We start from the raw sequence: 57,671 nt of genomic DNA on the forward strand, positions 1-57,671 counted from the left end.
GAAGGATGGGCTTTTTGCGTTTTTGCGTTTTTGCGTCTATGAACCTGCACACAAAGATATCCCCCTAACCCATCGCAGATACGGTAAACTATCCCGGTTTTTGCATCTGGATAGCCTCTATGAATCACTCCCTTAAGCCCTGGAATACCTTCGGTATTGACCGAAATGCCTTACAGATCGTGCAGGCCACTGACTCTCAACAACTGCTGGCGGCATGGAATCACGCAACGCAACAAAACCAACCTGTTCTCATTCTGGGCGAAGGCAGTAACGTACTGTTCCTGGAAGATTATTCAGGTACGGTAATTATTAATCGCATTTCCGGGATTGACGTTGAAGAGACGCCAGAGCGTTGGCGTCTGCACGTGGGCGCCGGCGAAAACTGGCACAATCTGGTGCAATTTACCCTTGATAACGGCATGGCTGGTCTGGAAAATCTGGCCCTGATCCCTGGCTGTGCGGGTTCATCTCCTATTCAGAATATCGGTGCTTATGGCATTGAGCTTAAGCATGTCTGCGAATACGTGGACTGCATTGAACTGGCGACCGGGAAAGCGCTGCGTTTAACCGCAGAGCAGTGTCGCTTTGGTTACCGTGACAGTATTTTCAAACATGAGTATCAGGACAAGTTTGTGATCGTGGCGGTGGGACTTCAGCTGACAAAACACTGGCAGCCGGTACTCTCTTACGGCGACTTAACCCGTCTCGATCCTGCGACCGTCACCCCGCGGCAAATTTTTGATGCGGTTTGTCATATGCGGATGAGCAAACTTCCCGATCCTAAACAGCAGGGCAATGCCGGTAGCTTCTTCAAAAATCCGGTTGTCACCGCTGAGGTGGCAAACGCACTGCTCGCACAGTGGCCCGCTGCACCGCACTATCCCCAGGCGGATGGTAGCGTGAAGCTGGCCGCGGGCTGGCTGATCGATCAATGTCAGCTTAAGGGTACCACTTACGGCGGAGCCGCAGTCCATCGCCAGCAGGCACTGGTATTGATCAACGAAAACAGAGCGACCAGCGACGATGTTGTGCAACTGGCACATCAGGTTCGTCTGCGCGTTGGCGAAAAATTTAACGTCTGGCTGGAGCCTGAAGTTCGCTTCATTGGCGCCCACGGCGAAGTAAATGCGGTGGAGACGATCGCGTGAAAGACAATACAATTCCCTTGACGTTAATCTCTATTCTGGCCGATGGCGATTTTCACTCTGGCGAGCAACTTGGCGAGCGCCTGGGTATGAGCCGGGCGGCGATTAACAAGCATGTTCAGACCTTACGCGACTGGGGCGTGGATGTCTTCACTGTTCCGGGTAAAGGCTATAGTCTGCCGGAGCCCATCCAGTTACTGGATCAGAATCTCATCCAGGGTCAGTTAGAGGAGGGGAAGGTTGCCGTACTGCCGGTCATCGACTCCACTAACCAATATCTGCTGGACAGAATTGGCGAGCTGAACTCTGGCGATAGCTGTGTAGCTGAATACCAGCAGGCGGGCCGCGGTCGTCGCGGGCGTAAATGGTTCTCACCCTTTGGCGCTAATCTCTATCTCTCTATGTACTGGCGTCTGGAGCAAGGACCGGCTGCCGCCATGGGACTAAGTCTGGTCATCGGTATTGTGATGGCCGAGGTTCTGCAGTCGTTAGGCGCAGATAAAGTGCGTGTTAAATGGCCAAACGATCTCTACCTGAACGATCGGAAACTGGCAGGTATTTTGGTGGAAATGACCGCCAAAACTGGCGATGCGGCCCACATCGTAATTGGCGCTGGCATTAACATGATTATGCGTACGGTACAGAGCGATGTAGTAAATCAGGGCTGGATCAACCTGCATGAGGCGGGGGTAAATATTGATCGCAATACCCTGGCGGTGCAGATGATCAAAGAGTTGCGGACATCGCTGCTCAGCTTTGAACAGGATGGTTTGACACCGTTCCTGGCGCGCTGGGAAAAGCTGGATAACTTTATTAATCGACCGGTGAAATTGATTATTGGCGATAAAGAGGTGTTTGGCACCTCCCGCGGTATCGATGCACAGGGGGCACTGCTGCTTGACCAGGATGGGGCGATCAAACCCTGGATGGGCGGCGAAATCTCGCTTCGTAGCGCGGAGTAGTAAGGCAATGCGCTTCCCCTCTCTCGTAAGAGAGGGGAAGCCGTAGATTACTGCGGGTAAGGCACCCAGTCACCGGCATTCAGACGGACATACGGCTTGTTCTGATACTGAATGACCACCGCATTGGCGTTTTCAGACACTTTTGCCGTTTGCGGCAGATCTTTGATGTACTGATCCCAGTTAACGTTATCTTCAACGAAGATTTTGCCGTCCACCGCGCGGGCTACCAGTTCAGAGATGGCCAGGTAGCTTGTAGGCTGGGTGATCTCAATCGCTCCACCCTGATGTGGAGCTTTCATACCGAAGAATTTCACCCCGGCCGGCACGTTAGTAATTGAGGGGCTCGGGATATCGCGCAGGCCAGAAACCTGCATCTTATCGCCCTTCAGCGCACCGCCGTGCTCGGGTACCACTACCACCATCACTTTGCGCCCGGACTTCTCCAGTTGGGTGAAGAAGGCATCCAGCTCGTCAAACAATTTCTGGGCACGCAGCTTGTAATCCGCCACTTTGCTCACGCCAGGGAAGTGGTTCCCATCATGCAGCGGCAGGGTGTTATAGAAAGTCGCACTGCGCGGGTTCTGGTCTTTCTCAATGGTCTGCATCCAGCGTTCAAGCACCGCGGTGTCGTCATACACTGGCGAACCGTCGAAGCCCAGCAAGGTCACCGGCAGCCCTTTCTGATCCATCAGCGGCGCGTGCATGCCGCCGTTTTCCTGCACTTCTTTCAGGAATCCACCGAACACGCCGTCGTGGCCCAGCATCAGGTGCTGCGTGAAGCCCAGTTTCTCCAGATTATCGAACAGGTAGCACTGGTTACCGGCTGGCTGGTAGAGATTTTTATGCGATGGCTGACCGCAGCTGGCGCGCAGTAGACGAATGGCCGCCGGGCCGCTGTAAGAGGTGGCTGAGTTGAAATCCTTGAATTGGATATCAAAGTGCGACCACAACGGATGCGACATTAGCCCTGCGGCTTCCACATCTGCCCACGACAGAGAGCAGATATTGATGACCAGCAGTTCAAACGGCTGGGCATCGGCTGGCAGTGCGTCCGGGAATTTGGTCTGGCGTTTTTCTTCGGCATTATAGAACGTAGACAGCCAGGCATTGAGATTGGCCGTCGTCGGCGGTGCCGTCTGAGCCGGTATATCACCCACCACGGCGGTGTTACCTGCTGCCGCTACCGTTGGGGCTACCGAAGCGCCGTCGGTGGTGACGGTGGTAGTGGGTTGGCCGCCTGGCCACAGGGTAAGGGCTGGGCCGGCAATGGTCAGCACGTTCAGCCAGATCATGATGGCGACAACAAACACCGTAACGCGGATCCACTGTGACAAGAACAGCCATGCGATAAACAGCACAAACAGCGCGCCAATCATCTGCAGGTTAATAAAACGTGTCACCAGGTCGAGCATATAGTCAGCGCTAAAGCCTGCAACCTGAGAACCCTGGCTCATAATACTCTGTGGACCCGGCAGCCAGGTGTCATGCCAGAAGAGGGCGAAGCCGATGGGGATCGCCACCCAGTGGCGCAGGCGATGCAGACGATACTTCGGGATCGGCATCAGCAGGAAGGCCATAAAGACCAGGTTCGGCAGGGGATGGAAATTCAGGTATCCCGCCCATAGCAGAGCGAACTTCACCAAAAAGTAAAAGTTCCAGCCAGAAAGGCCGCGCCAGTACTGCCAGAGCGGCGAAGGCGCCGAAGTCGTATAAGAAGAATTTGTCATTTTTTCGGTTTACCCTGTTGCGACGCTCTGTTCAGCGTACCGGCGGGTTTAACATAGCGAGGCTTACTAAAAACAATTCGCGCTGCATCACGGATCCGTCGTGAATAATGGCGCGTGTAATACCCTAGCGGGAAGAAGATGAGCGCACAGAGCACCACGAGCTGGATGATATCGCTGACGTTCATCATGATGGGTTCTCCACGGCATCATCCAGTAAGCGTAGCGGATGCGGAATACGCCGCCAGGCATGACCATCGTGCGTGGCGTTAAGGATCGGTTTGATATCGGTCTCCAGCGGCAGCGGTTTGTTCCAATGTTCAGGTTTAACGGCGCGCATCTGCATAATCTCCGCGGCGATCTGGTTATCTTCAAACCAGACCACCCGGTTAGAGAAGATATCGCCGGTAGGCAGCGGGAAGATATGGTTCAGGGCGGTATCAAGATCGTTTATCCGGCAGAATGATAAGAACAGGACCAGCCGGTTATCACCGATGGTCATGATATCCCCGGTACGATTTGGACGGCACAGCGTCAGCGCCTGTTCGACGCGAATGCCTGGAACCGGGCGCAGCGCCACCATCACCCCTTTATTATCAGCAGGCAGCAGCGTGTTGCTCATCATATTGCCTACCGCGTCGCAGAAGGTATCCCATTTCTGGAAGCCGCGTAGCTTCATAGGCTGGGTCATGGAGAGCAGTGTTGAAATATCTTCCGGCACGTGGCGGCTGAACTGCTGGCCCTGAATACTTTCGATAAGCGTCAGGCAACGGGAGAGCGGGGCATTCCACGGAATAACCATATTCGCACCGCAGCCCAGCAGAAGACGCTCATCGGTGGCGCGCAGGCTGGTGAGATTTTCACGCACTACGATTTTCAGGGCGCTACCACGTTGGCGGCGTAGCGTGTGGATCTGCCGCGCAATGGTATCAATTTGGTTGTTCTGAGTCAGCGAAAAGATGATGGTTGCCGCCTGGGTGGAGCGGGCTTCGTTGAATAGCGCTTCGTTATTCTCAAATAACGACCAGTGTTCTGACAGCGGCGGTGCGCCTTCCAGTACCGAGACGTTACTAAGGATCCGTTTCTCATCGCTGCGAGGCTGCACCACCGCCTCTTCCTGCTGCGTAAGGTGCCAGGCATTACCCTGACGGGAAAGCGTTAATTGCTGACGAGCACTTACCCCTTTTTCATTGCACCAGAACGCAACATCGTAAAGATGAATGTCGGTTTGATAGCGCAGACTGGCAAGGCCGAACAGCGAACGGTATTCCCCCATTAATAATGAGAATTGCTTGTCATTATTCGTACCCGGACTCAGAACCAAAAGGGTACAATTGTAAAAGCGCGCCCATTTATTCATTTTTTCCAGCCAGCCGCGCAATTTATCAACCGGAATATTTAACCAGGCGTTATTTGTACATTTAAGGACAATTAAATAGTGATCGGGATCGAGGTTGCACTGGATGTCACGCGGCAAAAAGTAGAGACCCTTCTCTGTTTCCGGCATGGAAAATAGACGAACCGTATCCGGGCCGCCATTTTCCTCCAGCCTGACAATCGATTTAGGATCGTCGCCCATCGTAATAACCGCGACTTTGGCGCGCGCATCCTGAGCAGAAACTGTTTGATTAAGAAGATGTATTGCGTCTTCGTCGCGATCGGTGTTGATCCACCAGACACCGCCTGCTGGCATATGCCGCAATTCATCCCATAATGACTGGATGCCAATAGAAAAAATGGGGTTCACGATGTCCCTCTTTGCCACTAATTTGTCTGTATTCAGTTTACTAGCGAAAGCGAAGAAATAAACCTAACATTGAAATTAAAGAACATCAGATTTAGCATGTAAATGAAATTTCTCTGGCAGGACGCCTGGCTACATCTGAGCATTAGAATTTCCTCAATGGGATAAGACGTGAATGTCTAACAATGAACCCGTAAATACGACGCTGGACTCCGGCCTCGGATACACCTTTCAAAATGACTTTCTGGCACTCAGCCAGGCTTTTTCATTGCCAGAAATTGACTACACCGATATTTCGCAACGTGAACAATTGGCTGCAGCGATTCGACGCTGGCCGTTACTGGCCGAATTTGCTCAACAAAAATAAGGGAGCCGTGAATGGCCATAGTTGGATTGCAGGGCGTGCGCGGTGGTGTGGGTACCACATCAATTACGGCGGCGCTTGGCTGGTCATTACAGTTATTAGGTGAATCGGTGCTGGTGGTAGACGCCTGCGCCGATAATTTGTTGCGCATGTCGTTTAATGTCGATTTCAGCCATACCGGCGGTTGGGGTAGAGCACTGCTGGATGGTACGGACTGGCGTGATGCCGGGCAACGCTACACGTCGCAGCTGGACGTGCTGCCTTTCGGTCAACTGACCGACAGCGAACGGGAAAATGAATATAGCCTGTATGAGACGCTGGGGCAGTTCACCACTGCGTTACAGACTTTAAAAGCGCATAGCCATTATCAATGGATTTTGATCGACTTGCCTCATGGCCACTCGCCGCTGACGCGCGCGCTGGTGGAGCTTTGCGATCACACGCTGGCTATCGTCAAGCCAGACACTAACTGCCATATCCGCCTGCACCAGCAATCTTTGCCAGTCGGCGCACGTATTCTGATCAACGACCTACGCATCGGCAGCCAGCTGCAGGACGATCTCTACCAGGTGTGGCTGCAGAGTCAACGTCGTCTGCTGCCGATGGTGCTGCATCGCGATGAAGCGATGGTTGAGTGCATGGCGTCGAAACAGCCGCTCGGGGAATACCGTAGCGACTCGCTGGCCGCCGAAGAGATGATGATCCTGGCGAACTGGTGTCTGCTGAACTTTAACGGTGACAAAATCGCCACCGGGAGCACCCCATGAATCGCCTGGGCGCCTTGCTGCTTATTCCGCCGGTACGAGCGCGTCTGAGCGAGCGTTACCGTAATTACCGTCTGCACGGCGCCTCTCCCTTCAGTGCTGCTCTGGGCTGTTTGTGGATGATTTTGGCCTGGCTTTTTATTCCCTTTGAACACCCGCGCTGGCAGCGTATTCGTGCCCGGCATAATGAACTGTATCCGCATATCGACCCTGACCGTCCGCGTCCGCTGGACCCGGCGCGTTATGCCCTACAGGCCATCTGGTTGCTGGCGACCTCGGGACGCAAAGAGAAAGCGTCGTCGCGCTGGGGCGGTATGTCGCGCTTTAAAACCCTGCGCGGGCGTTATCACCAGTGGCTGGATCATCTACCCACTCGCCTGCATAACAACACCAGTCATCTTGATTCCCAAAAGGAGCTGGGACATCTGCACCCGCGGCTGCGTCGCTTTATTCTCGGTGTGGTGGTCTTCTTCTCGCTGATCCTGGCGCTGGTTTGCATTACCCAGCCCTTTAACCCGATGGCGCAGTTTATCTTCCTGATACTGCTATGGGGCGTAGCGTTGCTGGTGCGCCGCATTCCTGGGCGCTTCTCTGCGTTAATGCTGATTGTGCTGTCGCTGACCGTCTCCTGCCGTTACATCTGGTGGCGTTACACCTCCACCCTCAACTGGAACGACCCGGTCAGTCTGGTGTGCGGCCTGATCCTGCTGTTTGCTGAAACCTATGCCTGGGTAGTACTGGTGCTGGGCTATTTCCAGGTAATCTGGCCACTAAACCGTCAGCCGGTACCGCTGCCAAAAGATACCCGCGTCTGGCCGAGCGTCGATATCTTTGTGCCGACCTATAACGAAGATTTGAGCGTGGTGAAAAACACCATTTACGCATCGCTGGGTATCGACTGGCCGAAAGACAAGCTCCAGATCTGGATCCTGGATGATGGCGGGCGCGAAGAGTTCAAACAGTTTGCCGACAGCGTAGGGGTGAATTATATCGCCCGTACCACCCACGAACATGCGAAAGCGGGCAACATCAATAACGCGCTTAAGTATGCCAAAGGCGAATTTGTTTCGATTTTCGACTGCGACCATGTCCCCACACGCTCATTCCTGCAGATGACCATGGGCTGGTTCCTGAAGGATACCAAACTGGCGATGATGCAGACGCCGCACCACTTCTTCTCACCCGATCCGTTCGAGCGCAACCTTGGCCGGTTCCGCAAGACGCCAAATGAGGGCACGCTGTTTTACGGGCTGGTGCAAGACGGTAACGACATGTGGGATGCCACCTTCTTCTGCGGCTCGTGTGCGGTGATTCGCCGTAAACCGCTGGATGAAATTGGCGGCATTGCGGTAGAAACGGTGACTGAAGATGCGCACACCTCCCTGCGCTTGCACCGTCGGGGTTACACCTCCGCCTATATGCGTATTCCGCAGGCTGCTGGGCTGGCGACAGAGTCGCTCTCTGCGCATATCGGTCAGCGTATTCGCTGGGCGCGCGGCATGGTACAGATCTTCCGTCTTGATAACCCGTTGTTTGGCAAAGGGCTTAAGTGGGGGCAGCGTCTTTGCTATTTAAACGCCATGTTCCACTTCTTATCCGGGATCCCGCGCCTTATCTTCCTGACGGCGCCGCTGGCCTTCCTGCTGCTGCATGCCTACATCATTTACGCCCCGGCGATCATGATCGCGCTGTTTGTACTGCCGCACATGATTCACGCCAGCCTGACCAACTCGCGCATTCAGGGCAAGTATCGCCACTCGTTCTGGAGTGAAATCTACGAAACCGTACTCGCCTGGTATATCGCCCCGCCAACCATGGTGGCACTGATCAATCCGCATAAAGGGAAATTCAACGTTACGGCGAAAGGCGGGCTGGTGGAAGAGGAGTATGTGGACTGGGTGATCTCCCGGCCTTACATCTTCCTGGTGCTGCTTAATATTGTCGGTATCATCGCCGGTGTCTGGCGCTATTACACCGGGCCTGAGAACGAAGTGCTGACCGTGTTTGTGAGTATGGCGTGGGTCTTCTACAACCTGATCATTCTCGGCGGCGCGGTGGCGGTTTCGGTGGAAAGTAAGCAGGTGCGTCGCGCCCATCGCGTCGAAATCGCCATGCCGGCTGCTATCGCCCGTGAAGACGGTCACCTCTTCTCCTGTACCGTACACGACTTCTCTGACGGCGGCCTGGGCATCAAGATCCACGGCCAGGCGCAGGTGCTGGAAGGGCAGAAGGCTAATCTGCTGCTTAAGCGCGGCCAGCAAGAGTATGTTTTCCCAACCCAGGTGGTGCGCGTACTGGGCAACGAAGTGGGTCTGCAGTTGATGCCGCTGACGAAAAAGCAGCATATCGATTTTGTGCAGTGTACCTTCGCCCGTGCCGATACCTGGGCGCTCTGGCAGGACAGCTTCCCGGAAGATAAACCGCTGGAGAGCCTGCTGGATATTCTGAAACTGGGTTTCCGTGGCTATCGCCACCTTGCCGAATTTGCTCCATCGTCCGTGAAAGTGATTTTCCGGTCAATTACTTCGCTGGTTTCCTGGGTTGTGTCGTTTGTTCCTCGCCGTCCTGAGCGTGGCGAGGCGGTACAGCAAGCAGACCCGGTTATGGCTCAACAATGATGATAATGCGATGAAAAGAAAACTATCATGGATTAGTGCAGTGGCGGTCGGGATGAGTGCGCTCCCCTCCTTTATGGTCTCGGCGGCACCGGAGACGACTCCTGCGCCAACGGTACCTGTTGTTGCAGCCCCCGCTGAGCCGGCAGCCACCGCCGCGCCGGGGCAAACGGAAGCGGTGATCCCGAATCAACCTACAACGGGCCAGACGCTACCGCCGTCGGACGCGCCAGTAGGCCGGGTCATGCCTGGCGTGCAAGGTGCCGATGCGCCGATTGTCGCCGACAGCGCACCGTCACGCGATGTGAAGCTCTCCTTTGCTCAGATCGCGCCACCGCCGGGTAGCATGGTGTTGCGCGGTATTAACCCGAACGGCGGTATCGAGTTCGGCATGCGCAGCGACGAAGTCGTCTCTAAGGCGTTGTTGAACCTTGAATACACCCCCTCTCCCTCGCTGTTGCCGGTACAGTCACAGCTGAAGGTTTATCTGAACGATGAGCTGATGGGCGTCCTGCCGGTGACCAAAGAGCAGCTAGGCAAGAAAACCCTGGCGCAGTTGCCGATCAACCCGCTGTTTATCAGTGACTTCAACCGCGTGCGGCTGGAATTTGTTGGCCACTATCGTGACGTCTGTGAAAACCCGGCCAGCAGTACGCTGTGGATGGACGTGGGGCGTAGTAGCTCGCTGGATCTGACCTATCAGTCGCTGGCGGTGGCTAACGATCTTTCGCGCTTCCCGGTGCCGTTCTTTGACCCGCGCGACAATCGCCCGCTGAACTTACCGATGGTCTTTGCCGGTGCGCCGGAAATCGAACAGCAAAAAGCGGCATCGATTGTCGCCTCCTGGTTCGGTTCTCGCAGCGGCTGGCGCGGCCAAAGTTTCCCGGTCATCTATGACAAACTGCCAGACACCAACGCGATCGTCTTCGCCACGAACGCCAGTCGTCCGGCGTTCCTGCGCGATCATCCTGAGGTGAAAGCGCCGACCATCGAGATGATGAGCCATCCGAACAACCCGTACGTGAAGTTGCTGGTGGTAATGGGTCGTGATGACAAAGACCTGCTGCAGGCGGCGAAAGGGCTGGCGCAAGGTAACGTGCTGTTCCGTGGTAATAGCGTGGTGATTAACGATGTGAAACCGCTGCTGCCGCGTAAGCCATACGATGCGCCAAACTGGGTGCGTACCGATCGCGCGGTCACCTTTGGCGAACTGAAAACCTATGAAGAGCAACTGCAGGCCACCGGTTTGCAGCCCTCATCCATTAGCCTGTCGTTAAATCTGCCGCCAGATCTCTATCTGCTGCGCAGCAACGGCATCGACATGAATCTGAACTACCGCTATACCGCGCCGCCGGTGAAAGACAGTTCGCGGATGGATATCAGCCTGAACAACCAGTTCCTGCAATCCTTCGCGCTGACCAGTACGCAGGATGCGAATCGTCTTCTGCTGCGTCTGCCGGTTCTGCAAGGGCTGCTGGACGGTAAAACGGATGTTTCGATTCCGGCGCTGAAACTGGGTGCGGTAAACCAGCTGCGCTTTGATTTCCAGTACATGAACCCGATGCCGGGTGGTACGGTTGAAAACTGTATTACCTTCCAGCCAGTACAGAACCATGTGGTCATTGGCGATGACTCCACCATCGACTTCTCGAAGTATTACCACTTCCTTGCCATGCCGGATCTGCGCGCATTCGCCAACGCCAGCTTCCCGTTCAGCCGTATGGCTGACCTCTCGGAATCGATTGTGGTAACGCCGAAAGATCCGAACGAAGGCCAACTGACGACGCTGCTGGATGCCATGGGCTCCGTCGGTGCGCAAACCGGGTTCCCGGCGCTGAACTTCACGCTAACCAGCGATGCCAGCCAGCTACAGGGTAAAGATGCCGATATCCTGCTGGTAGGGGCGATTCCGGATGCGTTAAAAGATGACAAGCGCGTTGATCTGCTGGTGCAGGCGACAGAAGCCTGGGTGAACACCCCGCTGCGCGAAAGTTCTTTACCGAGCATTATGCCGGATGAGAGCGACCGTCAGGCTAACGCCCGCGCGGAAGTCTCTTCCACCGGCCCAATGGCCGCCGTTGTGGGGTTCCAGTCGCCGTATAACGACCAACGCAGCGTGATTGCCCTGCTGGCAGACAGCCCGCGCGGCTATGAACTGCTGAATCAGGCCATGAACGACAGCGGCAAACGTGCGGCGATGTTTGGCTCGGTATCGATCATCCGTGAGTCTGGCGTCAATAGCCTGCGCGTGGGGGATATCTACTACGTCGGTCATCTGCCGTGGTTTGAACGCGTCTGGTATGCCCTGTCAAACCATCCGGTGTTGCTGGCGATCTTTGCCGCGATAAGCGTCGTACTGCTGGCATGGGTGTTGTGGCGTCTGCTGCGCATCTTCAGCCGTCGTCGTCTCGATCCGGATCATGAGTAAACCGTGATGAAGGGATTTCGCTACGGTTTGTTGGCGCTGTTTATGCTGACCGCGTGGAATCTTCAGGCCGCCTGCAACTGGCCGGCCTGGGATCGGTTCAAACAGGCTTATATCAGCGAAGATGGACGGGTTATCGATCCCAGCGATGCCCGTAGCATTACCACGTCGGAGGGGCAAAGCTACGCGCTGTTCTTTGCCCTCGCCGCTAATGACCGTAAAACCTTCGACCAAATCCTGCGCTGGACGCAGGATAACCTGGCGAAGGGCGCGTTAAATACGCAGCTTCCTGCCTGGCTATGGGGTAAAAAAGCCCCCGACAGCTGGCAGGTGCTCGACCCCAACTCCGCCTCGGACGCTGATATCTGGATCGCCTGGTCGCTGCTGGAGGCCGGTCGTCTGTGGAAGGAGCAAACTTACACCGATACCGGGCGGGCGCTATTAAAGCTCATCGTTCGTGAAGAGGTGGTGAAGGTGCCGGGGCTGGGCTACATGCTGCTGCCGGGCAAAGTGGGTTTTGCGGAACAGAATTTATGGCGCTTCAACCCAAGTTATCTGCCGCCTCAGCTGGCACAATATTTTACTCGCTTTGGCGCGCCCTGGAGCACGCTGCGGGAGACCAACCTGCGCCTGCTCCTGGAAACTGCGCCGAAAGGATTTTCACCCGACTGGGTACGTTATCAAAAAAACGGCGGCTGGCAGCTCAAGCCAGAGAAAACGCTCGTCAGCAGCTATGACGCTATTCGCGTCTGGCTGTGGGTGGGCATGATGCACGACAGCGATCCGCAAAAAGCGCGGTTGTTGGCACGGCTGAAACCGATGGCAACCCTTACCGCTAAAAAAGGGATACCGCCGGAAAAAGTGGATGTCGCCACGGGTAAACCGACCGGACAGGGCCCGGTGGGCTTCTCCGCTGCGCTGCTGCCTTTCTTGCAAAATCGCGATGCACAAGCCGCGCAGCGTCAGCGTGTAGCAGACAACTTTCCTGGCGATGACGCTTATTACAGCTACGTACTGACCCTCTTTGGACAAGGCTGGGATCAGCATCGTTTTCGTTTCACCGTGAAAGGTGAATTACTACCTGACTGGGGCCAGGAATGCGCAAGTTCACAATAAGTTTACTCAGTTTATCGCTCGGTCTGGCCTTACTGCCGGCCGCGCAGGCGGTGAACTCCCCACAGCAAAAACAGCTGCTTGAGCAGGTACGGCTGGGCGAGTCCACGCAGCGCGAAGACCTGGTTCGCCAGTCGCTGGATCGCCTCGAACTGATTGATCCGAACAACCCGGACGTGATGGCCGCACGCTTCCGCTATTTGCTGCGCCAGGGCGACACCGCCGGCGCGCAAAAAGAGCTGGACCGCCTGAAGACGATGGCGCCAACCTCAGAAGCTTATAAATCGTCGCGCAGCAGCATGTCTCTCTCCAGCCCTGACGGACGTCAGGCGCTGCAGCAGGCCCGTCTGCTGGCCACTACCGGCCATACCGCCGAAGGGATTGCCGCCTACGACAAGCTGTTTGCTGGCAGCCCGCCGGATGGCGATATCGCCACCGAGTACTGGACGCTGGTGGCGAAGGTGCCTGCCCGTCGCAATGAGGCGATCAACCAGCTTAAGAGCATCAATGCCAGCCGCCCCGGCGATAGCCAGCTACAGAACTCACTGGCCCAGCTTCTTTTTCAGAGTGGGCGTCGTGATGAGGGCTTCGCCGTGCTGCGTCAGATGGCGAACTCCAACAGCGGGCGTAACGCCGCGTCGTCTATCTGGTATCAACAAATTAAAGACACGCCGGTCAGTGATGCCAGCGTAAAAGCCTTACAGGATTATCTGCAGGTGTTCAGTGAAGGGGATAGCGTGGAGTTAGCGCGTACCCAACTGGCGCAGCAGCAGCAACAGCTTTCCGACCCGGCGTTCCGTGCGAAGGCGCAGGGGCTGGCCGCCGTTGAGGCGGGTCAGGGCGAGCGGGCTGTGTCAGAGTTGCAGCAGGCGGTCAGCGCGAATCATGCGGACAGTGAAGCGGTAGGCGCTCTCGGGCAGGCTTACTCCCAGAAAGGCGATCGTGCCAGGGCAGTGGCGCAGTTCGAGAAAGCGATCGCGCTCGATCCGCAAAGTGAAAACCGCGACAAGTGGGACAGTTTGCTCAAGGTTAACCGCTACTGGCTGCTGATCCAGCAGGGCGACGCGGCGCTGAAAGCCAATAACCCAGGCCAGGCCGAACGCTATTACCAGCAAGCGCGCAACACGGATAATACCGACAGCTATGCCGTATTAGGACTGGGGGATGCGGCCATGGCGCGTAAAGACAGTGCCAGCGCCGAGCGCTACTACCGTCAGGCGCTGCGCATGGACAGCGGCAACAGCAACGCGGTGCGTGGGCTGGCCAACCTCTATCGCGCCGAATCACCGGAAAAAGCGACCCAGTTTATACAATCGCTCTCTGCCAGCCAGCGCCGCAGTATCGATGATATTGAACGCAGCCTGAGCAACGAGAAGCTGGCCCAGCAGGCCGAGCAGCTCGAAAATCAGGGTAATTATGCTCAGGCGGCGGAGATCCAGCGCCGCCGGCTGGCAATGGATCCGGGCAATGTCTGGATCACCTACCGGCTGTCACGCGATCTTTACAGCAGTGGTCAGCGAAGCCAGGCCGATACGCTGATGCGCAACCTGGCCTCGCAGAAGCCGGGCGATCCGGAGCAGGTTTACGCCTACGGACTTTATCTCTCGGGCAACGATCAGGATCGTGCCGCGCTGGCACACCTGAATACGCTGCCCCAGAGTCAGTGGAACGATAACATCCGCGAACTGGGCGATCGTCTGCAGGGCAACCAGGTGCTGGAGACCGCGAACCGCCTGCGTGATAGCGGCAAGGAGCGGGAGGCGGAGGAGTTGCTACGTCAGCAGCCACCCTCGACGCGTATTGATCTGATCCTGGCCGACTGGGCACAGCAGCGCGGCGATACGGCGGCGGCAAAAGCAGTCTATGAAACGGTGCTAAAACGCGAGCCGCAAAATGCCGATGCGATACTTGGCCTGACGGAAGCGCACATCGCCGCGGGCGACAAGTCTGCAGCCCAGGCCACGCTGGCGACGCTGCCTGCCACGCCGCAGGGCGAGTCCCCTTCCATCAATATGCAGCGTCGTATCGCGCTGGCCCAGGCAGGGCTGGGTAATACCGACACGGCGCAACAGACCTTTAGCCGCCTCATTCCGCAGGCGAAATCGCAGCCGCCGTCGATGGAGAGTGCGCTGGTACTGCGCGACGCGGCCCGTTTCCAGGCGGCGAACGGTCAGCCAAAGGCGGCGCTTGAGACTTACAAAGATACGATGGTGGCCTCGGGGATCACCCCGACCCGTCCGGTGGATAACGACACTTTCACCCGCCTGACGCGCAATGATGAGCGCGATGACTGGCTGAAGCGCGGCGTACGTAGCGACGCGGGCGATCTCTATCGTCAGCAGGATGTTAACGTCACCCTGCAGCACGAGTACTGGGGCTCCAGCGGTACGGGGGGCTACTCTGACCTTAAAGCCCATACCACCATGCTGCACGTCGACGCACCGCTTTCCGACGGCCGAATGTTCTTCCGTACGGACATGGTCAATATGGACGCGGGCTCGTTCTCTACCGCAAGCAATGGATCTTTTAATCCGAAGTGGGGCACCTGTGCCAGTACGCCATGCTATGGTCACACTAGCCAGACGGCGGATGGTGCCAGCGTTGCGGTGGGCTGGGAAAACAGCACCTGGGCGATGGACATCGGTACCACACCGATGGGCTTCGAGGTCGTCGATGTTGTCGGCGGTATCAGCTATAGCAGCGATATCGGTCCGCTGGGCTATACGGTTAACGCGCACCGTCGCCCGGTCTCCAGCTCCATGCTGGCCTTTGCCGGACAGGTTGATCCCAATACCCATAAAACCTGGGGCGGGGTACGTTCCACCGGGGGCGGGGTCAGCGTTAGCTATGACAAGGGTGAGGCGAATGGGATCTGGTCTAGTCTGAATGCCGATTCCCTGACCGGCGAGAACGTGGCGGACAACTGGCGCGTGCGCTGGATGACCGGCTACTACTACAAACTCATCAATGCCAATAACGAGCGCCTGACCGTCGGCCTCAGCAATATGCTCTGGCATTACGATAAAGACTTGAGCGAGTACACGCTGGGACAGGGCGGCTACTACAGCCCACAACAGTATGTCTCCTTCGCGCTGCCCATCAACTGGCGTAAGCGTACCGAGAACTGGTCCTGGGAACTGGGTGGCTCGGTCTCCTGGTCACACTCGAAAAGCAATGACGGTAAGCGCTACCCGATTCAGAGCCTGATCCCGGTTGAACCAGGCAGATACGGCGATCGCAGTGAGCCGGAAGAGGGAAGCAGCAGCAGCGGTACCGGTTATACCGCCCGGGCTATTATTGAACGTCGTGTCACCTCCAACTGGTTTGTTGGGCTGGGGGTCGATATTCAGGAGGCGAAGGATTACACCCCAAGCCATGCGCTGATGTATGTACGCTACTCCGCCGCAGGCTGGCAGGGTGACATGGACATACCACCGCAGCCGCTTATGCCTTATGCGGAATGGTAACCAGAATAACCTTAATCGTTTTGTTAGCCTCTCTTAAATCGATTGCGATGGGGTATACTCAGGCGGCAGCGGGGTCACATCTGATTACCCCGCGTGTCGTGTTCTCTGGAGAGTCATTTTGCGTGTCAGCCGTTCATTAACTATCAAACAAATGGCGATGGTTTCCGCCGTCACTATGGTGTTTGTTTTCATCTTTTGCGTCATTCTGTTGGTTCATTCCATTCAGCAGAATCGCTACAACACGGCTACGCAACTTGAAAGCATTGCCCGTTCGGTTCGTGAACCGCTCTCTGCGGCCATCCTGAAAGGGGATATCCCGGAAGCAGAAACCATCCTTAAAGGGATCCAGCCGGCCGGCGTCGTCAGCCGGGCGGATGTGGTGTTGCCTAATCAGTTCCAGGCGCTGCGTATGCGCTTTATCCCTGAGCGTCCGGTGCCGATGATGGTGATGCGGATGGTCGAACTGCCGGTGCAAATCTCGCTCCCCATCTATTCGCTGGAACGCCCGGCAAATCCGCAGCCGCTGGCTTATCTGGTGCTCCAGTCAGACTCTTATCGCATGTTTAAATTTGTGATGAGCTGGCTATCAACGTTAGTGACTGCTTACTTACTGTTGACGCTGATGCTGACGGTGGCATTGACCTGGTGTATTAACCGACTGATTGTGCATCCGCTACGCCGTCTGGCCCGGGAACTCAATGATCTACCGGGAGAGTATCAGGTGGGTCACCAGCTGCCGTTGCCGCGCCTGCATCATGATGACGAGATCGGCATGCTGGTCCGCAGCTACAACATTAATCAACAGCGGATTTTGCGTCAGTATGACGAGATGAACTGCAATGCGACCCGCTTCCCGGTATCGGATTTACCGAACAAAGCGTTCCTGATGGGTCTGCTGGAGCAGACGGTCGCCCGCCAGCAGACGACGGCGTTGATGGTCGTGGCCTGTGAAACCTTGCAGGACACCGCCGGGGTATTGAAAGAGAGTCAGCGAGAGATGTTGCTGCTCACGCTGGTGGAAAAGATGAAATCCGTCCTCTCCCCGCGGATGGTGCTCTCTCAGGTCACGGGGTACGACTTCGTGATTATCGCCCATGGTGTGAAGGAGCCATGGCATGCCATCACATTAGGTCAGCAAGTGCTCACTGTCATTAACGAGCGGTTGCCGGTTCAGAGCATCCAGCTGCGCCCCAGCGCCAGCATTGGCATTGCCATGTATTACGGCGATCAGAGCGCCGAGCAACTTTACAGCCGGGCCTTCTCCGCCGCCTTTGCTGCGCGTCGCAAGGGTAAAAACCAAATCCAGTTCTTCGAACCCGAAGAGATGGAAAAGGCGCAGCAGCGCCTGACGGAAGAGAGCGATATCCTTAATGCGCTGGATAACCATCAGTTTGCCATCTGGCTGCAGCCGCAGGTTGAACTGAGTACGGGCCGGGTAAAAAGCGCCGAAGCGCTACTGCGTATGCAGCAGCCGGACGGCTCCTGGGAGCTGCCGGAAGGGTTAATCGAACGTATTGAAAACTGTGGGCTGATGGTGACGGTGGGCCACTGGGTGCTGGAGGAGTCTTGCCGGCTGCTCTCAGCCTGGCAGGCTCGTGGTATTACCCTGCCGCTGTCGGTCAATCTCTCTGCGCTGCAATTGATGCACCCGACGATGGTTTCAGAGCTGCTGGAGTTGATTCATCGCTATCAAATCCAGCCTGATACCCTGATTCTTGAGGTAACAGAAAGTCGCCGTATCGACGATCCGAACGAAGCGGTGGCGATTCTGCGTCCGCTGCGCAATGCCGGGGTACGTATCGCGCTGGATGATTTCGGTATGGGGTATGCGGGGCTACGTCAGCTGCAGCATATGAAAACGCTGCCGGTGGACGTGTTGAAGATCGACAAGACCTTTGTGGAAGGTTTACCGGACGACAGCAGCATGGTGCAGGCCATTATTCAGATGGCGCAAAGCCTGACGCTGGACGTGATTGCCGAAGGGGTCGAAACCGAGGCACAGCGCGACTGGCTGGCAGAGGCTGGCGTGAAGTATGGGCAGGGTTATCTCTTCGCCCGTGCCGTTCCACGCGATCTCTTTGAAGCGCATTACCTTTCTCCCCATGACACCCCCGCGTTGAATTAAAATGTTGCTGGCTTGTGCGAGCCAGCTCAAACTTTTTAACATTTGTGTTTCATTTCTGATCTGAGTCTGTATCTGTCCTGAGAGCCGGGTGGTATTTTAAATCCGCAGGTAATTATTACCCCTATAGTGCCTGTGGTTTTTCTTCCCAAGGACATCATATGAAAACCTCACTCTTCAAAAGTCTCTACTTTCAGGTGCTGACTGCGATTGCTATCGGCATTCTGCTGGGCCATTACTACCCTGAACTGGGCGCGCAGATGAAACCGCTAGGCGATGCGTTTGTTAAGCTCATCAAGATGGTTATCGCCCCGGTTATCTTCTGTACCGTGGTAACCGGTATCGCGGGCATGGAAAGCATGAAGGCGGTCGGTCGCACTGGCGCGGTCGCGCTGCTCTATTTTGAGGTGGTCAGCACCCTGGCGCTGATTATCGGCCTGATTATCGTGAACGTGGTGCAACCCGGCGCCGGCATGAACGTAGACCCCTCTACGCTCGATGCCAAAGCGGTCGCCGTCTACGCCGATCAGGCAAAAGATCAGGGTGTGGTGGCCTTCCTTCTGGATGTAATTCCCGGCAGCGTTATTGGCGCTTTTGCCAGCGGTAACATTTTGCAGGTACTGCTGTTTGCCGTGATGTTTGGCTTTGCGTTGCATCGCCTGGGAAGCAAAGGGCAGCTGATTTTTAATGTGATTGAAAGCTTCTCTCAGGTCATCTTCGGCATTATCAATATGATTATGCGTCTGGCACCTATCGGGGCCTTCGGGGCGATGGCGTTTACCATCGGTAAATATGGCGTGGGCACCCTGGTACAGTTGGGCCAGCTGATTATCTGCTTCTATATCACCTGTATTCTGTTTGTAGTGGTGGTGCTGGGGAGTATTGCAAAGGCCACCGGCTTCAATATCTTTAAGTTCATCCGCTATATCCGCGAAGAGCTGCTCATCGTGCTGGGTACCTCCTCGTCCGAGTCGGCGCTGCCACGTATGCTCGATAAAATGGAGAAGCTGGGCTGCCGCAAATCGGTGGTGGGGCTGGTCATTCCGACGGGCTACTCTTTTAACCTGGATGGCACCTCGATTTACCTGACCATGGCCGCGGTATTTATCGCTCAGGCGACCAACAGCCACATGGATATTTTCCATCAAATCACGCTGCTGGTCGTGTTGCTGCTCTCGTCGAAAGGGGCGGCCGGGGTGACGGGCAGCGGCTTTATCGTCCTGGCTGCGACCATTTCAGCGGTGGGTCATCTGCCGGTGGCGGGGCTGGCGCTGATCCTCGGTATTGACCGCTTTATGTCTGAAGCTCGTGCGCTGACTAACCTGGTCGGTAACGGGGTAGCGACCATCGTGGTCGCGAAGTGGGTGAAAGAGCTGGATCATAAAAAGCTCGACGATACCCTCAATAATCGTGCGCCAGACGGCAAAACGCACGGTTTATCCTCCTAAAATCTGCTCTCAGGCCCGCATTCCCTTGTCGGAGTGCGGGCTCCTGCGCATAATGGCCCCTCATACCTGTCATAATTCGACAAGATTTTTTTCGGGTATATTTCACTTCATGCCGTGACGTTTCGCTTAACGCGCGGTCTAATCGGAGTGTTTTGAATATCGTCTTTAGAGTGCTCCAGGGCGTGTAGCACTCTTTTTAACCAGGAATGTTGATCAGGGGTTCACATGCAGGGCACAAAAATTCGACTCTTAACCGGCGGTTTGCTGATGATGGCAGCAGCCAGTTACGTGCACGCTGATGCGCTCCAGCCCGATCCTGCATGGCAACAGGGGACGCTGGCGAACGGCTTCCAGTGGCAGGTCCTCTCGACGCCTCAGCGTCCCAGCGATCGGATTGAAATCCGCCTCTCGGTAAATACGGGCTCCCTGACGGAAAGCACGCAGCAGACCGGCTTTAGCCACTTTATCCCCCGGCTGGCGCTGACCCAAAGCGGCAGCCTGCAGGCTGTGCAGGTGCGTTCACTGTGGCAACAGGGCATCGACCCGAAACGCCCACTCCCGCCTGCCGTGGTCTCTTATGACTACACCATGTTTAACCTCAGCTTGCCGAACAACCGTAATGATTTGCTCAAAGAGGCGCTGACCTGGCTCTCGGATACCGCAGGCAACGTCTCCATTACCCCTGAAACCGTTAACTATGCGCTGAGCAACAGTGACATGGTTGCCACCTGGCCCGCGGATACCAAAGAGGGCTGGTGGCGCTATCGCCTCAAGGGGTCAACGCTGCTCGGCCACGATCCGGCGGAGCCGCTGAAGCAGCCGGTTGATATCGAACAGGTTAAATCTTTCTACCAGAACTGGTACACCCCGGATGCGATGACCCTGATTGTGGTGGGTAACGTCGACGCCCGTGCGGTAGTAGAACAGATCAATAAAACCTTCGGCGAACTGAAAGGTAAACGCCATACGCCGGCGCCAGTGCCGACCTTGTCGCCGCTGCGTGCCGAGCCCGTCAGCATCATGACCGACACAGTGCGTCAGGATCGTCTCTCAATCATGTGGGATGGCCCGTGGCAGCCTATTCGGGAATCCGCAGCCCTGCTGCGTTACTGGCGTGCAGATTTAGCCCGTGAAGCGCTGTTCTGGCATGTTCAGCAGACGCTTAGCAAGAACAACACCAAAGATATCGGTCTGGGCTTTGATTGCCGGGTGCTGTTCCAGCGTGCACAGTGCGCCATTAACGTTGAGTCGCCGAACGATAAGCTGAACGCGAATATGGCGGTGGTGGCGAAAGAGCTGGCGAAGGTACGTGACAACGGGCTGCCGGTAGAAGAGTTTAACGCGCTGGTGGCGCAAAAGGGCCTTGAGCTGCAAAAGCTGTTTGCCACCTATGCGCGCACAGATACCGATATCCTGATCAGTCAGCGTATTCGCTCCCTGCAAAACCAGGTGGTGGATATCGCGCCGGAGCAGTATCAGAAACTGCGCCAGGACTTCCTGAGCGGCCTGACGGTGGAGATGCTGAACCAGGATCTGCGTTCGCAGCTTTCACAGGATATGGCACTGATTCTGCTGCAGCCGAAGGGCGAGCCTGAGTACAACATGAAAGAGCTGCAAGAAACCTGGAGTAATATTATGGTGCCTGCGCAGAGTGCGGCTCCCGTTGTTTCTGGCGATCATCAGGACGTGACGGATATTCCGCAGGCGCAGTAAGGTGGGCGTTCGCGCAAAGATAAACGGTGGTAATGCCGATCGGTTAAGTGCGGTGGAATTGTTCCGTTCACCTCATGTTCAGCAGAATATGGCATTACACCACCCGTGAACGTGACAAGGGGGACCGCCGGGTCCCCCTTGTCAATCCCCGCGGCCCCGCGACGAAATCGGTGCTTCGCACTGCGCTCACCTCCCGACCTCCTGCCTGCGGTCGGCTCAACTCGACATCCCTGTCTCGCTTCGCCTCTGGCCGCCATCCCTGGCGTCCAGCCCTTGTCATCCGGTCTCCGGTTCGCCGATTTCAGCGGGGAGTCAACACCCGTGCCCCGGTCAGGCCGCAGAGTGGCCGACAAAAAGCAGAGATGCCTTAGTGAACGGAACCTTTCTACTTCAGTGACATAGAAATACCGGATTGCTTAACCGATCGGCATTACAACCCAGGGTAGCCGTTTTTTAGTGCGGCATCGCCTCACGGGGAATAATCGCCCCGCGATACTGAATCACCGTACTGGCAGTGAGGTGGCCGCGCTGGGCTGCCGCTTCCGGCGTGCCGCCTGTCAGGCGTACGGCCAGATAACCGGCGCTGAATGAATCGCCCGCGGCCGTGGTATCAATTACTTTTTCCTTCGCCAGCTTCACTGCCGGAACGTCGATAACCGGCTGACCGGCAACCGCGACCAGACAGGAATCGGCACCGCGCTTGATCACCACCTCAGAGACGCCTGCCGCCTGCGTCCGGGCAATCACCTCATCCACCGGCTTTTCGCCCCACAACGCATCTTCGTCGTCGAGGGTTAAGAAAGCGATATCGGTACATTGCAGCATCTGGGAGTAGACCTGCTGCGTCTCTTCGCGGCTGGCCCACAAACGTGGACGGTAGTTGTTATCGAAGATTACTTTGCCACCATTAGCACGGCATTCACGCAGCAGAGAGAGCAGCTTATCACGGCTACCCTGGCTCAGGATGGCGAGGCTGATGCCGCTCAGATAGAGATAGTCGAACGTAGCCAGCTCTTCGCAAATGCGCGCCGCGTCATCGCTCTCCAGCCAGAACTTCGCCGCCGCTTCATTGCGCCAGTAGTAGAAGGTACGCTCGCCAGTGCTGTCGGTTTCGATGTAGTAGAGGCCAGGCAGACGATTTTCCATGCGCTGAGTCAGGGAGGTATCGACGTTCTCCGCCTGCCAGCTCTCCAGCATCTGCTGGCTGAAATTATCGGTACCCAGTGCCGTGACATAGTTCACTGACAGCGCATCAGGGGAGACCTGACGGGCAATGTAGACCGACGTGTTCAATGTATCGCCACCAAAGCCGCGGCTCACTTCCGCGCCTTTTTGGGAGAGTTCAATCATGCATTCGCCAATGACGGCAATCTTTTTGGACATAATCTTGAACCTGAAGAGTGAAATTAGAGGTAGTGTGCTCTGGCACCGTTTAGTGGTCAACCATATTAAAACGACGTTCCATTATTTTTTTGAACTGGAACAGGTTCCGCTTCAGTTTCTGTCATCAGAATTTCATTTTCGCCTGCAACCAGCCTTAAAGTTCTTATCTCCTGCGCCGATAACCTTTGACGAGTCCCGTCAGCTCATCTCCCATTCAACAGGACATCTGAAATGAAGTTACAGCAGGATATCCAGCGGCTAGTTGTTCCTCAGGCAAGTATTGAGAACTTGCAGGAGCATCGCTACTGGCTGCAATGTGAGCGCGCTTACACCTGGCAGCCCATCTATCGCATTGATGGCACGCTGATGGCCGTTGAGATCCTGACCATCGTGACGCATCCGTCAACGCCCGATCAGCGTATCGCGCCGGATCGCTACTTTGCGGAAATCCCGGTGCGCAAACGTCTGGATGTGCTGGAAGAACAGCTCACCATGCTGGCGGAAAAGCAGCCCTTTTTCATGCAGCATAAGATCCTCGCCTCGGTAAACGTCGATGGCCCTACGCTGATGGCGGTGCGTCAGGATGAGACGTTAAAGCAGCTCATCGCTACGCTGCCGTGGATCCGCTTTGAGCTGGTTGAGCATATACGCTTACCGCAAGATTCGACCTTCGCTGCAATGTGCGAGTTTGCTCCGCTGTGGCTGGACGACTTCGGTACCGGCATGGCCAACTTCTCGGCTCTGAGCGAAGTGCGCTATGACTACATCAAAGTGGCGCGCGATCTCTTCATCATGCTGCGCCAAACACCGGAAGGCCGGAACCTGTTCACCCTGTTGCTTCAGCTGATGAACCGCTACTGCCAGGGGGTCATTGTCGAGGGCATCGAGACGCTGGAAGAGTGGCGAGACGTGCAAAGCTCTCCGGCCGCTGCTGCGCAGGGGTACTTCCTCTCCCGCCCCGTCCCGATGGACACGCTCGAAAACGTCATCCTTACCCTGTAGGTTTTGGCTGCTTCCCATAATAGTGCGTGAATGACGCGCTATTACCGGACGCAGCCGCCGCTTTCCCGTTGCCTGGGCTATATTCTAGAAAGGCAAGTGAAAAAGGGAGTGCGGAATGACCAAGACAACAAAGATAATCACCTGGTCGCTAGGGATCTTCTTGTTGTTGATTGTGGTGATAATCGTCATTATTGCGACGTTCGACTGGAATCGCCTCAAACCGACCATCAACCAGAAAGTCTCGACTGAGTTAAACCGGCCCTTCGCCATTCGTGGTGATTTGGGCGTAGTGTGGGAGCGCCAGAAAGAGGAAACCGGCTGGCGCAGCTGGGTTCCATGGCCACACATCCATGCTAACGACATCATCCTCGGCAACCCGCCGGATATCCCCGAAATTACCATGGTGCATCTGCCGCGCGTAGAGGCCACGCTGGCGCCGCTGGCGCTGTTCACTAAAACGGTCTATCTACCGTGGATCAAGTTGCAACAGCCGGATGCCCGGCTGATCCGTCTGTCGGAAAAAAAGAACAACTGGACCTTTGATCTGGCGGGGAGTGACGAAGAAAAAGATCCCAACGCCAAACCGTCCTCCTGGTCTTTCCGCCTGGATAATATCCTCTTCGATCGCGGACGGATCGATATCAACGATGCGGTAACTAAGGCAGATATTGAGATCTTTGTCGATCCGCTGGGTAAACCGTTGCCCTTTAGCGAAGTGACGGGGAACAAAGGCAAAAAAGATAAGGTCGGTGATTACGTCTTTGGCCTGAAGGCGGAAGGGCGCTACAACGACCAGCCTTTAAGCGGCAAGGGTAAAATTGGCGGTATGCTGGCCCTGCGAAGCGAAGGCACGCCGTTCCCGGTGCAGGCTGATTTCCGCTCTGGCAATACGCGGGTGGCCTTCGTTGGCACGGTAAACGACCCGATGAAAATGGGTGGCGTTGATCTCCAGCTGAAATTTGCCGGGGATTCGCTGGGCGAGCTCTATGAGCTGACTGGGGTGCTGCTGCCCGATACTCCACCGTTTGAAACCGACGGTCATCTGGTCGCGAAAATTGATGCTGAAAAGTCGTCGGTCTATGACTATCGCGACTTTAATGGCCGCATCGGCGACAGTGATATCCACGGCTCGCTAACCTACACCACCGGCAAGCCGCGGCCGAAGCTTGAAGGGGATCTGGAGTCCCGGCAGCTGCGCCTCGCCGACCTGGGCCCGCTGATCGGGGTGGATTCGGGCAAGGGTGCCGAGCGCGCGAAACGCGCCGAGCAGAAAAAGGGTGAGAAAAGCGCTCAGCCTGCCGGCAAGGTGCTACCAAACGATCGTTTTGAAACAGATAAATGGGATGTGATGGACGCCGATGTGCGTTTCAAAGGCCGCCGTATTGAACATGGCAGCAGCCTGCCCCTTAGCGATCTCTCGACCCATATCCTGCTGAAAAATGCCGACCTGCGCCTGCAGCCGCTGAAGTTCGGCATGGCGGGCGGAACCATCTCATCAAATATTCATCTGGAAGGGGATAAAAGCCCCATGCGTGGGCGGGCAGATATTCAGGCGCGGCGGCTGAAGTTAAAAGAGCTGATGCCTGACGTCGAATTAATGCAGAAAACCCTCGGTGAAATGAACGGTGATGCTGAGATCCGCGGTACCGGTAATTCCGTGGCTGCTCTGCTGGGTAACGGCAACGGTAACCTGAAGCTGCTGATGAACGATGGACTGATCAGCCGTAACCTGATGGAGATCCTCGGCCTGAATGTGGGCAACTTTATCATTGGTCAGATTTTTGGCGATGATGAAGTGCGGGTGAACTGCGCGGCGGCCAATATCGATCTGGTCAACGGCGTTGCCCGACCGCAGATCTTCGCCTTCGATACGGAGAATGCGGTCATCAACGTGACGGGCACCGCCAGCATGGCCTCTGAGCAGCTCGACCTCACCATCAATCCGGAAAGTAAGGGCATCCGTATCGTTACGCTGCGCTCGCCGCTGTACGTACGCGGAACCTTTAAAAATCCGGATGCGGGGGTGAAAGCCGGGCCGTTGATTGCCCGTGGTGCGGTGGCCGCGGCGCTGGCAACGCTGGTAACGCCGGCGGCGGCGCTGTTGGCGTTGATTTCACCGTCTGAAGGGGATGCGAATCAGTGTCGGAATATACTGGCACAGATGAAAAAGTAAGGCGCAGGACGTAAAAAAAACGGCAACCCACAGGTTGCCGTTTTACGTTTACAGCGACTGATGCCGCGTTTCGTGCGTCAGCAGCAAGGCAATCAGCGTCAGAGCTGCCATCGCGGCCAGGTAGACACCCACGTAGAACAGTCCGTAGTTTGCCTGTAACCAGGTGGCGATGTAGGGCGCCACGGAAGCCCCCAGAATCGACGAGACGTTATAGGAGAACGAGGCACCGGTATAACGCACTTCAGTCGGGAACAACTCAGGCAGAAGCGCACCCATCGGGCCAAAGGTCAACCCCATCAGGCTCAGGCCAATCAGCAGGTAGGCCATCACCAGCGCCGGGCTGCCGGAACCCAGCAGCGGCGGGAAGACGAACAGCGCAAACAGGATAATCAGCGAGGTGATGGTGATCATGCTCGCGCGGCGGCCAAATTTATCCGCCAGCAGGCCGGCGATAGGTACCATCACGCCAAAGCCAATCACCGCCATCATCAACATCCACAGCACTTCATTACGCGGCAGCCCCAGGCCGACCGGCGCAGGCGCGGTGCTGTAGGTCATGGAGTAGACGGTCATGATATAGAACAGGGTATAAGTTGCCAGCATGATAAAGGTGCCGAGCACGGTCACGCGGACGTGTTTGGTCAGCAGGGTACCCATCGGCACTTTTACCTGCTTTTTGGCCGCTGCGACTTTGGCGAATACCGGCGTCTCGTGCAGCGAGACGCGCACATACAGGCCAATCAGCACCAGCACGGCAGAGAAAATAAACGGAATACGCCAGCCCCAGCTCATAAACTGCTCATCATTCAGCAGCCAGGAGAGCAGCAGGAAGGTCCCGTTAGCAAAGAAGAAGCCAATGGGGGCACCCAGCTGCGGGAAGGAGCCGTACAGTGCACGTTTACGTGCGGGGGCGTTCTCGGTGGCCAGCAGCGCCGCGCCGCCCCATTCACCGCCCAGACCCAGACCCTGGCCAAAACGCGCCAGCGCCAGCAACACCGGCGCCAGAATGCCGATGGTCTCGTAAGTGGGCAGCAGGCCGATGGCGACGGTAGAGATCCCCATGGTCAGCAGCGAAGCCACCAGCGTGACTTTGCGGCCAATACGGTCACCAAAGTGACCAAAGAGCGCGGAACCAATCGGCCGCGCCACAAAGGCGATGGCAAAGGTCGCCAGAGACTGCAGCGTCGCGGCGGTCGGGTCGCCCTGCGGGAAGAAGATATGTGGAAAGACAATAACCGCAGCGGTCGCGTAAATGTAGAAGTCGAAAAACTCGATGGCGGTGCCAATCAGAGAGGCGACAACGACTTTGTTACGTGAGTTAACCGGGGCGTTTTCCTGTTGTGAATCGAGAGTTGTGGTTGTGGCCTGCATAAACTTTTCTTATTTTTGGCGAACGAACGGCCATATTACGCACAGCAAAAGCGACATTTCAATCTGTAACAAACCCGGCGGGAGGGCAAAAAAGCAGCAAAAAGGGGATAATGTTCAGCCCGCTAAAATAGCTTCTATGAAATGCTTCACATAAATTTAAACTTGGTGGAAAAAACTGGTTTTTGGTTAAATAAAAGTTACAGGCTGGATTTATATGCTGAAATGATGGATCGGGCTGAAATTTTGCGTTTTTATTCAGCCCGATGATGTCACTAGCGGTGGGTTTTACCCGGCATTCGCCGGTCATCTTTATACTCGGCGGTGGCGATCCACGCTGCGCAGAACAGGGTCAGACGCGCAAAGAAGTAGAAGAATGCCATCAGCCCCAGCACCGAACCAAAGGCGGCACCAGAGGGGGATTTCACCAGCGAAGGCAGCGTATAGGTCATCACGATTTTGATGATCTCAAAACCGATAGCGGCAATCAGCGTACCCCGCATCAACGCCTTACGACGGGGCCGATGGCGTGGCAGGCGCCAGAAGATCCAGAAGAAGAGCAGATAGTTCGCCAGGATTGAAATAGCTAATCCAATCAGTCGCCAGGCGGGTTTTAGCCACTCGATATTATCAAGATAGAGTGCTGAGATAATCATCTGCTGTGCCGAACCGGCCACCGAGGTGATAGAGAGAGTGACAATCAGCGCCACCAGCAGGCCAATCAGCGAGATAAAATCGCGGAAGTATTTCAGCCAGATCTTCTCCTGGTCCTGCGGCGTGCGCTCCCAGACGTCACGCGACTGGGCGCGGATCGCCTCGCGCAGGTTCCCCATCCAGTTAATACCCGAGTAGAGTGCAATCAATAGCCCGACAATCCCTACCGTGGTGCGCTGCTGGATCGCAGTATTAATGGTACTTTTCAGGGTGGAGGCAAGCGTCGGATCGCTAACGTTCATCAAGATTTTACCGAAGATATCCTGCAGCAGGGTCGGATGCGACGCGAGCACAAAGCCTGCTGCCGCAAAGGAGACCATCAGGATGGGAATCATCGATAAAAACGAGAAGTAGGTAATGGCGGCGCCAAACTGGTTACCCAGCCGATCGTTAAATCGCTCGGTGGCTCGCAGGATGTGGGCAATCATTGGGCGCTGCTGTACGAGCTGAACCAGCAGCTTCGCTTTTTCGACCAGGCTTCCCGCACTGCTTACATCGTGGCTTGTCACTTCCGCGTTTTCTGATGCCGCGGAAGGCGGGGTGGTGTCCATTTTTTTGACTGGTTCGTAATCCAGTTCCTGTACAGGGCGTTGCTGGTTGTTGTCCGGCATCGGTGACGTTTTCCTTTTCGGTACGCAGGATGTTCCTGAAATTATATACCCTAAATAATTCATGCTGCTTGCCACGGCCCCGGCGGCTAAGGCTCGGGAGAGCGAATCACAGGCCAACGCCTGGGCCGCGTGAAGTATCACGGGTACAGATTCAGTCTAGTCTACGTACGCCTTCATTAATTCTGTTAGCCACTCCATAAACAGGCGAACCCGGCGGGAGAGGTTGCGGCGGTGGGGATAAATTAGCGAAACCGGCATCGGGCCCGGACGATATTGTGGCAGGATCTCCAGCAGCTTTTTGGCGCGCAGCGCGTCGCGAGCCCCGACGCGTGGCACCTGAATAATCCCCAGACCCGCCAGAGCGGAGGCGTGATAGGTTTCGGTACTGTTCACCGTCAGGATGCCGCCGGTTTTAACCCAGCGGGTGCTCTCACCGTCATAATATTCAAAGCCCTGCGGGCGACTCCCCAGATTGAGCGCATAATGCACCACCGCGTGAGAGGCTAAATCGTCCAGCGTCTCGGGATAGCCAAAACGCGTCAGATAATCGGGGCTGGCGCAGTTGATGACTGACAGTTTGCCCAGCGGGCGTGCAATAAGACCAGAATCTTTCAGAGTGCCGACGCGCACCACGCAGTCGAATCCTTCCCGAATCACATCCACCAGACGGTCACTACTGCTCAACTCCAGTTCGATACCGGGATACTGCTGTAAAAACTGGGGTAGTCGCGGGATGACTAAATTTCGTGCAATGGCCACCGGCATATCCACCCGCAGTCGTCCGCTGATGCTGGCAGGGTCGAGCAAAAAAAGACCATCCAGTTCGTCGAGGTTTGCCAGCAGATCTTTTGCCCGCTCGTAATAGACCATTCCGTCCTGCGTAAGGCTGACGCGGCGCGTGGTCCGGTGCAGCAATTGCGTACCAAGCCCGTTCTCCAGCGCCTGGATTTGCCGGGATACGCTCCCTTTAGGCAGGCCTAAAGAGTCCGCTGCGCGAGAAAAACTCTCCAGTTCCGCGACGCGGATGAAGAGCTGCATTGCGTGAATTTTATCCATAGGTTGCGCTCATTGTTGTTCAAATTGAAACAGTAAAGCGTTACTGGCTACCTTTATTGATTTTCTATCACCTAATAAGCTCTTTCTCAACGACCACAACAGCCGAAACGAGGTTTCTTATGAGTGAACGTATAGCCATTGTGACTGGCGGCAGCCGGGGATTGGGAAAAAACGCGGCGCTGAAGCTGGCTGCGAAAGGTGTCGGAATTATCCTCACCTGGAATAGCAGCCAACAGGAAGCGCTCGATGTTGTTCGCGAAATTGAGCAAAAAGGGGTGAAAGCCGCAGCGTTACAGCTGAACGTCGGCGAAGTTGCCGGCTTCGAACATTTTGCTCAGCAGGTCGGGGAGACCCTCAGGCAGCACTGGCAGCGCGACAGCTTCGACTATTTATTGAACAATGCTGGGGTGGGTTTAAATGCCCCCTACGTTGAAACCAGCGAAGCGCAATTTGATAACGTCATGAACATCCATTTAAAAGGTCCGTTTTTCCTGACGCAGCGTCTCCTGCCACTGATGAGAGACGGGGGGCGAATTTTGAACGTCTCTTCCGGGCTGGCACGCTTTGCGCTCCCCGGGTCCAGCACCTATGCAGCGATGAAAGGGGCGATGGAGGTGTTAACCCGCTATCAGGCGAAAGAGCTGGGGGAACGCGGCATTAGCGCCAATATCATCGCGCCAGGGGCGATTGAAACTGATTTCGGTGGCGGCATGGTACGTGATAATGCCGAGCTGAATCAGCAGATCGCCGCGCAAACCGCGTTGGGGCGCGTAGGTCTGCCGGATGATATTGGTGACGCTATCGCCGCGCTGCTCAGCGACGAGCTGGGCTGGATGAACGCCCAGCGCATTGAAGTCTCGGGCGGTATGTTCCTGTAAGCCGGTTACGCCTGCTGATACTCTTTTTTCAGCAGGCCAAACAGCCAGTCATTATGCCAGCGGCCAGCCAACTGATAATTTTCTCGCAGCTCGCCTTCCAGCACAAAACCCTGCTTCTCCAGCAGCCGCCTGGAGGGCAGGTTTCCGGCTGTCACGGTGGCAGTTAACCGGCGAATTCCCCCCTCGTTAAAGGCAAAATCACACACGGCTTTTAACGATTCAAAGCCATATCCCAGACCCTGCGCCTGCGGGGCGAATAAGAATCCCACCTCGGCAATATCCTCTTCATGATGCAGATATCCCGTTACGCCCAGCGGCGTCTGGCTGAGGGTGTCCCGAACCAGCAAGCATAACCAGTGCGCGCTACCGGGCGTCCACTCGGGCAGGCGGGATTCAAAGGCCTCACGGATCGCCGTTTCCGGGCGGTTATCTGCAACGTAGCGCATCACGTCCGGGTCTTGCTGAAGCGCCAGGAAAAAGGACCAATCCGCTTCGCACAGCGGCGAGCAGGTTAAACGCGGGGTATGCAGTACCGGCATCAGGCTTATCCCATAAATTGTGTTAATGATTATACGGCTGTCACTGTAATACCATAGATTCTCAGGTATGGTTAAGCCTGTATAAATAAAAGAAAAAAGTCGCATAGAGACGACCCCATATCTGTTTTCATTTTACGGAAAGGAAAATGATGACCCTCAGCAAAACGCATCACGTCCGGGAACAGTTTGAACACTGTCTGGGTATCATTCGTCAGGCGTCGGTGGAGATCCTGCTGCTCCTGAAAGTGCATGTATCGGAAGGCAAGGATCCCCGCTGGTTTCTGGAACAGCTGGATAACGCGCGCCTCGGCCTGGGCGGTTGGGCGGCGGTGGCGAAGCGGCTACACCTGAACGACGCTGAAATGTCGAACTTCACGCTCCAGCTGCGCCTGCTGCAACAGCGTGTGCCACAGTATGAGAGTGGACAGGATGTCAGCGACAACCAGCTGATTGCGGCGACGCGTTTTGTCACGGCCCTTGAGCATGTGCGCCAGCAACAGCCCCTGCTGACCTACAGCACCGAGCTTGCTCCGGCTGATGAGGCGCAACAGCTGCAGGCGCAAAAGCAGGTGCGCGCAGTCGAGATGATGCTGAAAGCGCTGGTGCTGAAAGCCTGGCCCGATCCTACGCGTCTGAACAATCACCTGAAAACCCTGTTCAGTGCCGATCAGGTTCGGCGCTGGCTACGACAGGGCGAACGCAACGATGTGCTGAGCGGCATGAAATTCAGCGAGCTGGCGCTGATGGTCGTGGATAAAAAGGAGTTTTCCCGCTATTACGCTGCACTTTTCAGCGATCAGCACCATCTCACCCTGCTGGTGGAGCCGCGAAAAACGCTGCAAAACTTCCTCGACGATATACGCCAGATCCGTAATACGCTGCTGGCCGGAGAGGCCTTGACCCCGGCACAGATTGTCTTAATGGACAGCTACTACGACCAGATTGCCAGCCCGGTGCAGCGTGCCTTTGAGCAGGGGCGTACCCGGGTTAATCCGGCAGCGTTGCTGGCGGTGGAGACCAACGACCTGCACCGCTTCTGGGAGCATGCGCAGCAGAAAAACAAGGCGGCCGGCGGCGATAGTGATGAAATTGGTGAGAATATCGATAAACCGCAGCGACGGGCGGAGCGCACGCCGGAGCAGCGCGATCAGCTTATCTCCGGGCTGCTCTGGGGGGCGGTCGGGGTCATGGTGCTGGCGATGCTGGCAGGGGGCGTCTGGCTCTTCGTTGGCGATTCGCAGCCCCGGGCCGCGGAAGTGGTCGTTCAGACCCAGCAGCCGGAAGATATGCGTGACACCCCTTCATCGCGGGACACCCTGACGCGGATGGGCATCACCTGGGATGAGAACAACTTCCGTTCGGCCATCGATCGTAATGATGCCCGCGTGGTGCAGCTCTTTCTGAAAGGGGGGATGGACTGGAAAGTCTCCTGGACTGAGCAGGCGCACTCGGCGGGTAACGTTGCCGTACTGAAGATGTTGATGCGCTATCGCCTGCAAATGACGGAGCAGAAGCCCTGTCGGCGATTTATCACTACCCTGAGCCATGCCATGTCATCCGGCGAGAAGCTCACGAGCTCGCGCAAAACCTGGCTACAGGCCTTTTGCACCGTGCCGGCGGTAGTGGCGCGTCAACGTTATGAGGTTGAGCAGGCCACCCGCCGGGCGCAGGCGCAGCCGGATGCCAGCAGCAAAAAGTGGCAGGGTATCCAGACGGAAATTTATGAAGTGATTCGCTAGCGCGCTGAGGGGAGCTACGGCTCCCCATATAGCCCAATCAGGCGACGAATCACGCCGTTTGTCCAGCCAAAGCCATCCTGCAGCGGGTACTCCCCCCCGCCACCTTCACGGGGCGTACTGCTGGCGATGTGGTACTTCTCGATCAGCTTGTGGTGCTCCTTGTAATAGTGGTTCACCGTTTGCAGCCAGCTCCAGGCAATTTCATCGCCGAGCGAGTCGTTGCCATACTGTTTGAACCCCTGGATCGCCATCCACTGCAGCGGGGCCCAGCCGTTGGGTTTATCCCACTGTTCGCCGGTCTCATACTCCGTGGCCATGATGCCGCCTGGCGTCAGCAGACGCGCTTTTACGGCATCGGACAAACGTTCGGCCTGCTCATGCGTCGACATTCCTACGTACAGCGGCACGATGCTGGCTGCAGAGAACAGGGCCATCTCCTCGCGTCGCCAGTCGTAGTCACGATAGCAGCCCGTCTCTTCATCCCACAGATAACGGTTCACCGCCGCGCGACGATCGCTCGCCTTCTGATGGAAAATCTCTGCGGTCTCTTTATCCCCTTTCGACGCCGAAATATTGGCGATGGCGCTCTCCAGCTTGAAGAGGAACGCGTTCAGGTCGATAGGGATAAACTGCGTCGTGCGGATGCTCGCCAGCCGTGACGGATCGCGCAGCCAGCGGGAGGAGTAGTCCCAGCCCGAGGCCGCCCCGGCGCGCAAATCGCGATAAACTTCGTTCGGCGGACGGCCAGAGTGGCGGGCCGTTTCCACGTCTTCGATCCAGGATTCATCGCGCGGAGTGTCACGGTCATCCCAGTAGCGGTTGAGCAGAGAGCCGTCCGGCATACGTACTGCGCTACGATAAGCCTGGTTGAGCAGCAGCGACTCGGCGCCGTCCATCCAGAACGCGTATTCCATCTTCAGGTGGTCCAGATAGCGCTTCGCGCCGCGTACGCCGTCCTCTTCGAACAGCTCGACCATCAGGGCGAAGACGGGCGGCTGGGAACGGCTCAAGTAGTAGGTACGGTTGCCGTTCGGAATGTGACCGTAGCGCTCAATCAACCACGCAAAGTTATCCGCCATACATTTCAGCAGATCGTTGCGGCCGCTCTCGGCCAGCCCCAGCATGGAGAAATAGGAGTCCCAGTAGTAGGTTTCGCTGAAACGGCCGCCCGGCACGATATAGGCCTGCGGCAATACCAGCAGTGATGACCACGGGATATGATCCTGCGGCTCGCGCGTCAGCACCGGCCACAGGTTATCAATGTGCTCTTTCAGGGACAGACCCGGGTCAGAGATGTACTCTTTGCTGTAGTCTTCCGGCAGCCAGAAGTGGTTATCCACAAACTGGCGCAGGTTAAAGTCCCGGTGGCGTCTGACTTTACGGTAGCGGATAAGGATATCCAGCGGATCCATCTTTGGCGCGCAGTCGGGGAACGTTTTGCTGTCTGCAAAGAGTCGCGTCGACTGAACGTGCTCAAACAATTCAAGGTAACGATCGGCCGGGGTCAGCGCATCAGATGCGGGCAACCCCTCGATCATTTCCGGTTCCGGCTCCGCCTCAATCATCTCATCCAGTTTTAACTCGCAGGGATCGGTTTCGTAGCGAATCTCTTCCGCAATCTCGAACTCGATAACCTCTGCTGCCTGTAATTTCTGGTTGAACATGGTGGTGTGGACCTCCGGTTTTGTCGTAACAAATACGGGTTTTTCCCGGTCGTCTTTTAAGCGTAGACATTCGCTTCGGTGAATGCGGTGCGAAGTGTGCGGTCGATCACGCTTTTTCCCCGCTAACGACGCGCAAAAAACACATTAACCTAATGAATTTACAACGTTAAAAGGTATTTTAAGGACGTTAAGCGGGGAATGAAAAATCAGAGCATTCGTTGTCGCGCACTCTCGTGAACCGTGGCTGCGGTGTGACTGGCTTTCTGGTTCGCGTTAGCGCTCTCGCCCAGCGCCTTACTGGCTGCTTTTTCTGCATGTGCGGCGCTGTAGGCGGCCAGATGCGAAATGACAATCGCGTAAATGCTCATCAGGGACACCCACAGGATGCTGTTTTTCCACCACAGCAGGGTGGGGATCGTCAGTACGGTCCAGGCGAGGGCCAGAATAAGGTGGATCTTCGACATAAACGTCGCGGTAATTTTCAGGTGCATGTTCTCTACTCAGTCTTAAATTATTTTCTGAAGGGTACGGCTTAGCGCCTTTTAAGATTAGCCAACTCCCTGGCCGACAACGGGCTATTTTGTTACCGTTTGTACATAAGTCCATGAGGCGTGCCTTTGCCGTTTAACGTCACCCGCTTTACCAGGAGGGAGAGTGGATTAACGCTGTTAGCGACCTGGCAGCAGGCGGAGAAGACAGGTCAAAGGAGGGGGCGTGATCTCCCCATCCCCTGTGGCAGCCCACAAGAATGATGCGTTGTCTTTTATTTCATCACGCCAAAAAAAAACTGGCCGTTGCGCGGCCAGTTTGGGTAAAGCACTCTCCTGCGCAAACAATCAGCGCATGGTAACGAACTCTTCCGCCGCCGTCGGGTGAATCGCAACGGTGTTATCAAAGTCTTTCTTGGTTGCGCCCATCTTCAGCGCCACCGCGAAGCCCTGCAGGATCTCGTCCATGCCGAAGCCAATACCGTGAATGCCGACGATTTTCTCTTCCGGACCAACACAAACCAGCTTCATACGGCAAGGCTGGCGATGAGAGGTGACCGCCGTGTACATGGCAGTAAACGACGATTTGTAGACTTTGACCTGCTCGTCACCATACTGCTCGCGCGCCTGCGGCTCGGTTAAGCCAACGGTGCCGATAGGCGGATGGCTGAAGACCACGGTCGGGATATTGCTGTAATCCAGATGCTCGTCCGGCTTGTTGTTAAACAGACGCTCGGAGAGGCGACGGCCCGCCGCAACGGCAACCGGCGTCAGCTCAACCGCGCCGGTGTTATCGCCAACGGCGTAGATGCCCGATACGCTGGTGTTCTGGAATTTGTCGACAACGATGTAACCTTTTTCATCGGTTTTAACGCCGGTTACCGCCAGGTTGAAGTTGTCATTGGCGGGTTCGCGACCAATTGCCCAGATCAGGCAATCTACGGTCTGGCTACGGCCATCTTCAAGCTCCAGCGTCAGGCTACCGTCGGCATTTTTCACTACCGCTTTCGGTACGGCATTGGTGTGCAGGGTTGGCCCTTCCGCGTTCATCACTTCGACCAGGGTCTCAACGATCAGCGGGTCGAAGCTGCGCAGCGGCGCATGTTTACGCACGAACAGGTGCGCTTCTGCGCCCAGGCCGTTAATCACGCCAGCCAGTTCAACGGCGATGTAGCCCGCACCGACAACGGCAACGCGCTTAGGCAGAGCAGGCAGCTCGAAGAAGCCGTCGGAGTCGATACCGTACTCCACGCCCGGAATGTTCGGGTGGCTCGGACGGCCGCCGGTGGCGATCAGGATATGATCGGCGGTGATCGTCTCGCCGTTCACTTCGATCGTTTTTGCATCTACAAAGCGGGCGAAACCGCGGATTACGTCAACGTTGTTCTTGCCCAGCACGTTATCGTACGAGGTGTGAATACGGTCGATGTAGGCGGTACGGCTGGCGATCAACTTATCCCAGTCGAAGTGGTTAAGGGTCGTGTCAAAGCCATAATCCGGGCCATACATATGGATAGCTTCACGGATCTGCGCCGCGTGCCACATCACTTTCTTCGGTACACAACCCACGTTTACGCAGGTGCCGCCTAACTCTTTGGCTTCAATCAGCGCACACTTCTGGCCATACATGGCCGCACGGTTAATAGAGGCGATGCCGCCGCTGCCGCCGCCAATGGCGATGTAGTCATAATGCTTGCTCATGAGTCTTATCCTTAATATCTGGTTGGCGCGATTGTATACCTGAAATCAATAGTTTCCACCGATGCCTGCAATTACTCTGGCACGTTCCAACTGACGGTGGCGTGGCCGGTTCCCGCTGGCACCAGGGTTTTGTGCAGCCACGGCAGCACGTTATTCATCTGCGCTTCGAGCTTCCACGGCGGGTTAATGACAATCATGCCGGAGGCGGTCATACCGCGTTGATCGCTGTCCGGACGGACGGCCAGCTCAATTTGCAGGATTTTGCGGATGCCGGTCGCTTCGAGGTCTTTGATCATGCGCTTAATTTGCGCGCGCAATACCACCGGATACCACAGGGCGTAGGTGCCGGTGGCAAAGCGTTTGTAACCTTCGTTGATGCCGGTTACCACCGCCTGATAATCGGTTTTAATTTCGTACGGCGGGTCGATCAGCACCAGACCGCGACGGGAGACCGGCGGCAGTTTAGCCTTCAGTTGCTGATAGCCATCAGCCTTATCTACCCGGGCGCGGTTGTCTTTCTGGAATTCAGAACGCAGCAGCGGGAAGTCGCTCGGGTGCAGCTCAGTCAACTGCAGGCTGTCCTGCTCGCGCAGCAGCTGGCGGGCAATCAGCGGGGAACCGGGGTAGTAGCGCAGCTGGCCGTTGCGGTTGAAATGATTCACCACGCCGATATAGGGCTCCAGCTCGGCAGGCAGGTCGTCCTGCTGCCAGATGCGGGCAATACCTTCCAGATATTCACCGGTGCGCTCGGCATGTTCGCCGCTCAGTTGATAGCGGCCCGCGCCGGCATGGGTGTCCAGATAGAGAAAGGGTTTGTCTTTCTCTTTCAGCGCTTCAATGATCAAGCTCTGTACAGTGTGTTTAAGGACGTCGGCGTGATTGCCCGCGTGGAAGCTATGGCGATAACTGAGCATGGGTAAAGGTGTTCCATCAGGTAAAAAAAAGCGTATCGCCACAGTATACAGAAAAGTCGCCACCGCCGCGAAAGCGCAACGCCCGGTATTGAAATCCTCTACACTTACCCCCATTACTGACCCATATGCACAGCGCCGGATGCGCGCTTCACTTACCCTATTTAACAGGACAGCGTTTATGACCAATCCATTACTGACGCCTTTTTCCCTGCCGCCATTTTCTAAAATTCTCCCTGAGCATGTGGTGCCTGCCGTTACCGAAGCGCTGGGCAACTGCCGCGCAGCGGTAGAGAGCGTGGTGGCGCAGGGCGGGCCGTACACCTGGGAAAATCTGTGTCAGCCGCTGGCCGAGGTGGACGACGTGCTGGGGCGCATTTTCTCGCCGGTGAGCCACCTGAACTCGGTGAAAAACAGCCCGGAACTGCGCGAAGCCTATGAACAAACCCTGCCGCTGCTCTCCGAGTACAGCACCTGGGTCGGCCAGCACGAGGGGCTGTATAAAGCCTACCGCGACCTGCGCGACGGCGATCATTACGCCGCCATGAATACTGCCCAGAAAAAATCGGTCGATAATGCCCTGCGTGATTTTGAACTGTCCGGTATCGGGCTGCCAAAAGAGAAACAACAACGCTATGGCGAAATCGCCGCCCGTCTGTCCGAGCTGGGTAACCAGTACAGCAACAACGTGCTCGACGCCACCATGGGCTGGACGAAGCTGATTACCGACGAAGCGGAGCTGGCCGGGATGCCGGAAAGCGCGCTGGCCGCGGCAAAAGCCCAGGCCGAAGCGAAAGAGCAGGAAGGGTTCCTGCTGACGCTGGATATCCCGAGCTACCTGCCGGTGATGACCTACTGCGATAACCAGGCTCTGCGTGAAGAGATGTACCGCGCCTACAGCACGCGTGCGTCCGATCAGGGGCCGAATGCCGGTAAATGGGATAACAGCCCGGTGATGGCTGAAATCCTTGCCCTGCGTCACGAGCTGGCGCAGCTGCTGGGCTTTGAAAACTATGCCGACAAATCTCTCGCCACCAAAATGGCGGAGAACCCGCAGCAGGTGCTGGACTTCCTGACCGATCTCGCCAAACGCGCCCGTCCGCAGGGTGAGAAAGAGCTGGCCCAGCTGCGCGCCTTCGCGAAAGCGGAGTTCGGCGTAGACGAACTGCAGCCGTGGGACATCGCTTACTACAGCGAAAAACAGAAACAGCACCTCTACAGCATCAGCGATGAGCAGCTGCGCCCGTACTTCCCGGAAAACAAAGCCGTCAATGGCCTGTTCGAAGTGGTGCAGCGTATCTACGGCATCACCGCCAAAGAGCGCAAAGATATCGACGTCTGGCATCCGGATGTGCGTTTCTTCGAGCTGTATGACGAGAAAAATGAACTGCGCGGCAGCTTCTACCTCGATCTCTATGCGCGTGAAAACAAGCGCGGCGGGGCGTGGATGGATGACTGCGTGGGCCAGATGCGTAAAGCGGACGGTACTCTGCAGAAGCCGGTTGCCTACCTGACCTGTAACTTCAACCGTCCGGTGAGCGGCAAACCTGCGCTCTTTACCCACGATGAAGTGATCACCCTGTTCCACGAGTTCGGTCACGGTCTGCACCACATGCTGACCCGCATCGAAACCGCGGGTGTCGCCGGTATCAGCGGTGTGCCGTGGGATGCGGTCGAGCTGCCGAGCCAGTTTATGGAAAACTGGTGCTGGGAGCCGGACGCGCTGGCGTTTATCTCCGGCCATTATGAGACCGGCGAACCGCTGCCGAAAGAACTGCTGGATAAAATGCTGGCGGCGAAAAACTATCAGGCGGCGATGTTTATTCTGCGCCAGCTGGAGTTCGGCCTGTTCGATTTCCGTCTGCACGCCGAGTTCAGCCCGGAGCAGGGGGCGAAAATCCTTGAAACGCTGGCCGAGATTAAAAAGCAGGTCGCCGTCATTCCGGGGCCAACCTGGGGTCGCTTCCCGCACGCGTTCAGCCACATCTTTGCGGGCGGCTACGCAGCGGGTTACTACAGCTACCTGTGGGCCGACGTGCTGGCGGCGGATGCTTACTCCCGCTTCGAAGAAGAGGGGATTTTCAACCGCGAAACCGGGCAGTCGTTCCTCGACAACATCCTGACCCGTGGCGGTTCCGAAGAGCCGATGGAGCTGTTCAAACGCTTCCGTGGCCGTGAGCCGCAGCTGGATGCGATGCTGGAGCATTACGGTATTAAGGGTTAATTGCCGCAGTGAAAATTTGTTTGCTCGATGAAACAGGCGCCGGAGACGGCGCCTTATCTGTTCTGGCCGCCCGCTGGGGGCTGGAGCACGATGATGAAAACCCGATGGCGCTGGTAATGACGACAACGCATTTGGAACTGCGCAAGCGCGACGAACCGAAGCTCGGCGGCATTTTTGTCGATTTTGTCGGCGGGGCGATGGCGCACCGGCGCAAATTTGGCGGCGGTCGCGGCGAAGCGGTTGCCAAAGCGGTCGGCATCAAAGGCAGTTATCTACCGGACGTGGTGGATGCCACGGCAGGGTTAGGGCGCGATGCGTTTGTGCTGGCCTCGGTGGGCTGTCGAGTGCGAATGCTGGAGCGTAACCCGGTAGTGGCAGCATTGCTGGACGACGGATTAGCGCGCGGCTATGCGGACCCGGAGATTGGCCCATGGCTGCAAGAGCGCCTGCAATTGATCCACGCCTCCAGCCTGACGGCGCTGACTGACATCACACCACGCCCACAGGTAGTCTATCTCGACCCTATGTTCCCGCATAAGCAGAAAAGTGCGCTGGTGAAGAAAGAGATGCGGGTGTTTCAGTCGCTGGTGGGACCGGATCTGGATGCAGATGGGCTGTTGGCACCTGCCCGGCTGCTGGCGACAAAGCGTGTGGTGGTGAAACGCCCGGACTACGCACCGCCGCTGGCGGATGTGGCGACCACCAACGCGGTGACCACGAAAGGGCATCGGTTTGATATTTATTCTGGTACGCCGGACGTATAGTGCGGTCTGATGCCCTCACCCCAACCCCTCTCCCACGGGGAGAGGGGCTCGATCATTCCCTCTCCTGTGGGAGAGGGGCAAACGTTTTATTTACTCGTCTTCTTCGTCACGCAGCGGAACAATCAGCATATCCACGTGCACGGTATTGATCAGCTGGCGCGCGGAAGACATCAGCTTGCTCCAGAAGTCCTGATGATGACCGCAAACCACCAGGTCCATATCGTATTTCTTAATCGCATCAACCAGCACCTGACCGAGGTCGCCGCTACCGCTCAGGGTCTCGGTAATCGGATAACCCGCATTCGTTGAAAGCTCGCTCAGGGCGTGGTGAGTCTCTTCAGAAATACGCTTCTGCATATCCCCAAGATTGACATCGATGAGGCCGGTATAGAGATCGGAGTAGTTAACGTCGACGTGAATCAGGGAAACTTTCGCATTATACGGACGTGCCATGGATACGGCTTTATCGACCAGCACTTTGCTCTCCGGGGAGAGATCGACTGCGATAAGAATATGTTTGTAAGCCATAGTGTTACTCCTTCCTTAAGTGATCGATGACCAGCGCATTCAGCCGCTGTCTACCTGCTCTCATTACGGCCCAGTTGAACAAATTTTTCAAGCATTGGTGTTGATAACGATTAACCTTGTGGCAAAAAAATTAACGGATCTCCTACACTATTGATTAAGCCGGTCGGATATTAAAACGTTAACCCGTCCGGTTTCGTGTGACTCTTTCACTGAGCGGTCTGTCAGGGTATCGGGGAGCGGTAGTCCCGAAGCGTTGCTTCGTGGGCGTGTCGCCGGGGAGGAGGTATGATTAGCACCGTCGCATTATTTTGGGCGTTATGTGTAGTTTGCATCGTAAATATGGCGCGCTACTTCTCATCGTTACGCGCGCTACTGGTCGTTCTTCGTGGTTGCGATCCATTGCTTTATCAGTATGTGGACGGTGGAGGGTTCTTCACCTCGCATGGACAGCCCAGCAAACAGATGCGTCTGGTGGGGTATATCTACTACCAGCGTTACCGCGATCATCATGATGAAGAGTTCATCCGGCGCTGCGGGCGCCTGCGTCGTCAGTTCATTTTAACCAGTGCGCTGTGTGGCCTGGTTGTGGTGAGTATGATTGCGTTGATGATCTGGCACTGAACAAAAAAAAGCGGGTCAGTTTCCTGACCCGCTTTTTCTGTCTCTGCCTGCGATTAGAGGAACTGCAGAGAGATCCAGTACAGACCGCCAGAGAGCAGGATAGACGCTGGAAGGGTAAACACCCAGGCCATCAGGATGTTGGTCACGGTTTTGCGCTGCAAACCGCCGCCATCAACGATCATGGTACCTGCCACGGACGAAGAGAGTACGTGGGTTGTAGAGACCGGCATACCGGTATAACTCGCCAGACCGATAGAAACGGCGGCGGTCATCTGCGCGGACATCCCTTGCGCATAGGTCATGCCTTTCTTACCGATCTTCTCGCCGATGGTGGTCGCCACGCGGCGCCAGCCAATCATCGTACCCACGCCCAACGCTAACGCGACCGCCATGATGATCCAGATTGGCGCGTATTCGATAGTGTTCAGCATGTCGCCTTTCAATTTCTTCAGCAGACGTTTATCGTCAGCGTTCACGTCAGGCAGCTTGCCCACTTTATCGGTCACGTCGGAGATGCACAGCATAATACGGCGCAGCTGGCTACGTTGCTCGACAGAGAGTTTGTCGTAGCTTTCGACATCCGTCAGCATGCCTTTCGCCCGTTCCAGCGCGCTTACTGCGTTAGCCGGGTGGCAGTGGAACTCACCCGGTGCCGTAGTTGCCCCCGCGTCCGGAGAAGGGATTAACTGATCCACGCCAGTCGCTTGTTTCAGCAACTCAGGACGCTGCTGGAAGAAGGTTTCCACGTTGTTGACCGCATCGCGCGTACGGGTGATTTCGTAGCCCGTGGCGTTCATATTCACCACAAAGCCCGCCGGTGCCACGCCAATCAGGACCAGCATCACCAGACCAATGCCTTTCTGACCGTCGTTAGCGCCGTGAGAGAACGCAACGCCGATGGCAGAAATGATCAGGGCGATACGTGTCCAGAATGGTGGCTTTTTCTTGCCATCTTTCTTTTCACGCTCGGCCGGCGTCAGGTGGATACGGGCCCGTTTTTTGGTGCCGCTCCAGTAACGACGCAGCAGGAAAATCAAGCCACCTGCGACCACCAGACCAACGATAGGAGAGATAATCAGGGAGCCGAAAATACCCACAACTTTAGGGATGTTCAGCGCGTCCACCACCGAGGTGCCCGTCATCAGTGCATTGGTTAAACCAATACCGATAATCGCGCCAATCAGGGTATGTGAACTGGAGGCTGGCAGGCCAAAATACCAGGTACCGAGGTTCCAGATAATTGCGGCAAACAGCAGGGAGAATACCATGGCAAGGCCATGGCCGGAGCTGACGTTCAACAGGAGATCCGTTGGCAGCATATGCACGATTGCGTAAGCTACACTCAGACCTCCAAGCAGAACGCCAAAGAAGTTAGCCACCGCCGCCATGACAACCGCAACCTGCGAGCGCATAGCACGTGTATAGATAACCGTTGCCACTGCGTTCGCCGTGTCATGGAAGCCGTTAATCGCTTCGTAGAACAAAACAAATGCCAGAGCAAGCAATAATAAAAGCCCGGTATGCAGATCCAGGCCAGCAAACAAATGTAGCATAGGACGTTACGCCATCTTGGGGACATGAACGCGGCGCATTATCCAGGACAAATGCGCAACGGGCAAAGTGAAATATAGCTTTTTTTTGATTTACTGACTGAATTAAGCGTAGCACTAAAACAATATTTTATTACATTTCAACGAAATGAATAAAAATCAGGTTATTAACGCTGGTAGGGCCACCGACGAAACTTTACAATTCGCGCCCTGTGAATCTGGAGGATTAAGACGTGGAAAGGTTTGATGCCATCATTATTGGTGCCGGTGCGGCGGGAATGTTCTGTGCGGCAATGGCCGGACAGGCAGGGCGTCGCATTTTGCTGCTGGACAATGGCAAAAAACCTGGGCGTAAAATCCTGATGTCAGGCGGTGGCCGCTGCAATTTTACTAACCTTTATGTTGAGCCTGCTGCCTATCTCAGCCAGAACCGTCATTTTTGCAAATCTGCCCTGGCGCGCTACACCCAATGGGACTTTATCGACCTTGTGGGTAAACATAATATCGCCTGGCATGAAAAGACGCTCGGTCAGCTGTTTTGCGACGATTCTGCGCAGCAGATTGTCGATATGCTCGTCGCTGAGTGTAATAAAGGCGGCGTTACTCTCCGTTTACGCACCGAAGTGTTAGAAGTAACCCGCGATGAGCAGGGCTACACCCTGCAACTGAACGGTGAAACCGTTCAGGCGGCGAGTCTGGTCATTGCCAGCGGTGGCCTGTCGATGCCGGGGCTGGGGGCGTCGCCATTTGGTTACAAAATCGCCGAGCAGTTTGGCCTGAAAGTTTTACCGACCCGCGCCGGGCTGGTGCCGTTTACTCTCCATAAGCCGCTGCTCGAGCAGTTGCAAACCCTCTCTGGCGTTTCGGTGCCGTCGGTGATCACCGCCGAAGACGGCACCGTTTTTCGTGAAAATCTGCTCTTTACCCACCGTGGTCTTTCCGGTCCGGCGGTATTACAAATTTCCAGCTACTGGCTGCCCGGTGAGTTCGTAACGGTAAACCTGCTACCGGAGTGCGACCTGGCGGCGTTTCTCGATGAGCAGCGTGCGGCGCATCCGAATCAGAGCCTCAAAAATACCCTTGCCATTCACTTGCCGAAACGGCTGGTGGAGTGCCTGATCTTGTTGGGCCAGATTCCTGATATCACGTTAAAACAGCTCAACAGCCGCGATCAACAGACGCTTGTCGATACCCTTACGCAGTGGCGAGTGCAGCCTAACGGCACCGAAGGCTATCGCACCGCAGAAGTTACCCTCGGCGGCGTAGACACCCATGAACTCTCTTCCAGAACAATGGAAGCCCGTAATGTGCCAGGCCTCTACTTTATTGGCGAAGTGATGGACGTTACCGGCTGGCTGGGCGGTTACAATTTCCAGTGGGCATGGGCCAGCGCCTGGGCCTGCGCGCAGGCGCTGGCGGAAAAGTAAAACCTGCCAGACGCCCCGTTGTGAGATAAAATATACCCGTTATCCTTCAAGCTGCAGCTGCGTTGGCTTTGTTACCCGGCTCCTCCCCGGAGCTTGTCTTTTAAGGCCAGCACAAGCGTTTTAGTCCGCAGCTTGAATGATGCAGGGTAGTGAATTCCCGCCCCCGAGCGGGATTTTTATTTTATTAAGGGTAAAGAGACCATTTAACGGTCCGCCCTTTTCTTTGCTGCATGGTGTGTCTGGTTCTCAAAAAGGGTTGTATATGGCATCTGCTCATCTCGGTTTCCCTACGGAAACCGTTGTTGTCTTTGTCGTGATGGCTGTCGGGGCGATGTTTATCGACCTCTTCATGCACCGTCACGATAAACCGATCTCGTTAAAAAGCGCCGCGATGTGGTCCATCTTCTGGGTCATGATGGCGATGGCCTTCGCCGGTTTTCTCTATGTTCACCACGGCGCGGAGATGGCCAGTCTGTTCCTCACCGGTTATGCGCTCGAGGAGGTCCTCTCGGTCGATAACCTGTTTGTGATGATGGCGATCTTCGCCTGGTTCGGCGTGCCGGATAAGTATCGCCACCGCGTGCTCTACTGGGGCGTGTTAGGGGCGATCGTGTTCCGTGGGATCTTCGTGGCAATCGGCACCAGCCTGTTGAGCCTGGGGCCCTACGTGGAGGTGGTTTTTGCGCTCATCGTTGCCTGGACGGCGGTGATGATGCTTAAACGTGGCGAAGAGCAGGATGAAGTGGAAGATTATTCCAACCATCTGGCCTACCGTCTGGTGAAACGCTTCTATCCCGTCTGGCCAAAGATCAGCAGCCACAAGTTTCTTCTGACGCAGAAAGAGGTAGATGCTGAACTGGAAAAACCGGAAAACCAGGAGGTGATGGTTGGACGCGTGAAGAAGGCGAAGCGCTATGCCACGCCGCTGCTGCTTTGTGTGGCAGTTGTTGAGCTTTCCGATGTGATGTTTGCGTTCGATTCGGTGCCGGCCATTATCGCCGTAAGCCGCGAACCGCTGATTATCTACAGCGCCATGATGTTTGCCATCCTCGGCCTGCGTACGCTCTACTTTGTGCTGGAAGCGTTGAAGCAGTATCTGGTGCACCTTGAAAAAGCGGTGGTGCTGCTGCTGTTCTTCGTGGCCTTTAAGCTGGGACTTAACGCCACCGACCATTTCTGGCATCACGGCTATGGCATTGGGGCAACCGCCAGCCTGTTTGTGGTACTGGGGGTACTGGCGCTCGGTATTGTGGCGAGTCTGTTGTTCCCCGGGAAACGGAACGCAAGTTAAACGCAAAACGGTGACTTAGATTGTCATGCCGAACGGTTAAGCAGTTCGGTATTTCTGTGTCACTGAAGTGGAAAGGTTCCGTTCACTATGGCATCTCTGCTTTATGCCGGTTCCTCTGCGATGAACGTGCCAGGGGGCTCGCCGCCGCCCCCCTGGCTACCCCGGCTCCCGGCAATGAAAATCGCCGCTTCGCGGATTGTTCGCCCCATCCGTGGGGCTCACCCCTTCGGGGCCAGCACAGGTGCTGTCCAAAATTGCTCCCGGCAATTTTGTCCTCGGCTTTCTCCCTCCGGCTATCGGGTCGGGCGCGATCCTACATCCCTGTAGGTCACGCCCTCTCGGCGCATCCCTGCGCCTCGCCCCGGCCTGCGGTCAACGCCTCGGCGATTTTCTGCCGGACTGGCCCTCCCTCCGGCCACTCTGCGGCCTGACCAGGGCACGGGTGTTGACTCCCCGCTGAAATCGGCGAACCTGAGACCGGATGACAAGGGCTGGACGCCATGGATGGCGGCCAGAGGCGAAGCGAGACAGGGATGTCGAGTTGAGCCGACCGCAGGCAGGAGGTCGGGAGGTGAGCGCAGTGCGAAGCACCGATTTCGTTGCGGGGCCGCGGGGATTGACAAGGGGGACCCGGCGGTCCCCCTTGTCACGTTCACGGGTGGTGTAATGCCATATTCTGCTGAACATGAGGTGAACGGAACGATTCCACCGTGCTTAACCGATCAGCATTCCAACCCAGGCAGCCGTTTTCGTCTCTGCCCGAAAGGAGCTTAATTTTTGATGGGCGAATTCCTGCGCGCGCGCGCCGGATGGAAGTGCCGCCAGTGCGGATCTTGCGCCGCAGCCAGCAACTCATGGTCGCCACGGGTATCGCCCCAGGCGCGCAGATGGTACTGGCTAAGATCGCCATACACCTTCTCCAGTCTGGCAACCTTCTGTGCACAGCGGCAATTGTGGCCGGTAATCTTCCCGGTCAGCTTACCCTCTTTCACTTCCAGCTGGGTGCCAATCAGTTTAATACCGAGCTTGTCGGCCCACGGCTGCAATACCAGCGCCGGAGAGGCAGAGCAGATCGTCACTTCAGCGCCAGCATTCACTTCCGCGGCAACCGCCAGCACGCCCTGCGGGCGCATCAGCTTTTTCCAGTACTTTTCACAAAATGCTTCCGCCTGCTGACGTAACCAGTGTTCATCTACCCCGGTGAGGAAGGTTTTGATTAACACCTCTTTCAGTTCGTCGCGGGTCAGTTTGCGGCGCACACAGTGGAGCGTGGGCAGCGCCATGCGCACCAGGCGACCCGCAAAATAGCGTTTGCCAAAAGCAAAGCGCAGGAAGGGAATAAAGCTGTCGTGATGGGTTAATGTTCCATCAAAGTCGAAGACAGAGAGCACGGTGGACTTTGCCGTGGTCTCGTCGGCAATCATATTGGTCATAACTACGTCTTAGCGATAGAAAAGTTTCTGCCCGTCAGTTTACCTGTTTTAACCGACTATTTCTTAAACTGACGGGCGTTTTTTACAGCCCGATTGCACTCCGGATCAGATAATGTCATCCACTACGCCGCCGTCCACGCGCAGCGCCGCGCCGGAGGTGGCTGAAGCCTGCTGCGAGCAGACATACACCACCATGTTCGCCACTTCCTCTACCGTGGCGGCACGCTGAATCACGGAGCTGGGGCGGTTGGCCATCACAAACTCTTTCGCCAGCGTTTCGAGCGATTTGCCTGTCTTCTCGATCTCATCTTTCATCATGTCGGCAAAGCCGTCCGACATCGTCGGGCCGGGCAGCACGCTGTTGACCGTTACGCCGCTACCGGCCACAAATTTCGCCAGCCCGCGCGCCAGCGAGAGCTGCGCCGTTTTGGTCACGCCATAGTGGATCATGTCTGCCGGAATATTGCGTGCGGATTCCGATGAGATAAACACCACGCGGCCCCAGCCCTTGCGCACCATGCCGGGCAGCAGGGCGCGTGAAAGACGCACGCCAGACATCACGTTGGTCTGCCAGTAGCGATCCCAGGTTTCATCGTCGGTTGCATAGAAATCCTGCGGGCCGTAAATCCCGGCGTTATTGACCAGAATATCAACGTTTGATGCCGTCCGCAGAACCGCCTCTACCCCTTCCTGAGTGCTCAGATCGGCAACCGCCGCACGTACCGTTACGCCGGGAATCATCTCCTGTAACTGCTGAATTCCCTTGTTGACTGATTCAGTACTGCGGCCATTGATGATCACTTCGGCGCCGCTTTCGGCCAGTCCTCTGGCAATAGCGAAGCCAATTCCACCGGTAGAAGCCGTTACCAGCGCCACTTTCCCCGTAAGATCAATTTTCACGGTCTGCTCCTTGTCATGATTGAAGTTCAGACCCATAAGCGTAGCAGTTCAGCGTTATGACGGCTGGCTGAAGAGGCGCAGTAAGGTATCGACCTGTTCATCGAGCGGGGTGAGGGTGCGTTTCACGATCAGATGAAGCGGCGTGGCGCGGCGTAAGCCGTGGCTCAGGGGGAGTACCTTCAAAACGCCGCTTTCCAGCTGCGGCTGGATGCGCTCTTCTGGCAACCAGCCATATCCCACCTGGTACATCACCGCTTCGATGGCGGCATCGATGGTCGAGAAGGTCCATGCTTCACCACCCGCAGGGGCGGCATGGTCCTGTCCCGCTATCTGGATAAGAGGCCACGGACGCAGCATCTCATCATTGAGCGGCGCGTCAAGGGCAAACAGTGGGTGGTCCCGATGCGCCACGGCCACAAAATCAATATTCATGAGCCACTCGCCGCGCCCGGTCACATCCTGACGACGGGTTAAGACCATCACGTCGGCTTCGCTTTCGGCCATCGCCTCGCCGGCGTTTTCGAGAATTTCGGTCAGATGGACCTGGGTTTGCGGGTAGCGTTGTTGAAACTGACGCAGAATGGCAAAAAGATGTCGGCGAGGGAAGATGCTGTCTACCACCAGATCCAGTCGGGTGCGCATCCCGTTTCGTAGCGTTGTGGCGTGATTTTCCAGCCAGGTGAAGGCCTTCAGCAACGGTTTCACCTGTTTTAGCAGCAGCTCGCCTTCGGGCGTCAGCACGGCCCGACGGCCCTCCTGTACCAGCAGAGCCACGCCCAGCCGCTCTTGTAAGAGTGCCAGATTGTAGCTGACGGAAGACTGGCTGCGGTGAGTCTCTTCGGCGGCCCGCGCAAAGCTGCCTAACGCAATCACGCGTTCAAGCAGGGCCCACTGTTCAAGGGTCGTTTTATGCATACTTATCTAATTTTTGAATGAATTTGATTAAATCATAGCGTTATTAATCCAATTTTTGCAGGTGTAAGATAACCTCATTGAAACAGAGGAGAATCATTATGAGCCAGTTTGATAAATTTGATTTGAGCGGTTTCATCGGTAAACATCTGGTTTATACCTATGATAACGGCTGGAACTACGAGATTTATGTCAAAAACGACCATACCCTCGACTACCGTATTCATAGCGGGATCGTGGCGAATCGCTGGGTAAAAGACCAACATGCTTATATTGTCCGCGTCGGCGAGAGTATTTATAAAATTTCCTGGACTGAACCGACCGGTACTGACGTAAGCCTGATAGTGAACCTCGGGGATAAACTGTTCCACGGCACGATCTTCTTCCCGCGTTGGGTGATGAATAACCCGGAAAAAACCGTCTGCTTCCAGAACGACCACTTGCCGCTGATGGCCGAATACCGTGAAGCGGGCCCGGCCTATCCGACGGAAGTGATCGATGAGTTCGCGACTATCACCTTTGTTCGCGACTGCGGGGCGAATAACGATGCGGTGATCGCCTGTGCTGCCAGCGAGCTGCCGGCAGACTTTCCAGCGAACCTGAAATAAAGCGCGCTATACGACCTGTAGCGCTCCATCATGCAGGGGGAAGGGGGTAGGCGTACAGACGGCGAGACTGAGTGCACCGTACTGGAAGTGGCTAACGCTCAGGGCGGAATGGTAAGTGCTATCCACGCTGACAATCTGCCAGGCGCTGCCGCCGCGCTGCTTCACAATCGCCTCTTTGCGCGTCCAGATGCGCCAGAAAGCAGACAGTTTTGCCTCTGGCGCTTCCTCTTCTAGCTCCCGGTGTTCGGCCACGCTAAAGACGGCATTGGCCAGTGCCTGCCAGTTATCGCGTGGGCGCACCACTTCGATATCACAGCCCACTTCGCCTTCGTCACTCAGCAGCAAGGCGATATCATCACCGCTGTGGCTCAGATTGAACCAGAAGGGTTTGGCATCGACGAACGCAGGCTTTCCCTGTTCGCCAAAGACAATCTCCGGTAATGGGGCAGGGGATAATGCCCGGGTGAGCAGCGTCCTGCCCGCCAGCCAGGCTGCATGACGTGCGCCTTGCGGCGCCTGGTCTGACAGCGCTGATGCCAAAGGATCGGCGCTTAGTGTTGAAATCTTTCCCAGTAAAAACTGGTACATAGGTTAAGCCCAGCGTTTGATGATAAGAGAAGTATTAATGCCGCCAAAGGCGAAATTATTGCTTTGCAGATACTCGCAATCAATATGACGGGCTTCACCCATAATATAATCTAATGCGCCGCATTGCTCATCCGGTTCTCTTAAATTGAGCGTCGGCGCGAACCAACCTTCACGCATCATCTGCAAACTCATCCAGGCTTCCAGCGCGCCGCAGGCCCCCAGCGTGTGGCCAAAATAGCTTTTTAACGACGAAATCGGCACGTTATCCCCATAAATAGCAGCCGTTGCCAGACTTTCAGCCATATCTCCCCGATCGGTCGCGGTGCCGTGGGCTGAGATATACCCCATATCCAGCGGGCTTAAGCCTGCCATTTTCAGCGACTGCTCCATGCAAATCTGCATCGTCTCTTTCTGCGGCTGGGTGATATGCGCGGCGTCGCAGTTGGTGGCAAAGCCAACGATCTCGCCGTAAATCGTCGCTCCGCGCGCTTTGGCGTGCTCCAGCTCCTCCAGAATCAGCGTACCTGCCCCTTCGCCGATCACCAGACCGTCGCGCGAGGCATCAAAGGGGGAGGGTGTCGTTTTGGGCGCGTCGTTGCGCTGGCTGGTGGCGAACAGGGTGTCGAAGACCGCCGCCTCAGAGGGACACAGCTCTTCGGCGCCGCCTGCGACCATCACCGTCTGGTAACCGTGACGAATCGCTTCCCACGCGTAGCCAATAGCCTGGCTGCCGGAGGTGCAGGCGCTGGAGGTGGGGATCACGCGGCCGCGCAGGCCAAAGAACAGCCCGGTATTGACCGCCGTGGTGTGCGGCATCATCTGCACGTAGGTGGTGCCGGTAATATTATTGGTGTGCTTTTCGGTCAGCATGGTGGCGAACTCGCTCACCGGACCGGTACTGCCGGTTGAGGAGCCATAGGCAATGCCGGTCTCCCCGTTGGTCAGCACCGCATCGCCAATCAGACCTGCCTGCTCAAGCGCCAGTTCGGTGGCGCGGGTCGACATCAGCGACACGCGGCCCATGGCGCGAATACGTTTACGGGTGTAGTGCTCCGGTAGCGTGAAATCGTCAATGGGGGCGCCAAGCAGGGTGTGCAGACCCGCGTAAACCTGCCACTCCGGCATTTTGCGTACCGCATTCTCATAGGCCTGCAGGCGAGCCGAGACCGACTGCCAGGTCTCACCAAAGGCGGTGACGCCGCCCATGCCTGTAATCACTACGCGACGCGTCATAGCATCCCTCCGTTAATGGAAATGACCTGGCGGGTAACATAGCCCGCAATGTCTGACATCAAATAGCTGGCCAGCCCGGCAACTTCATCCGCCTGGCCCATACGTTTCATGGGGATGAGGGACATCGCCTCTTTGAGTGCGGTCTCTTCCATCTCGATCATCCCGGTATCAATCAGCCCAGGGGCAATGCAGTTGACAGTGATTTTTCGTTTCGCCAGCTCAATGGCCAGGGCTTTTGTGGCCCCGATAATCCCCGCCTTGGCCGCGCTGTAGTTGACCTGGCCACGGTTGCCCATCACGCCGGAAACTGACGATAGCGTGATAATGCGCCCTCCGCGGCGGGTACCAATCATCGGCATAATGCAGGGGTGAATAACGTTGTAAAAACTGTCGAGGTTAGTGTGGATCACGCTGTCCCAGTCATCTTCGCTTAGCGCCGGGAAGGCGCCATCACGAGTGATCCCGGCGTTGCTGACCACGCCGTACCAGGCACCAAAGGTGTCGATCTCGCGTTCCAGTACGTCGCGACACTGTTCGCGATTACCCACGTCAAAGGAGAGAACACGGCCACTGCCGCCCGCCTGCTGGATGGCTTCCAGCGTCTGCTGCGCGCCAGCATCGTCGCGGTGGTAATGCACGCCAACGGTAAACCTATCGGCGGCAAGTTTCAGGGCGATAGCCCGCCCAATGCCTTTACTGGCTCCGGTGACCAGAACGGAACGACTCATGTGCGTGCTCCCTGACTGAATAGTGATGTTAACTCTTCCTGTGTAGGCTGAAAGGTATTGACCCGGCCCGTGGCCAGCAACGCCTCGCCCGCAGTGATGGTGCATTCAAAACTGCCGAACCGCTCATCCTGCATTAGCAGTTTGACCGTGACAGCCAGCTCTTGACCGGCGGCAAACAGGCCCGCGGCGCACACCAGCTCACGGGCGCCCAGTACCATACCGAGCGAAATGGTGCTTTGCCCCTGCTGATGACGATGCCAGCCGGACCAGACGCCAACGGTCTGCGCCATTAGCTCCAGGGCATACCAGCCCGGTAAGGCACCATCGGCATTCAGAAACGGGGCCAGTACCCCTGTGTGATTTACCGTGACGCGGCAGACGGCAGACTCGTCGGTGACCTGTTCCACCGTTTCAAGCAGCAGCATGGGCGCGTCGTGCGGCAGATAGTCCACCGGCAATAGATAACTCATGACACTCTCCCCAGCAGGATGCTGGCATTGTTGCCGCCAAAGGCGAACGAGTTGGACAAAATCACCGGTTTCTCGAGCGCGACCGCATGGTGCAGTAGGCCGCATGCCGGTAAGGTGGGATCGGGGGCGTAGCGGCTAAAGTCTTGCGCTGGCAGCGGCAGGTCGCGGGTAAGGATCAGCCAGCTGAGGGCGGCTTCGGTAATGCCCGCCGCGCCCAGGGTGTGCCCGGTCAGATGTTTCGTTGAGCTGCAGGGCACGCTGTCGGAAAAGAGATCATGGACCACCTGCGACTCAATCTGATCGTTGAGCGGCGTGGCGGTACCGTGAAGGTTGATGTAGCCCACGTCTGCAGTCGTCAGTCCGGCATCGTTCAGCGCCTGCTGAATGGCGCGAATAGCGCCTTCGCCCTGCGGATGCGGCGCAGAAATATGGTACGCGTCGCTCGATTCACCCGTCCCGAGCAGGGCCACCGGCTGCGGCTCGCGGGTGAGCACCATCAGGCCAGCCGCTTCGCCAATGGTGATGCCGTGGCGATCGCGACCAAAAGGCTCGCACAGCGTGGGCGAGAACGACTCCAGGCTGTTAAAACCATTCACCGGCATGCGGCTTAGCGTATCGGCCCCGCCGACAATGGCAACATCCACCAGTCCTGCCTCGATCAGGCGACGCCCGCTGATGATAGCTCTGGCGCTGGAGGAGCAGGCAGTAGAGAGGGTATAGGCGGGCCCTTCCAGCGCCAGCCAGTTTGCGAGAAAGCGGGAAGGATCGCCCAACTCCTGCTGCGAGTACTGCCAGCGAAGGCTGGCCTCTTCGTTAAGTGACAGACGCACATGCTCATCGCCCTCGTCCAGCCCGGATGTGCTGGTGCCGAGGATCACCGCCACGCGGTCACGACCGACGCGGGCAATAGCATCGTCGACGGCAGGCTGGATTTGCGCCAGCGCCGCCAGCAGTAGTTGATTATTACGGGTGCGGTGCGGCGCAAAGTCGTCCGGTATGGGGGGCAATTCGCCCTCCACGCCGCCCAGTATGGCATCCTGCCCCTGAAGCCAGCCTGCGCGGGTGTGCATGCCGGGAGCGATGCCGCGGATCAGGTTAGCCGCAATCTCGTCGGGGTTATTACCCAGCGCGTTGACCATGCCAACGGCAGATATGTAGATCATCTCAGTCACCCAGATATTGAATGGTGATGTGGTATTTGAACACGTGCTGCTCAATGCTGATTGGCTCGCGCTTACCTTTACGTTGCAGGTAGACAATCTCCGTCACCAGCTTACCGCTGGCATTGCGCAGTTCACGGCGATCGCCTTTGTCCTGTAGCGTCCAGCCCTTTGGCAATTGTGGTTGCCAGGCGCTGAGCGGCCAGTGGCTCAGCATCACGTCGGCCAGCACCTGGCTGGCGGGCGGTAACTGTGGCACCACGATGGACTGCTCGGTGTGGATCCCGTTTTCGTCGTAGGTGGCGAGGAACAGACGAATGCCTACCGACGAGAGCCCGGCGAGGGTAACCTTATGGGCATCGGCGTTTAGCATCACCAGCAACGACTGGCTCTGGCCGTTGAACGTACCGGTTAGCAGCTGTTGGGCGCTTACCGCAGGCGTAATGCCCGGCGCGGGCAGCGTGACTTTGGTGCCGGGTTGCAGCCAGGCCTGCGGGCGCGAACCCTCGGCAGAGTCTGTGGAGTGGCTACAGCCCGCCAGCAGCAGCGCGGCGGCCAGTGCGGCGGCGCGGAATAACCAGGTCATCATCGTTTTCTCTCTTTTTTCGTTGGCATCGCCAGCGGGGCAAGCAGGAAGGCGGTAAAGATCCCGCTGACCAGCACAATGCCAAAGCTGCTGATCGCCTGCGTGGCGCTAAAGACCAGCATCCCAAGGGTAAGTAATGTCGTCATCATCGCCAGCACAATCGCCAGCATGGAGGTCAGCGGCGTGCCGCGCGGATTACTGAAGAAGAGGGTGTAGTTAACCCCGATTCCCAGCACCAGCACCAGCGCCAGTAACGAGAAGAGGTTCACCGGATGGCCCGTCGCGGAAAGCGCCGCCAGGCCGCAGCCGAGCGAGAGTAGCGACGGCACCAGGCTTATCAGTCCCTTACGCCAGCCAAGACGCAGCATCGCACCGCAGGCAATCACCCCCAGCGCCACCAACAGCAGCCCGGTTAACACGGCGCGATAGAGCGCAAAAAGCGTGTCGAAACGGGCTTTTCTGTCGACCCACACCACGCCCGGATGTTGGCTGGCGAGCTGGTCCAGCGCGGCGCTCTCTTTCACACCATCCACCGGCACCAGCACTCCGCTTTCACCGTTGGGCAGCGTCAGCCACAGTAAGCGCCAGCCTTCGCTGGCCGGGCTGTTAAGCCACTCGTCCACCCGCACGGGCATGGCGCTCAAATCCGGGCTAACCGTGGCCAGCCCCGCCCCATTCAGCACGTTGGTGACGGCCGGGGCGGCCTGTTGCAACAGCGCGAGATCGCGCTTCTGTCGCGCCAGCGAGTTGAGGGGAAGGGTGCGGTAGCCTGAAATCTCACCCGCCGTCTTCGCTGCCGCAAGCGCCGGCGTAAAGGCTTCCAGACGCTCCAGCGTCTGCTGTGCAGTGGCGCCATGCACCACAAACCATTTCTGATCCACGCTCTGTCCGGTCAACGCGGTGATGCTTTTCTCCTGCGCCAGAATCGACTGTGGCAACGCCTGCAGCTGGGAGATGTCGTCATCCACGTGAAGCGTCGCTATACCGACGACGGAGACCAGCGCCAGCGCGACCGGCAGCCCTACGGAGAGTTTTTTATTGCGGCGCCACGCGGCCAGCCAGCGCAGCATCAACACCATCGCCGGAACCGGACGTACCGGCAGGCCGCGGCAAAGCCACGGATGCCAGAAAATCACCGTCAGGCAGGAGGCGCTCAGCCCTACGGCGGCAAACACCGCCATCTGGCGAATGGCCGGGAAGGGGGCCAACATCATGATCAGGTAAGCCGCCACGGTGGTCAGCAGCGCCAGCAGCAGCGCGTTACGCACTTTTGCCAGGCTCTGCCAGGGGGAGTCATGCTCGCCGTGTACCATCCGCTCGGTCAGATAGTAGAGGGTGTAATCCGCCGAGATACCAATAATGCTCATACTCATGACCAGCGTCATCAGATGCAGCTCGCCAAAGAGCAGTAGCGTGATCACTGTTCCTGCCAGCGCGCCGATGCCAATGGAGAGCAGGCACAGCAAGAGCGGGCGCAGAGAGCGAAACACCGCCACAATCAGCAGAATCACCCCAAGGAGGGTAGCCACGCCGAGCGTAGAGACATCACGTTTGGCCTGCTGGCTGGCATAGTCGCTGTAAAAGACCGTGCCGCGCGAGAGTATCTGTGCCTGCGGATACTGGCCTTTTAGCTTCTCTTCCAGGTCATGCAGGGTGGTGACCAGCTGGTGGGTCTGCTGCATATCAAACGACGAACCGGCCAGCTCGCCATGCAGCAGATACCAGTAATTATCGGCGGCGTCCTGGGTCACTAGCCAGCCGTCCATCAGGCGCAGCTTCTGGCTGTTTTGCGCCAGCGCAAGCTGGGAGCCGCGCATCAGCATCAGCGGATCGTTTTGCAGCTCTTTACCGCTCACGCCGGAAAAGGCCGAGTAGAGCTGAGAGAGGATCCACTGCGCCTGGGCTTCGCCGCCGTTTTGCAGGCGGGCACGCGTGGCGCTGTCTATCAGCCCATTACGGTGCTGCCAGAAAAATGCCCCCCAGGCTTTCTGCCCGGCGGCGTCCATGGGGCCTTTTACCTCGTTCAGCGCCGATGACCGCTGCAGCAGGTTCAGCCACTGCTGTGCAGCCCTGGGATCGGGCTGTTTGCCGGGGCTGACCAGCCATACCAGTTGGCGGTCGAGGCGCTGCATGAAGCCGTCATTCAGCGCCGGCGGGATCGCCCCCAGCGTCTGTTTGGGCAGCATCGCCAGCACGCTGCTGTTGAGCCGCGCGCCGGGCAGCAGCGACAACAGCATGACCAGCAGCACCAGGCAGAGTGCGGCCCAGGCCAGCGCCGGGCGCAGGGATTTACGGTGCGGCAAAGCGTTGGCGTTCGTCATCGGTCAGGCTGGCGGGCGTCAGTTGATGTTGAGAAAGGGTGATATCGGTACGATCGCCCTGCTTATCGTTCAGACGAATCGACTCCAGAAAGGTGGCACCGCCCAGATCCAGCGTGCTGAAAATTTTGTCCAGCGGGGTCGTCGTTGGGGTTAACACCAGCGACCAGCGCCCGTTGCCGAGATCGTTGAAAGCGATGCGGAAGTTCTCTTCCAGCACCTTGCGGTCCGCCTGGAACAGGGCGCGCAGCAGGTGGTTAAACTGGAACATCTGCGGGTTATTTTCAGCGGTGACGGTCTGCGGCGGCTGGCCGTTAATTACCTGCACCATCCGTTTGTCGTCCAGCAGCAGCATCATCGGGAAGGGGCTTTTTTGATCCCAGAGCAGGCCGTGATCGCGGGCGATCAGCATCTCCCCCTGCGAACGCAGCGGCTGGGGCAGATCCTTGATGGTGCGGGTCTGATCGAAGTGCGCGCGCACCACCGGTTGTTCGGTA

The 57,671-nt window shown here is 56.8% G+C and carries 46 protein-coding genes (1 of these 46 running past the window's edge); 21 read left to right on the forward strand and 25 right to left on the reverse strand.

Translation table 11 applies throughout. The annotated features are described in order from the left end of the window. The first annotated feature begins 119 nt into the window (after positions 1-119). The gene (gene murB / locus B3511_RS00465; RefSeq protein WP_286758326.1) at positions 120-1,148 is read left to right on the forward strand and encodes a UDP-N-acetylmuramate dehydrogenase; all 1,029 of its coding nucleotides are present in this window, start codon (positions 120-122) and stop codon (positions 1,146-1,148) included. Then, positions 1,145-2,107 carry a bifunctional biotin--[acetyl-CoA-carboxylase] ligase/biotin operon repressor BirA gene (birA, locus tag B3511_RS00470; RefSeq protein ID WP_286758327.1) on the forward strand — a complete coding sequence of 321 codons (963 nt, stop codon included), beginning with the start codon at positions 1,145-1,147 and terminating at the stop codon, positions 2,105-2,107. The genes murB and birA overlap by 4 nt, the downstream gene beginning before the upstream one ends. A 47-nt stretch (positions 2,108-2,154) precedes the next feature. Here birA and bcsG read toward each other — a convergent pair whose 3' ends face one another. Genes bcsG through bcsE form a run of 3 tightly spaced genes read right to left on the reverse strand, consistent with a single transcriptional unit; the run spans position 2,155 to position 5,578 of the window. Then, on the reverse strand, positions 2,155-3,834 hold the full coding sequence (gene bcsG / locus B3511_RS00475) for a cellulose biosynthesis protein BcsG (protein WP_286758329.1): 1,680 nt from the start codon (positions 3,832-3,834) through the stop codon (positions 2,155-2,157). Continuing rightward, positions 3,831-4,022, reverse strand: coding sequence for a cellulose biosynthesis protein BcsF (bcsF, locus tag B3511_RS00480; protein ID WP_040078159.1), 192 nt, complete (start codon positions 4,020-4,022; stop codon positions 3,831-3,833). Before bcsF ends, bcsG begins: the two co-directional genes overlap by 4 nt. After that, positions 4,019-5,578 (reverse strand): cellulose biosynthesis c-di-GMP-binding protein BcsE, encoded by a 1,560-nt coding sequence (gene bcsE / locus B3511_RS00485; protein ID WP_286758332.1) that lies wholly within the window; start codon positions 5,576-5,578, stop codon positions 4,019-4,021. The genes bcsF and bcsE overlap by 4 nt, the downstream gene beginning before the upstream one ends. 172 nt (positions 5,579-5,750) lie before the next feature. On the opposite strand from bcsE, the gene bcsR reads away from it, so the two are divergent. From bcsR to B3511_RS00530, 9 genes are all read left to right on the forward strand, one after another. Then, positions 5,751-5,942, forward strand: coding sequence for a cellulose biosynthesis protein BcsR (bcsR, locus tag B3511_RS00490; protein WP_040078162.1), 192 nt, complete (start codon positions 5,751-5,753; stop codon positions 5,940-5,942). 11 nt (positions 5,943-5,953) lie between these two features. Continuing rightward, a complete protein-coding gene (gene bcsQ / locus B3511_RS00495) occupies positions 5,954-6,706 on the forward strand; it encodes a cellulose biosynthesis protein BcsQ (RefSeq protein ID WP_212478363.1) in 753 nt (250 codons plus the stop codon). After that, positions 6,703-9,321, forward strand: coding sequence for a UDP-forming cellulose synthase catalytic subunit (gene bcsA, locus B3511_RS00500; protein WP_286758333.1), 2,619 nt, complete (start codon positions 6,703-6,705; stop codon positions 9,319-9,321). The genes bcsQ and bcsA overlap by 4 nt, the downstream gene beginning before the upstream one ends. Positions 9,322-9,331: 10 nt before the next feature. Further along, entirely contained in the window at positions 9,332-11,746 is a 2,415-nt protein-coding gene (gene bcsB, locus B3511_RS00505; protein ID WP_212478365.1) for a cellulose biosynthesis cyclic di-GMP-binding regulatory protein BcsB, read from the forward strand. A gap of 6 nt (positions 11,747-11,752) precedes the next feature. After that, positions 11,753-12,859: a cellulose synthase complex periplasmic endoglucanase BcsZ gene (gene bcsZ, locus B3511_RS00510; protein ID WP_040078167.1), complete on the forward strand. Its 1,107-nt coding sequence runs from the start codon at positions 11,753-11,755 to the stop codon at positions 12,857-12,859. Beyond that, on the forward strand, positions 12,841-16,323 hold the full coding sequence (gene bcsC, locus B3511_RS00515; protein ID WP_286758334.1) for a cellulose synthase complex outer membrane protein BcsC: 3,483 nt from the start codon (positions 12,841-12,843) through the stop codon (positions 16,321-16,323). The genes bcsZ and bcsC overlap by 19 nt, the downstream gene beginning before the upstream one ends. Before the next feature lie 118 nt (positions 16,324-16,441). Continuing rightward, positions 16,442-18,448, forward strand: a complete 2,007-nt coding sequence (gene hmsP / locus B3511_RS00520; protein WP_046886824.1) for a biofilm formation regulator HmsP — start codon at positions 16,442-16,444, stop codon at positions 18,446-18,448. Positions 18,449-18,606: 158 nt separating this feature from the next. Continuing rightward, positions 18,607-19,893 (forward strand): C4-dicarboxylate transporter DctC, encoded by a 1,287-nt coding sequence (gene dctA / locus B3511_RS00525; protein ID WP_046886823.1) that lies wholly within the window; start codon positions 18,607-18,609, stop codon positions 19,891-19,893. Between the two features lie 225 nt (positions 19,894-20,118). Beyond that, complete coding sequence (locus B3511_RS00530; protein ID WP_040078172.1) at positions 20,119-21,606, forward strand: M16 family metallopeptidase; 1,488 nt, start codon at positions 20,119-20,121, stop codon at positions 21,604-21,606. Between the two features lie 453 nt (positions 21,607-22,059). Here B3511_RS00530 and B3511_RS00535 read toward each other — a convergent pair whose 3' ends face one another. Further along, positions 22,060-22,989, reverse strand: coding sequence for a sugar kinase (locus tag B3511_RS00535; protein WP_263616880.1), 930 nt, complete (start codon positions 22,987-22,989; stop codon positions 22,060-22,062). Positions 22,990-23,220: 231 nt separating this feature from the next. On the opposite strand from B3511_RS00535, the gene pdeH reads away from it, so the two are divergent. Next, positions 23,221-23,991, forward strand: a complete 771-nt coding sequence (pdeH, locus tag B3511_RS00540; protein ID WP_046886820.1) for a cyclic-guanylate-specific phosphodiesterase — start codon at positions 23,221-23,223, stop codon at positions 23,989-23,991. Between the two features lie 115 nt (positions 23,992-24,106). Further along, positions 24,107-26,164, forward strand: coding sequence for an AsmA family protein (locus tag B3511_RS00545; protein ID WP_286758336.1), 2,058 nt, complete (start codon positions 24,107-24,109; stop codon positions 26,162-26,164). Positions 26,165-26,212: 48 nt separating this feature from the next. On the opposite strand, the gene B3511_RS00550 is transcribed toward B3511_RS00545, so the two are convergent. From B3511_RS00550 to B3511_RS00560, 3 genes are all read right to left on the reverse strand, one after another. Continuing rightward, on the reverse strand, positions 26,213-27,535 hold the full coding sequence (locus B3511_RS00550; protein WP_212478370.1) for an MFS transporter: 1,323 nt from the start codon (positions 27,533-27,535) through the stop codon (positions 26,213-26,215). A 272-nt stretch (positions 27,536-27,807) separates the two neighbouring features. Continuing rightward, positions 27,808-28,857, reverse strand: a complete 1,050-nt coding sequence (gene yhjD / locus B3511_RS00555) for an inner membrane protein YhjD (RefSeq protein ID WP_046886817.1) — start codon at positions 28,855-28,857, stop codon at positions 27,808-27,810. Positions 28,858-29,013: 156 nt separating this feature from the next. Beyond that, positions 29,014-29,913, reverse strand: a complete 900-nt coding sequence (locus B3511_RS00560; protein WP_040078179.1) for a LysR family transcriptional regulator — start codon at positions 29,911-29,913, stop codon at positions 29,014-29,016. 119 nt (positions 29,914-30,032) lie between these two features. Here B3511_RS00560 and B3511_RS00565 point away from each other — a divergent pair, with 119 nt between their 5' ends. Beyond that, a complete protein-coding gene (locus B3511_RS00565; protein WP_286758337.1) occupies positions 30,033-30,791 on the forward strand; it encodes an SDR family NAD(P)-dependent oxidoreductase in 759 nt (252 codons plus the stop codon). A 5-nt stretch (positions 30,792-30,796) separates the two neighbouring features. On the opposite strand, the gene B3511_RS00570 is transcribed toward B3511_RS00565, so the two are convergent. After that, on the reverse strand, positions 30,797-31,330 hold the full coding sequence (locus B3511_RS00570) for a GNAT family N-acetyltransferase (protein WP_040078183.1): 534 nt from the start codon (positions 31,328-31,330) through the stop codon (positions 30,797-30,799). Between the two features lie 149 nt (positions 31,331-31,479). Between B3511_RS00570 and B3511_RS00575 the strand changes: the two genes are divergently transcribed. Then, positions 31,480-33,069 (forward strand): STY4199 family HEPN domain-containing protein, encoded by a 1,590-nt coding sequence (locus B3511_RS00575; protein ID WP_286767813.1) that lies wholly within the window; start codon positions 31,480-31,482, stop codon positions 33,067-33,069. Between the two features lie 14 nt (positions 33,070-33,083). Here the strand turns inward: B3511_RS00575 and B3511_RS00580 are convergent, their stop codons facing one another. The 4 genes from B3511_RS00580 to B3511_RS00595 all read right to left on the reverse strand — a co-directional run bounded on the left by B3511_RS00580 (position 33,084) and on the right by B3511_RS00595 (position 37,836). Continuing rightward, positions 33,084-34,733, reverse strand: coding sequence for an alpha,alpha-trehalase (locus B3511_RS00580; protein WP_286758338.1), 1,650 nt, complete (start codon positions 34,731-34,733; stop codon positions 33,084-33,086). Positions 34,734-34,939: 206 nt separating this feature from the next. Beyond that, complete coding sequence (locus B3511_RS00585; protein ID WP_286758339.1) at positions 34,940-35,224, reverse strand: monooxygenase; 285 nt, start codon at positions 35,222-35,224, stop codon at positions 34,940-34,942. 345 nt (positions 35,225-35,569) lie between these two features. Then, positions 35,570-36,922 (reverse strand): glutathione-disulfide reductase, encoded by a 1,353-nt coding sequence (gorA, locus tag B3511_RS00590; RefSeq protein WP_046886813.1) that lies wholly within the window; start codon positions 36,920-36,922, stop codon positions 35,570-35,572. 71 nt (positions 36,923-36,993) lie between these two features. Next, a complete protein-coding gene (locus tag B3511_RS00595; protein WP_286758340.1) occupies positions 36,994-37,836 on the reverse strand; it encodes a 23S rRNA (adenine(2030)-N(6))-methyltransferase RlmJ in 843 nt (280 codons plus the stop codon). Positions 37,837-38,014: 178 nt separating this feature from the next. Here B3511_RS00595 and prlC point away from each other — a divergent pair, with 178 nt between their 5' ends. Both prlC and rsmJ read left to right on the forward strand, forming a co-directional pair. Further along, entirely contained in the window at positions 38,015-40,057 is a 2,043-nt protein-coding gene (gene prlC, locus B3511_RS00600) for an oligopeptidase A (RefSeq protein ID WP_040078192.1), read from the forward strand. An 8-nt stretch (positions 40,058-40,065) separates the two neighbouring features. After that, entirely contained in the window at positions 40,066-40,821 is a 756-nt protein-coding gene (gene rsmJ / locus B3511_RS00605; protein ID WP_046886811.1) for a 16S rRNA (guanine(1516)-N(2))-methyltransferase RsmJ, read from the forward strand. 90 nt (positions 40,822-40,911) lie between these two features. Here rsmJ and uspA read toward each other — a convergent pair whose 3' ends face one another. Beyond that, positions 40,912-41,349: a universal stress protein UspA gene (gene uspA, locus B3511_RS00610; protein ID WP_003861223.1), complete on the reverse strand. Its 438-nt coding sequence runs from the start codon at positions 41,347-41,349 to the stop codon at positions 40,912-40,914. A gap of 285 nt (positions 41,350-41,634) precedes the next feature. On the opposite strand from uspA, the gene uspB reads away from it, so the two are divergent. Beyond that, positions 41,635-41,970, forward strand: coding sequence for a universal stress protein UspB (gene uspB / locus B3511_RS00615; protein WP_259423944.1), 336 nt, complete (start codon positions 41,635-41,637; stop codon positions 41,968-41,970). A gap of 53 nt (positions 41,971-42,023) precedes the next feature. Here uspB and pitA read toward each other — a convergent pair whose 3' ends face one another. After that, positions 42,024-43,523: an inorganic phosphate transporter PitA gene (gene pitA, locus B3511_RS00620; RefSeq protein ID WP_040078196.1), complete on the reverse strand. Its 1,500-nt coding sequence runs from the start codon at positions 43,521-43,523 to the stop codon at positions 42,024-42,026. A gap of 230 nt (positions 43,524-43,753) precedes the next feature. Here pitA and B3511_RS00625 point away from each other — a divergent pair, with 230 nt between their 5' ends. Together B3511_RS00625 and B3511_RS00630 are read left to right on the forward strand one after the other, a co-directional pair. After that, positions 43,754-44,947, forward strand: a complete 1,194-nt coding sequence (locus B3511_RS00625; protein ID WP_046886810.1) for an NAD(P)/FAD-dependent oxidoreductase — start codon at positions 43,754-43,756, stop codon at positions 44,945-44,947. A 262-nt stretch (positions 44,948-45,209) separates the two neighbouring features. After that, on the forward strand, positions 45,210-46,238 hold the full coding sequence (locus B3511_RS00630; protein ID WP_040078198.1) for a TerC/Alx family metal homeostasis membrane protein: 1,029 nt from the start codon (positions 45,210-45,212) through the stop codon (positions 46,236-46,238). Between the two features lie 770 nt (positions 46,239-47,008). On the opposite strand, the gene B3511_RS00635 is transcribed toward B3511_RS00630, so the two are convergent. From B3511_RS00635 to B3511_RS00645, 3 genes are all read right to left on the reverse strand, one after another. Continuing rightward, on the reverse strand, positions 47,009-47,671 hold the full coding sequence (locus tag B3511_RS00635) for an HAD family hydrolase (protein ID WP_082035735.1): 663 nt from the start codon (positions 47,669-47,671) through the stop codon (positions 47,009-47,011). A gap of 105 nt (positions 47,672-47,776) precedes the next feature. Next, the gene (locus B3511_RS00640) at positions 47,777-48,571 is read right to left on the reverse strand and encodes an SDR family NAD(P)-dependent oxidoreductase (protein WP_286758414.1); all 795 of its coding nucleotides are present in this window, start codon (positions 48,569-48,571) and stop codon (positions 47,777-47,779) included. A 54-nt stretch (positions 48,572-48,625) separates the two neighbouring features. Continuing rightward, positions 48,626-49,486, reverse strand: a complete 861-nt coding sequence (locus B3511_RS00645) for a LysR family transcriptional regulator (protein WP_207292569.1) — start codon at positions 49,484-49,486, stop codon at positions 48,626-48,628. A gap of 95 nt (positions 49,487-49,581) precedes the next feature. On the opposite strand from B3511_RS00645, the gene B3511_RS00650 reads away from it, so the two are divergent. After that, the gene (locus B3511_RS00650; protein ID WP_286767814.1) at positions 49,582-50,091 is read left to right on the forward strand and encodes a phenolic acid decarboxylase; all 510 of its coding nucleotides are present in this window, start codon (positions 49,582-49,584) and stop codon (positions 50,089-50,091) included. 6 nt (positions 50,092-50,097) lie between these two features. On the opposite strand, the gene acpT is transcribed toward B3511_RS00650, so the two are convergent. The 8 genes in view from acpT to B3511_RS00690 are tightly spaced (at most 3 nt apart) and all read right to left on the reverse strand, a layout consistent with a single transcriptional unit that may run on beyond the window. After that, positions 50,098-50,679 (reverse strand): 4'-phosphopantetheinyl transferase AcpT, encoded by a 582-nt coding sequence (acpT, locus tag B3511_RS00655; RefSeq protein WP_207292568.1) that lies wholly within the window; start codon positions 50,677-50,679, stop codon positions 50,098-50,100. A 3-nt stretch (positions 50,680-50,682) separates the two neighbouring features. Beyond that, on the reverse strand, positions 50,683-51,912 hold the full coding sequence (locus B3511_RS00660; protein WP_207292567.1) for a beta-ketoacyl-ACP synthase: 1,230 nt from the start codon (positions 51,910-51,912) through the stop codon (positions 50,683-50,685). Beyond that, on the reverse strand, positions 51,909-52,640 hold the full coding sequence (locus B3511_RS00665) for a 3-ketoacyl-ACP reductase FabG2 (protein ID WP_286758415.1): 732 nt from the start codon (positions 52,638-52,640) through the stop codon (positions 51,909-51,911). Before B3511_RS00665 ends, B3511_RS00660 begins: the two co-directional genes overlap by 4 nt. After that, positions 52,637-53,110 (reverse strand): 3-hydroxy-fatty acyl-ACP dehydratase, encoded by a 474-nt coding sequence (locus tag B3511_RS00670; RefSeq protein ID WP_212478377.1) that lies wholly within the window; start codon positions 53,108-53,110, stop codon positions 52,637-52,639. The genes B3511_RS00665 and B3511_RS00670 overlap by 4 nt, the downstream gene beginning before the upstream one ends. Further along, positions 53,107-54,273 carry a beta-ketoacyl-[acyl-carrier-protein] synthase family protein gene (locus B3511_RS00675; RefSeq protein ID WP_286758416.1) on the reverse strand — a complete coding sequence of 389 codons (1,167 nt, stop codon included), beginning with the start codon at positions 54,271-54,273 and terminating at the stop codon, positions 53,107-53,109. The genes B3511_RS00670 and B3511_RS00675 overlap by 4 nt, the downstream gene beginning before the upstream one ends. A gap of 1 nt (position 54,274) precedes the next feature. Further along, positions 54,275-54,856: a DUF3261 domain-containing protein gene (locus B3511_RS00680; protein WP_286767815.1), complete on the reverse strand. Its 582-nt coding sequence runs from the start codon at positions 54,854-54,856 to the stop codon at positions 54,275-54,277. Continuing rightward, entirely contained in the window at positions 54,856-57,177 is a 2,322-nt protein-coding gene (locus tag B3511_RS00685; protein WP_286758417.1) for an MMPL family transporter, read from the reverse strand. Before B3511_RS00685 ends, B3511_RS00680 begins: the two co-directional genes overlap by 1 nt. Continuing rightward, positions 57,146-57,671: the 3' portion of a LolA family protein gene (locus tag B3511_RS00690; protein ID WP_212478380.1), read on the reverse strand. The gene runs 80 nt beyond the window's last position; the window shows 526 of its 606 coding nt (coding positions 81-606); its start codon lies beyond the right edge, outside the window; the stop codon is at positions 57,146-57,148. The genes B3511_RS00685 and B3511_RS00690 overlap by 32 nt, the downstream gene beginning before the upstream one ends.

The sequence above is a fragment of the Leclercia sp. UBA1284 genome, from assembly GCF_002308415.1.
GTDB classification, from domain to species: Bacteria; Pseudomonadota; Gammaproteobacteria; order Enterobacterales; family Enterobacteriaceae; genus Enterobacter; species Enterobacter pneumoniae.

Bases quoted from the DNA above. Each gene is read 5' to 3' on its own strand.
- murB (WP_286758326.1), top strand. From the start codon at position 120: ATGAATCACTCCCTTAAGCCCTGGAATACCTTCGGTATTGACCGAAAT.
- bcsG (WP_286758329.1), bottom strand. From the start codon at position 3,834: ATGACAAATTCTTCTTATACGACTTCGGCGCCTTCGCCGCTCTGGCAG.
- bcsF (WP_040078159.1), bottom strand. From the start codon at position 4,022: ATGATGAACGTCAGCGATATCATCCAGCTCGTGGTGCTCTGTGCGCTC.
- bcsR (WP_040078162.1), top strand. From the start codon at position 5,751: ATGTCTAACAATGAACCCGTAAATACGACGCTGGACTCCGGCCTCGGA.
- bcsQ (WP_212478363.1), top strand. From the start codon at position 5,954: ATGGCCATAGTTGGATTGCAGGGCGTGCGCGGTGGTGTGGGTACCACA.
- bcsA (WP_286758333.1), top strand. From the start codon at position 6,703: ATGAATCGCCTGGGCGCCTTGCTGCTTATTCCGCCGGTACGAGCGCGT.
- bcsB (WP_212478365.1), top strand. From the start codon at position 9,332: ATGAAAAGAAAACTATCATGGATTAGTGCAGTGGCGGTCGGGATGAGT.
- bcsZ (WP_040078167.1), top strand. From the start codon at position 11,753: ATGAAGGGATTTCGCTACGGTTTGTTGGCGCTGTTTATGCTGACCGCG.
- bcsC (WP_286758334.1), top strand. From the start codon at position 12,841: ATGCGCAAGTTCACAATAAGTTTACTCAGTTTATCGCTCGGTCTGGCC.
- dctA (WP_046886823.1), top strand. From the start codon at position 18,607: ATGAAAACCTCACTCTTCAAAAGTCTCTACTTTCAGGTGCTGACTGCG.
- B3511_RS00530 (WP_040078172.1), top strand. From the start codon at position 20,119: ATGCAGGGCACAAAAATTCGACTCTTAACCGGCGGTTTGCTGATGATG.
- B3511_RS00535 (WP_263616880.1), bottom strand. From the start codon at position 22,989: ATGTCCAAAAAGATTGCCGTCATTGGCGAATGCATGATTGAACTCTCC.
- pdeH (WP_046886820.1), top strand. From the start codon at position 23,221: ATGAAGTTACAGCAGGATATCCAGCGGCTAGTTGTTCCTCAGGCAAGT.
- B3511_RS00545 (WP_286758336.1), top strand. From the start codon at position 24,107: ATGACCAAGACAACAAAGATAATCACCTGGTCGCTAGGGATCTTCTTG.
- B3511_RS00550 (WP_212478370.1), bottom strand. From the start codon at position 27,535: ATGCAGGCCACAACCACAACTCTCGATTCACAACAGGAAAACGCCCCG.
- yhjD (WP_046886817.1), bottom strand. From the start codon at position 28,857: ATGCCGGACAACAACCAGCAACGCCCTGTACAGGAACTGGATTACGAA.
- B3511_RS00560 (WP_040078179.1), bottom strand. From the start codon at position 29,913: ATGGATAAAATTCACGCAATGCAGCTCTTCATCCGCGTCGCGGAACTG.
- B3511_RS00565 (WP_286758337.1), top strand. From the start codon at position 30,033: ATGAGTGAACGTATAGCCATTGTGACTGGCGGCAGCCGGGGATTGGGA.
- B3511_RS00570 (WP_040078183.1), bottom strand. From the start codon at position 31,330: ATGCCGGTACTGCATACCCCGCGTTTAACCTGCTCGCCGCTGTGCGAA.
- B3511_RS00575 (WP_286767813.1), top strand. From the start codon at position 31,480: ATGACCCTCAGCAAAACGCATCACGTCCGGGAACAGTTTGAACACTGT.
- B3511_RS00580 (WP_286758338.1), bottom strand. From the start codon at position 34,733: ATGTTCAACCAGAAATTACAGGCAGCAGAGGTTATCGAGTTCGAGATT.
- B3511_RS00585 (WP_286758339.1), bottom strand. From the start codon at position 35,224: ATGCACCTGAAAATTACCGCGACGTTTATGTCGAAGATCCACCTTATT.
- gorA (WP_046886813.1), bottom strand. From the start codon at position 36,922: ATGAGCAAGCATTATGACTACATCGCCATTGGCGGCGGCAGCGGCGGC.
- B3511_RS00595 (WP_286758340.1), bottom strand. From the start codon at position 37,836: ATGCTCAGTTATCGCCATAGCTTCCACGCGGGCAATCACGCCGACGTC.
- prlC (WP_040078192.1), top strand. From the start codon at position 38,015: ATGACCAATCCATTACTGACGCCTTTTTCCCTGCCGCCATTTTCTAAA.
- uspA (WP_003861223.1), bottom strand. From the start codon at position 41,349: ATGGCTTACAAACATATTCTTATCGCAGTCGATCTCTCCCCGGAGAGC.
- uspB (WP_259423944.1), top strand. From the start codon at position 41,635: ATGATTAGCACCGTCGCATTATTTTGGGCGTTATGTGTAGTTTGCATC.
- pitA (WP_040078196.1), bottom strand. From the start codon at position 43,523: ATGCTACATTTGTTTGCTGGCCTGGATCTGCATACCGGGCTTTTATTA.
- B3511_RS00630 (WP_040078198.1), top strand. From the start codon at position 45,210: ATGGCATCTGCTCATCTCGGTTTCCCTACGGAAACCGTTGTTGTCTTT.
- B3511_RS00635 (WP_082035735.1), bottom strand. From the start codon at position 47,671: ATGACCAATATGATTGCCGACGAGACCACGGCAAAGTCCACCGTGCTC.
- B3511_RS00645 (WP_207292569.1), bottom strand. From the start codon at position 49,486: ATGCATAAAACGACCCTTGAACAGTGGGCCCTGCTTGAACGCGTGATT.
- acpT (WP_207292568.1), bottom strand. From the start codon at position 50,679: ATGTACCAGTTTTTACTGGGAAAGATTTCAACACTAAGCGCCGATCCT.
- B3511_RS00660 (WP_207292567.1), bottom strand. From the start codon at position 51,912: ATGACGCGTCGCGTAGTGATTACAGGCATGGGCGGCGTCACCGCCTTT.
- B3511_RS00665 (WP_286758415.1), bottom strand. From the start codon at position 52,640: ATGAGTCGTTCCGTTCTGGTCACCGGAGCCAGTAAAGGCATTGGGCGG.
- B3511_RS00670 (WP_212478377.1), bottom strand. From the start codon at position 53,110: ATGAGTTATCTATTGCCGGTGGACTATCTGCCGCACGACGCGCCCATG.
- B3511_RS00675 (WP_286758416.1), bottom strand. From the start codon at position 54,273: ATGATCTACATATCTGCCGTTGGCATGGTCAACGCGCTGGGTAATAAC.
- B3511_RS00680 (WP_286767815.1), bottom strand. From the start codon at position 54,856: ATGACCTGGTTATTCCGCGCCGCCGCACTGGCCGCCGCGCTGCTGCTG.
- B3511_RS00685 (WP_286758417.1), bottom strand. From the start codon at position 57,177: ATGACGAACGCCAACGCTTTGCCGCACCGTAAATCCCTGCGCCCGGCG.